Consider the following 46,972-nt stretch of genomic DNA (forward strand, 5'->3'; position numbering starts at 1 on the left):
TAGCGACTAATCAGATCGCACAAACTGGACTGAGTTCCCTTCCTCCGGTGATCTACTATTCGGAACAGCTATTTAGGGGGGGATATCACGGGAGCAAAGCATAAATATGTTACCGGTTATTACCCATTTCTATAGCGTGACGGCCATGAAGTCACCGACCTCGCCACCTCCCTCTTGAGGGATCCAGCCAGACCAGTACGATTTATCTCGACAGAAAAGGGACAAAAGCTAATATTCCCGAGCAGTTAGCGATGATTACCCCTCTTTGACCAGGTCCGCATCACCATGAAGACAAAGCTGATCACCCGCGAAGGCTACAACAAGCTGAAAGAAGAGCTCGATTTCCTCTGGCGTCAGGAGCGCCCCGAGGTCACCAGGAAGGTGGCATGGGCTGCCAGTCTGGGGGATCGCAGCGAGAATGCCGACTACCAGTACAACAAAAAGCGGCTGCGGGAGATCGACCGGCGGGTACGCTACCTGCGCAAATGCCTTGAAGAGCTGGGGATCGTCGACTATGCCCCCGCACAGGAAGGCAAGGTGTTCTTCGGTGCTTGGGTCGAGGTGGAAAACGAGGAAGGCGAGACCAAGCGTTTTCGCATCGTCGGCTATGACGAAATCTTCGAGCGCAAGGATTACATCTCCATCGACTCCCCCATGGCCCGCGCCCTGCTCAAGAAAGAGGTCGGGGACGAAGCCATCGTCCGCACGCCAGTCGGTGACGCCTGCTGGTATATCAACGAGATCAGCTACCCCAAATAGTCGGACTGCTGGCGGGTTGCTTGCCACAGGCACATCCTGAGCAGCAGGTGCCAAGGCAAGATAAGCGCCATCCCCTACAGCCCCATCAATCTGCGTGACGGTGACCCCGGCGCAGGGTGGCATCCCGCTACACGACCCCATATAGTGCTCACACTTGGCGCCCGATGGCGCGGACTCGACCACAGAGGCCCTCAACAACATCATGATGCAAACCATAGAGAGACAGATTGCCGGTGAGCTCAATGCTCGCCCGGAGCAGGTGCAGGCAGCAGTGCGCCTGCTGGATGAAGGCTCGACCGTGCCCTTTATCGCCCGTTACCGTAAAGAGGTGACCGGCGGTCTGGACGACAGCCAACTGCGTACTCTGGAGAGCCGCCTCGGCTATCTGCGTGAGCTGGAAGATCGCCGTCAGGTGATCATTCGCTCCATCGAGGAGCAGGGCAAGCTGACCCCCGAGCTGGCCCGCGAACTGCACGGCGCCGACAGCAAGACCCGGCTGGAAGATCTCTACCTTCCCTACAAGCCCAAACGCCGCACCAAAGGGCAGATGGCGCTCGAAGCAGGGCTGGAGCCGCTGGCCAACCTGCTGCTCAGCGACACGATGCAGGATCCCGAACAGGCTGCCACCGCCTTCCTCAATGCCGAGCAGGGAATAAACGACAGCAAGGCCGCCCTCGACGGCGCCCGCTACATCCTGATGGAGCGCTTCGCCGAGCAGGCCGACCTGCTGGAGAAGCTGCGCGACTACCTGTGGCAGAACGCCACCCTGCGCGCCCGCGTAGTGGCAGGCAAGGAGCAGGAAGGGGCCAAATTCAAAGACTATTTCGAACACGATGAGCCGCTGCACAAGGCGCCCTCCCACCGGGTACTGGCCATGCTGCGCGGCCGCAACGAGGGGATCCTCAATCTGGCGCTGGTCACCGGTGACAATGAGAGTGCCAGCCCTTGCGAAGGGATCATTGCCCACCACCTCAGGCTCAATCTGCAGAACCGCCCGGCCGACAAATGGCTGCAAGGAGTGGTGAGCTGGACCTGGAAGATCAAGCTGTCGCTGCAGATGGAGACCGAGTTGATCGGCCGCATCCGCGAGTCGGCCGAAGACGAGGCGATCAAGGTGTTCGCCATGAACCTCAAGGATCTGCTGATGGCGGCCCCGGCGGGCATGCGCTGCACCATGGGGCTGGATCCGGGCATCCGCACCGGGGTCAAGGTGGCGGTAGTGGATGCCACCGGCAAACTGGTCGATCACGCCACCATCTATCCGTTCGAACCGAAACGTCAGATTGATCAAAGCCTCAAGACCCTGAGCGAGCTGTGCCAGAAACACAAGGTCGAGCTCATCAGCATCGGCAACGGCACCGCCTCACGGGAGACCGACCGACTGGTGAGCGATCTGTTCGAACGCTACCCGGCGGCCAAGGCGCAGAAGATAGTAGTGAGCGAGGCAGGGGCCTCGGTCTACTCCGCCTCCGAGCTCGCCTCTCAGGAGTTCCCGGATCTCGACGTCTCGATCCGCGGTGCCGTCTCCATCGCCCGCCGCCTGCAAGACCCGTTGGCCGAGCTGGTCAAGATCGACCCCAAGAGCATCGGGGTGGGCCAGTATCAGCACGACGTCGGCCAGAGCCAGCTGGCCCGCCGACTGGATGCGGTGGTCGAGGATTGCGTAAACGCGGTCGGTGTCGATGTGAACACCGCCTCGGTCGCCCTGCTCAACCGGGTTTCCGGCCTCTCCCAGACGCTGGCACAGAACATCGTCGCCTACCGAGATGAGCACGGAGCCTTCAAGAGCCGTCAGCAGTTGCTGAAAGTAAGCCGACTCGGCCCCAAAGCCTTCGAACAGTGCGCCGGCTTCCTGCGCATTCGCGGCGGCAGCAATCCCCTCGACAGCTCGGCGGTGCACCCGGAGTCCTATCCGGTGGTGGAGCGGATCCTCGCCAGGCTGGAGCAGACCGTGGAGAGCCTGCTCGGCAACAGCAGCCTGCTGCGCAGCCTGAAACCGGCCGACTACACCGATGAACAATTCGGCGTGCCCACCGTCACCGACATCATCGGCGAGCTGGACAAGCCGGGCCGCGACCCTCGCCCCGAGTTCAAAACCGCGACCTTCAAGGAAGGGGTGGAGAAGATCAGCGACCTGGTGCCCGAGATGGTACTGGAAGGGGTGGTCACCAACGTCACCAACTTCGGCGCCTTCGTCGATATCGGTGTTCATCAGGATGGGCTGGTGCACATTTCCTCCCTGACCGACCGCTTCGTCAAGGATCCTCGCGAGGTGGTCAAGGCGGGCGACATTGTGCGGGTCAAGGTGCTGGAGGTGGATGCACCGCGCAAGCGGATCAGCCTGACCATGCGCCTCGACGAGAAAGCGGGACAACCGGCCCGCAAACCGGCTGAAACGCGCAACAGCAGCGCTGGCAACGCCAAGCCAAGAAATGAGCCACGACAAAGCACCCCTATGGGTGGAGCCATGGGCAACGCCTTTGCGGCGGCGCTCTCCAAAGCGAAAAAGTAACGAAGCCTTCCAGAAGCCCTCTGAATGCAAAAAGCCCCGCAAGGGGCTTTTTTACACGCGAAGTACAGGATTACTGGGCCAGTGCGGCAAGAATGCTCTCGGGCTCTCCATGCTGGGCCAGCACCTCCCGCAGTCGATTGAATGCCTTGCAGGCCTCTTGCGGATACTTGCCGTAAGAGACGACGCCGGTGTGGCTCCAGCCAGCCGCCAGCATGACTTTTTTCTTGAAATGGGTTCCTTCGGTTCCCCCTCCTCCGAGCTGCATCAGAAACTGCTCCATCTGCAGGTGGGGGGGTGGTACACGGGAGAAGGTGGTGAAATCTTCCGCTTTGACTTCATCGAAATGCATGACAGCTCCTGTGAAATTGGAATGGGCCTGATCTTCAGATTAGTTGCAAAACAGGTAACGCAGCTGAAAGTTTGGCGAGCGTGATTCAGATATGCAGGCTGAGGGACTGGTTAGCGGCCGGGCTGACGGCCTGCTGATAGCGTCCGGCGATGACGCTGTTACGCTTGTCCATATAGGCGCTCAGCACACCGCCCGATTTCGAGCTCTGCTCGGCCATCAGCTCTTTGCGCGCCTTGGCTTCACTCGCGGCGGCGCTGCGCGCGACGGCCAGATCCTGCGCGGAAGGCTCGGCAGGCGCCAGCGCCGCAGAGCGTATCTGCTGCATTTTGGCGATGGTGGCGGCAGGGTCACCGGGCACGGCACTGGTATCTATCTGGACTTCGCCACCCGTCGCATAACGCTTGCCATCCGGCCCTTGCGTAAACTGATAGGTGGGCGAGCTGGCGTACTCTCCACCCGCTGACTGGTGGGCCTGCTCGTGGGTGCGTACCTCCTGATCACGCTCGATCAGATCCTGAACCTGCTGCTCTTGCCGCTGTTGCTGCTCCTGCTGTTTGGGATCTTGCTGCTTGCGCTGCCCATCCTCACCGGTTGCCTCGACAAAGCGATTGTCTGGCAAGGTCGTCGGCGCCGGTTGCCCTGTTTCACGGCTGTTCTGGGAGCTTTGATTGCTGGAGGCCTGACCGGCTTTGGATTTCTCTTTCTGGGAGCCGACTTCGGATTCGGCACTTGAGGCTTGACCCTGTCGGGCCTGCGGGATCAGCTCTGCCCGGCGATTATCCGTCCTGGCCGCTTCCACCTGGGGTTGCAGCTGTGTCGGGATAAGGGGGGGCAGACTGACATTGATGTTCATCTCACACCCGGATGTCGATCAGGGTTCCCATCATATCGCTGGCGGTCTGCACTACCTTGGCGGAAGCGCCAGCCTGCTGCTCGGCCACCTTGAGATTGACGAGCTCATCGGTCACTTGCACCTGATCCCCGCTGGGGGTGTTGAGGCGGGCGATCTGATTGGATGCCTTGTCGGCAATCTGCTCGGCTCGCTGAAATCCCTGTACCCCGCTGTTGAAAGCAGAATCAATACGCATGATGTTACTCCTCTGGTCACAGCTTAATTATCCGCCAGACCAGAGGATTAATGAAGCTTGCTGGCTGTTTTTTAGCCAACAAAATCTCGAACGATTTCAATGAATTCGTCAGGATGGGAGATAAAAGGTGCGTGTGAGGCCTTATTGAGGGTCACGCTGCGGCTGGCAGGGTAGAGATCATCCAGCAGCGGAATGGCCACCTTGGGCACCAATGAATCCAGTCGGCCATAGATCCGCAACCAGGGCAGATCCAGCTCCTGCAGCGGTTCGCGCAGATCAATATAGGCCAACAGCGTCAGTCCGGCCTCGAGTGCGGCAAACTGGGGCGACGGGCGCTCGGCCAGCCAGTGACGCAACTGGCGGATATCGTCCCGGGCATGTTCGCTGCCCATCGCCTGGATCGCCAGAAAACGCTCTATGGTCTGGCGAAAATCCCCCGCCAGCATCTGGTTGAAGCCGGTCAGCACCTTGGGGGCGATCCCGGGCCACTCATCGCGGGCCATGAAACAGGGGGAGCTGGCCACGGTGATCAGGGAGTGCAACCGATCGGGATGAGTCAGCGCCAGCTGGCTTGCCACCAGACCGCCGAGCGACCACCCCAACAGATGGCACTTCTCTGGCAACACGGTGGCGACCTGCTCCGCCAACCATGGCAGGTTATAATCGACGCCCTCGGCCAGCGGGCTGTTGCCAAAACCGGGCAAGTCCACCAGATGAACCCGATAGTGGGACGCCAACTGCTGGGCAATGCCATGCCAGACCGCACCGTTCATCCCCCAACCGTGCAACAGCACCAGATCGGGCCCCTGGCCAAACTGCTCTACCGATATGCTCATCTAGACTCAAGATCCCTGTTCATGCTCTTGGGGTCAGCATGTTAAAGCGACTGCTCGCTAAAGCAAGCCCGTTGCTCGGCAGCCACGGCGACTGGCAAGGGAGCTGCCTGCTCTGCCATCAACCTTGCGACAGCGAGCCCCTGCTCTGCAGCTGGTGTCGGCAGGCGCTGCAACAGTCACAGCCAAGATGCCGCCTCTGCGCCGCACCGCTGGCTGACTATATAGAAGAGAGCAGACCGGTCTGCGGTCGCTGCCAGCGCAGACCTCCCCCCTGGGATCGGTTACAGGTGATCGGCGACTACCAGGCCCCCTACCCCATGCTGATCCCCAGGCTCAAATATTCCGGCCAGATCCTGTTGGCGCCGCTACTGGCACGCCTCTTGGCCGATCATCTGGATGGCCGCGAGCCGCCGGAGGCGATCATTCCGGTTCCCCTGCACTGGTGGCGGCAGTGGTGGCGCGGTTTCAATCAGGCGGAGGAGATCGCGCAAACCCTTGGCGAACTCACCGGCATTCCCTGCGACAACACCCTGTTGCAGCGCATCAAGGCAACACCGCAGCAAACAACCCTGAGCGCCGGGCAGCGGCGGCGCAATCTGCGCGGGGCATTCCGGATCCGCCCCCACCACTATCGCCATGTCGCCCTGCTCGATGACGTCGTGACCACCGGCGCCACCGCCGGTCAGCTCAGCCGTTTGCTCCATGAGAGCGGCATCACAAAGGTAGAAGTGTGGGCAATCTGTCGTACCCTTCGGCACAGCAAGTAGCCATCGGCATGCTACCCAAGCATTAATAACCGCGTTATCATGAATACCCTAGTCGTACACTCAGGTTTATGAGGATAGTGATGATCAGCATTTCCGACGCCGCCCAGGCCCATTTCCGTAAACTGCTGGAAAAACAGCCTGATGGCACCAATATCCGGGTGTTTGTGGTCAATCCGGGAACCCAGAATGCCGAGTGTGGCGTATCGTATTGCCCGCCCGATGCCGTGGACCCGGAAGATCAACACCTGCCCTTCAGCGGCTTCGACTGCATGGTCGATCCCCTGAGCGCCCCCTTCCTGGTGGATGCCACCATCGACTTCGTGACCGATCAGATGGGCTCCCAGCTCACCCTGAAAGCACCAAACGCCAAAATGCGTAAAGTGGCCGATGACGCGCCGCTGATCGAGCGCATCGAGTACGTGTTGATGTCCGAAGTGAACCCCATGCTGGCCGGTCACGGTGGCAAGGTCACCCTGGTCGAACTGACCGAAGACAAACTGGCCATCCTGCAGTTTGGCGGCGGTTGCAACGGTTGCTCCATGGTCGATTACACCCTGAAAGAGGGGATCGAGAAGCAGCTGCTGGAGAAATTCCCGGGCGAGCTCAACGGTGTGAAAGACGCCACCGAGCACCAGCGCGGCGACCACTCCTACTACTGATTTGCTGCCATTGCGGCGCAAAGAAAAGGCCCCGCCATCCGGCGGGGCCTTTTGCATGGGCAATCGGCCGATTACTCGTCCTTCTTGTCTCGCGACAACAGGGCGATGGCCGCCTCTTTCGGGTTCTTACCCTCGTAGAGCACCTTGAAGATCTGCTCGCAGATGGGCATCTCGACGCCGCAGCGGGCCGCCAGCAGATGCACCTCTTTGGTGTTGCGATACCCTTCCACCACCTGACCAATCTCGGTCATGGCGGTGTTCACATCCTTGCCAGCCCCGAGGGCCAGCCCGAAGCGACGATTGCGCGACTGGTTGTCGGTACAGGTGAGCACCAGATCCCCGAGCCCCGCCATCCCCATAAAGGTTTTGGCATCGGCTCCGAGGGCGGCACCCAGACGCTGCATCTCCACCAGACCCCGGGTGATCAGCGCAGTTCTGGCATTGGCGCCAAACCCGAGCCCGTCGGAGAGACCGGCACCGATGGCGATGACGTTCTTCACCGCACCACCCAGCTGCAAGCCAACGAAGTCCGGATTGGTATAGACCCGGAACGAGCGGCCACAGTGCAGCAGATGGGAGAGATCGTCGGCAAACTCGTCGTGGGTCGAAGCGACCGAGATAGCGGTCGGCAAACCGGCAGCCAGCTCCTTGGCGAAGGTGGGGCCGGAGATCACCGCCAGCGGTATCTCGTCACCCAGCACGTCGCGGGCCACATCCTGCAGCAGACGGCCACTGTCCGGCTCCAGACCCTTGGTGGCCCAGGCGATACGGGTATCGGGGCGCAGGAAGGGCTTGATCCGGGTCAGCACATCGCCAAATACATGGCTCGGCACGACCAGCAGCAGCACGGGGGCAGCTTGTACCGCACGTTGCAGATCCGCAGTCAGCTGCAGATCGGCGGGAAAGGGGACATCAGGCAAAAATGCCTTGTTGCAGCGGTCTTGTTCCAGCTCGGCGACATGGGCGGGGTCGTGACCCCACAGCAGGGTCGGATGACCGTTGCGCGCCAGAGAAATTGCAAGGGCGGAGCCATAAGACCCCGCCCCCAAGACCGAGATAGCGATCTGGTCAGCCATTATCAGGCTTCCGCAGTCGCCTGCTGGGCCTGTGCTTGCGCCATGTGCTGGGCAAACAGGGCATCGAAGTTGACCGGTGCCAGGTTCAGCTGCGGGAAGGAACCCTTACTCACCAGGTTGGACACCGCTTCGCGGGCATACGGGAACAGGATGTTCGGGCAGAAGGCAGCCAGGCAGTGAGCCAGTTGCGGCTCCGGCAGGTTACCGATGGTGAAGATACCGGCTTGCTGTACTTCGCACAGGAAGGCAGTTTCGGTTTCCAGTTTGCAAGTCACGGTCAGGGTCAGCACAACCTCGTACACGTTCTCAGCCAGGATATTGGTCTTGGTATCCATATCCAGCTTGACGTCCGGCTGCCACTCTTTCTGGAAGATGTGCGGGGTGTTCGGCGCTTCGAAAGAGACATCCTTGGTGTAAACACGCTGGATGTGGAATTCCGGTTGTACTTCCTGGTTGTTGATCTCGTCAGCCATTTCGTTTGATTCCTTGTTATATGGATAAGTGGGCTCAGGCCCTGCTTAAATCAGCGTTTCTTGGTTACCGGCAGATTTTCTGCACGCCATTGGGCCATGCCACCGCCGAGCACATAAACCTGCTTGAAGCCAGCTTTGCTCAGCTGACGGCCCGCGCCGCCCGCAGTCATTCCCGACTCGCACACCACTATGATGGGGGCATCTTTATGCTTTTCAACCGGGCCCAGATTATTGCTCTGGATCTGGGTCAGCGGCAGGTGCTGGGCACCGGCCAGATGGCCCTTGGCGAACTCTTCCTGACTGCGAATATCCACCACGGTGGCATTCTCGCGGTTGATCAGCAGGGTCGCGGTGTGATTGTTGACGGTTTTTACCGGAGACAAACGGGCACGCACAGTGGTGTAAACCAGGGTGCCAGCCAGACCCAACCAGGCTGCGGTCAGCAGCGGGTTACGGGCCGCAAAATCCAAATACTCTTGCATCTTCTACTATCCAGGGACCAAGACAAGGGCCCGAGTATACATGGGGGTATTGATAAGATCAGCCATCTTGGCGGCAAAGCGCGAGCAGGCTCCCATCATCATCGGGCCGCGAGCATGGCAGGAAGGGCGTGGCTTGCGGGGCGGCGGGAGCGCCCCTTGGCTATCAGGTGACTATTTCGGCAGATGTAGTAATATTACGCTAGTTTCATTTCCCGCATTTTTTCCAATCCGAGAGGACATAGTCTTATGTCAACAGCTAAGAAACCTTTGGTTCTGGTCATCATGGATGGTTGGGGCTACAGCACCAAGCAAGAGCACAATGCCGTCGCTGCCGCCAAGACTCCCAACCTCGATCGTCTGGCCCGTGACTACACCAGCACCCTGATCTCCGGCTCCGGTCTGGACGTCGGTCTGCCGGATGGGCAGATGGGCAACTCCGAAGTAGGTCACGTCAACATCGGTGCCGGTCGCATCGTCTATCAGGAGCTGACCCGCATCTCCAAAGACATCAAGGATGGCGACTTCTTCCAGAACGTCGAGCTGGCCAAGGCTGTTGACGCTGCCGTCACCAACGGCAAAGCCGTTCACATCATGGGCCTGATGTCCCCGGGTGGCGTACACAGCCACGAAGAGCACATCATGGGCATGATCGAGATGGCCGCCAAGCGTGGCGCCGAGAAGATCTACCTGCACGCCTTCCTGGATGGCCGTGACGTGCCGCCGCGCTCCGCCCAGTCCTCCATCGAGCTGTTCGACGCCCTGTTTGCCAAGCTGGGCAAGGGTCGTTTCGCCTCCATGATCGGCCGTTACTTCGCGATGGACCGTGACAACCGCTGGGATCGCGTGCAGCAAGCCTATGACCTGATGACTCAGGGCAAGGGCGAGTTCACCGCCGAGAGCGCCACCGAAGCACTGGCTGCCGCCTATGCCCGCGACGAGAACGACGAGTTCGTCAAAGCGACCCGCATCGGCGAAGCTGCACCGATGGAAGATGGCGATGCGCTGATTTTCATGAACTTCCGTGCCGACCGTGCCCGTGAAATCACCCGCGCCTTCGTTGACGCCGACTTCACCGGTTTCGCCCGTGCCGCCACCCCGGCGCTGAACTTCGTGATGCTGACCGAATACGCGGCCGATATCAAAACCGCCTGTGCCTATCCGCCGACAGCCTTGGTCAACACCCTGGGTGAGTGGCTGGCCAAGCAGGGCAAGACCCAGTTGCGCATCTCCGAAACCGAGAAGTACGCTCACGTCACCTTCTTCTTCAACGGTGGCGAAGAGTCCTGCTTCGCTGGCGAAGATCGCGAAATCGTCGCCAGCCCGAAAGTGGCGACCTATGACCTGCAACCGGAAATGAGCTCCGAAGAGCTGACCGACAAGCTGGTTGCGGCCATCAAGAGCGGCAAGTACGACGTCATCATCTGTAACTACCCGAATGGCGACATGGTTGGCCACACCGGTGTGTTCGATGCCGCCGTCAAAGCCTGTGAAGCGGTAGACCACTGCGTGGGTCGCGTCACCGAGGCGCTGGCCGAAGTGGGTGGCGAGTGCCTGATCACTGCCGACCACGGCAACGCCGAGAAGATGCTGGACGAAGAGACTGGTCAGGCCCACACCGCCCACACCAATCTGCCGGTTCCGCTCATCTATTTCGGTCGCAAAGCCGAGGTTGCTGAAGGTGGCAAACTGTCCGATCTGGCCCCCACCATGCTGACCCTGATGGGTCTGCCGGTGCCGCCGGAAATGACTGGCAAGCCCCTGATGATTCTGAAATAATCCTTCCCCATGCGGGGATGCGAAGTTATTTCACAGAAAACCAGTCGCGTCGGCCTGTTGGCCGGCGCGCTGTTTTTTTGCCTGTCGTTTGGCGCCACCCCGGCCGTTGCCGCCAATCAGCAGCTGGGCACCATGCAGTCCCAGATCAAAGAGCAACAGAAGACCATCAAGCTCAGCAAGCAGGAGCTTGCCAAGCTCAATACCCAGCTCAAGGCTGACGAGCAGGCCATCTCGGCCGCCGCCGCCAAACTCAACCAGACCAGGCAGCAGTTGAAGCAGAACCAGCAGAAGCTGGCGACCCTGCAAAAAGACAAGCTGGCGCTGGAAGTTCAAGCCAAACATCAGAAGCAGTTGCTGGCCAAGCAGGCGGAAAGCGCCTTTCAGGCGGGCAACCACGACTACCTCAAACTGCTGCTCAATCAGCAGGATCCGGCCAAACTGAGCCGCTCACTCGACTACTACGACTACCTGAACAAGGCCCGCATCGAGGCCATCGACGCCCTGCGCGCCACCCGTGACAAGCTGGCGAAAAACCAGCTGGCCACCAAAGAGACCGAAACCAGACTGCAGACCCTGCTTGCCGAACAGCAGGAGCATCACCAGACCCTGCTGGCCAGCCAGCAGAGCCGGGCCAAGGTACGCAACCAGTTGCAACAGTCGGTGCAGGATGACGAGCAGAAGCTCACCAAGCTGGTCAAGGCGGAGAAAGCGCTGAAAGCCAAGCTGGAAGAGCTGCGCCGTGAACGGGCCGAGCGGGAGCGGTTGGCCAAGCTGAAAGCGGAGCAGGAGCGTCAGCGCAAGCTGGCCGAGCAACGCCGCGCCGAGCAGCAACGACTCGCCGCCCAGCAGAACAAAACCGTCAAACCGGCGGAACCGGTTGAAGAGGTAGCCAGCACCAAACCGGAGCGTGGCTCGGGCATTGGCACTGCCGGCCACTACAGCGGCCTCAAGACCAATGGCAGCCTGCGCTGGCCGGTACAGGGGCCGATCCTCATCTCCTACGGTTCGCCACGCACCGCCCAGCTCAAGTGGAAAGGCACCCTGATCGGCGCCAGCGAAGGGACCCAGGTCAAGGCGGTCGCGCCGGGACAAGTGGTCTACGCCGACTGGCTCGACGGTTTCGGCATGCTGCTGGTGATCGACCACGGTAAGGGCTATATGAGCCTCTACGGTCACAATCAGTCGCTGCTGCGCCAGGTTGGCCAGAATGTGGAACAGGGTGAACCGGTGGCACTGGTCGGTGACAGTGGCGGTCAGGACAGACCGGGCCTCTACTTCGAGATCCGCTATCAGGGCGAGGCGATCAACCCGACCAAATGGCTGGCCAAGGGCTGAGTTAACCCGGCCGACAAGCGCGTCACACGCTCACTACCAAAAGCCTGCATCATGCAGGCTTTTGTCGTTTCAGGAGTACAGCAACCCGCTGTCGCTCCCATTTGATGAAAAATTACCTAATTTTCGATCGGCTCAGGGAAAGACAACCAGACCGATCTGCTCCAGCAAAGTCTGCTGCTGATCCTCGTTGATCTGCACCCCCTGCAGATCGACCCGACGCAGATCCAGCCCCGGCAGATCGCACTGGCGCAAATCGCAGCCCTGCAGCTTGAAGCTGGTCCAGTCGATCTGGCCAAACTCGGAGCCGCTGAGATCGGATCCCGCCAGCGAGGCACCGAACAGGTTGGCCCCCTGCCAGCGGTTTTCGGTCAGCTCGCACTTTTCCAGCAGACACCCCTCGAAGCTGGCGTAACTGAAGTTGTTGCCGGTCAGATGGGCATCGCAGAAGTAGCTTTTGGCGGTGATCTGGTTGGCGAAGCTGGCGTGGCCGAAGTTGATGCCGACCGCCTGACAGTCGCGCATCTCCAGCCCCAGACACTGGCTGCGGCTGCAATCGGCCATGGTGAGATCGCAGCGCAGAAAGCTGGCCTCCCGCAGGTCGCAACCCTGCAACAGGCAGCCCCGCTCGCTCTCCCGATCGTAGAAGCTGCAGTCGATGAAGCGGCTATCGGCCAGATCCAGCCAGGAGAAGTTGCAGCCGATAAAGCGGCACTCCGAGAACTGCTCCCCCTCCACATCCTGTTGCTCGAACCGGACATCCACGAACTGCTTGCCTCTGATCATCGGAAAACTCCTGCAAAAACGGCTTCATATGCTGACTTTATCTGCCGAAAACGGTAATGTTACATGTAACATCCACCCTGGACACCCCTATGAGCCCCACCCGCAAGCGCCGCCCCACCCTGCAAGATATCGCCGACCAGACCGGCGTGACCAAGATGACTGTCAGCCGCTATCTGCGCGACCCGCAGACCGTGGCGGAGGGGACCCGTGAGCGGATCGCGGCGGCGGTGGAAGAGCTGGGCTATATTCCCAACCGGGCGCCGGATATTCTCTCCAACGCGACCAGCAAGGCGATCGGCATCCTGATCCCCTCCCTCTCCAACCAGGTCTTCTCGGCGGTGATCCACGGCATCGAGTCGGTGACCCGACCGGCCGGTTACCAGACCCTGCTGGCCCACTACGGCTACAGTCCGGAGCGGGAGGAGGAGCAGGTCGCGTCCCTGCTCTCCTACCATGTGGATGGGCTGATCCTCTCCGACAGCCAGCACACCGAGCGCACCCGCAAGATGATCGCCACCGCCGGCATTCCGGTGGTGGAGACCATGGATCTGTCTGATACCCCTATCGACATGGTGGTCGGCATGGATCATAGAGCCGCCGCCCGGGCCATGGTAACAGAGATGCTGCGCCGGGGCCGACGCAAGGTGGTCTATCTGGGGGCGCGGCTCGACGTGCGTACCCAGCTGCGGATGGAGGGCTACTATCAGGCGATGACCGACTTCGGCCTCACCGGCCAGCATCTGCTGACCGAGCAATCCTCCAGCTTCACCCTGGGGGGAGAGCTGCTGGATCAGGCGCTGGTGCGCTATCCCGACCTCGACGGCCTGTTCTGCACCAACGATGACCTGGCGGTCGGTGCCCTGCTGCAGTGTCAGGCCAAGTGGATCCCGGTACCCCAGCAGATCGCCATCGCCGGTTGCAACGCCCTCGACATCGGCCACGCCATGACCCCCAAGCTGGCCAGTATCGCCACCCCGCGGGAAGCGATCGGCCGGGAGGCGGCTACCATGCTGCTGGCGCGCCTCAATGGCCACCCCTTGCCAGAGACCCGCAAAGACATCGGTTTTTCTCTCTATGAAGGGGAAAGCCTCGGGTGATAACCCACAACAACGGATCGGGTTGGGTCGATTAGCGCAGCGTAATCGGCCGCGCGAAGATATTTGCGCCCCAGCGAGGGAGAAACGAAAAAACAAACAGGCCACCCGAGGGTGGCCTGTTTGTTTTCTCTGCACAACTGACGCTTAGCGTTTAACCAGCTCAACCGCTTCGCGGGAGAGACGGGTCACCTCCTCCCAGTTGCCGCTCTTGACCGCATCGGCCGGCAACATCCAGGAGCCGCCGACGGTGGCCACGCACTTGAGCGCCAGATAGTCGGCCACGTTTTTCGGGCCAATACCGCCGGTGGGGCAGAACTTCACTTGGGGCAGCGGCGCGGCAATGGCAGAGAGCGCCTTGGTGCCGCCGTTCGCTTCGGCCGGGAAGAACTTCAGGTGGTCATAGCCCGCTTCCAGCGCCTGCATCACTTCGGACGGGGTCGCCACACCCGGGATCAGCGGCGCCGTGCTGTTGGCCGCATGGGCCAGCAGGGCCGGGGTCATCCCCGGGGAGATGACGAAGCGGGCACCGGCGGCGACGGCAGCGTCAAACTGCTCGCAGTTGAGCACGGTCCCGGCACCGACCATGGCATCCGGCATCGCCTTGGCGATCAGGGCGATGGCATCGAGCGCCACCGGGGTGCGCAGGGTGATTTCGAAGACACAGATGCCGCCATCGAGCAGCGCCTTGGCCATCGGCAGGGCCTGATCCAGCTCATTGATGACCATCACGGGAACCAGCGGGGAGGCGGCAAACACCTCGGCGGGGGTCACTTTCCAGTTCTGCATAGCTCTTCCTTAGTCAGCTCTTAATCAAAGATGGTAGCGCCACACTCGGCGCTCGATACCGCGCGACGCATCACGCTGAACAGTTCACGGCCCCACCCCTCTTGTTCCAGAGTGAGGTCAATCTCGGCCTGGGTACGGCCACTCAAATCGGTCAGGCAGTCGAGGCTGCCGTTTACCGCATCAACCCGCAGCAGGTCGCCATCGGCAAGCAGGCCGATTGCCCCGCCGTGCAGCGCTTCCGGGGTAACGTGGATGGCGGCCGGGATCTTGCCGGAGGCACCGGAGAGACGGCCATCGGTGACCAGCGCCACCTTGTAACCCGCCTTCTGCAGGTTGCCGAGCACCGGCATCAGCTTGTGCAGCTCCGGCATGCCGTTGGCGGCCGGGCCATTGTGGCGCACCACGATCACGGCGTCCTGATTGAGATCGCCCGCCTTGTAAGCCGCTTCCACCGCATGCTGGGAGGAGAAGACCCGTGCCGGTGCTTCGATGACCCGATATTCGGGAGCCACAGCGGAGACCTTGACCACGGCGCGGCCCAGATTGCCCGCCAGCAGCTTGGTGCCGCCAGTCGCATTAAATACGCTACCCGTGGGAGAGAGCACGCTCGCATCGCTGCTCTCGCCCACCGGCTGCCATACCAGCTGGCCATCGACCAGTGCCGGACGGCTGAGGTAATCCTGCATCTCGCCAAAGACCGGAGTGGCATCCATGTGGATCAGCCCCTCTTGCGCCAGACGACGCATCAGGCCGGGCACGCCGCCCGCCTGTTCGAAGGCATTCACATCGGCCGGGCCGTTCGGGTACATGCGAACCAACAGCGGTACCACGTCGGAGAGATCGCTGATGTCATCCCAGGTCAGCACCAGACCGGCCGCGCGGGCCAACGCCACCATGTGGATGCTGTGGTTGGTGCTGCCGCCGGAAGCGAGCAAGGCCACCAGACCGTTGACCAAGGATCGCTCGTCCAGCACCTCGCTCAGCGGGCGATAGGCCGGGGATCCCGGGATCATGGCGCTGATGCGGCGGGCCGCCTCGGCGGTCAGGGCGCGGCGCAGTTCGCTGTGCGGATGCACAAAGGCGGAGCCCGGCAGCATCAGGCCCATTGCCTCGAATACCAACTGGTTGGTGTTGGCGGTGCCATAGAAGGTGCAGGTGCCCGCCGCGTGGTAGGCGCCGCACTCCATCTCCAGCAGGGCGTCGCGACCCACTTCACCGGCGGCGTACTTCTGACGCACCTTCACCTTCTCGTCGTTGCTGATGCCGCTCGCCATCGGGCCAGCAGGAACAAATGCGGTCGGCAGGTGAGCGTGGGAGAGCGCCCCCATGATCTGGCCCGGGGCGATCTTGTCGCAGATGCCGAGCAGCAAAGTCGCATCGAAGGTGTTGTGAGAGAGTGACAGCGCGGTCGCTTGGGCGATCAGGTCGCGGGAGAACAGGGACATGTCCATCCCCGGCTGACCCTGGGTCACGCCGTCGCACATGGCGGGCACGCCGCCAGCAACCTGGGCACTGTGGCCCAGCTCGGCCAGCACTGCCTTGATCTGATCCGGATAGCCCTGATAGGGCTGATGGGCGCTCAGCATGTCGTTGTAGGCGGTGACGATGCCGACGTTGGCGCGGGTCATGTCGAGGATGCGACCCTTCTCGTCACTGCTGCAGGCCGCCACGGCGTGAGCCAGGTTGCCACAGGCCAGCGCTGCGCGAGTCTTGCCCTGCTCTGCCTGACGCTGGATGCGGGCCAGAAATGCCTGACGACGGGCGACACTGCGTTCGCGGATGCGGGCGGTGACGTCGAAAATTACCTGATGAATCATTGGGCTTGCTCCAATGCTGTGACGGCGCGGTCAACCACCTGTTCGAAGGTGCCGTCTATATCAATGTGGAATACACCAGCTTCGCCATCCGGGCGCTCCAGGGTATCGAACTGACTTTGTACCATGCTTTCACGCATGAAATGGCCTTTGCGGGCACGCATCCGCTCGAGGATCAGCGGCTGACTGCCGTCGAGGAAGAGGAAGCTGACCGACTCGTTGCCTTCGCGGATCTGGTCGCGGTACTTCTTTTTGAGGGCGGAACAGACAATGATGCCGGTCTCGTTCTTCTGCTCGAGACTGTAGGCGGCGTCGCGGATCCGTTCCAGCCAGGGGGCTCGGTCCTCATCGTTGAGGGGGTTGCCGCCAGCCATCTTCTGGATGTTGGCCTTGGGGTGCAGGTCATCACCATCGATGAACTTGGCGCCCAGCGCTTCGGCCACTTTCAGACCCACGCTGGATTTGCCGCTACCACACACACCCATCACGATAATGCACTTACCCGCCATAATTTGACCTCTGTCCCACTTTTCAAAAAACCAGCTGTTGATGGGTTCTAATCTAACACGTTACCGGTAACATGTTACCGGTAACGATTGAAAATGTGAAGTCTGCCACAGACTGAGCAAACCCATAGTCACCTGGGCATATGATGTTGAGCCCTTGCCATAAATCTAAATAAATCATAAAGATATGGTTTGCCGACGGATCGGCAAGGTGTCACTCTGAACTTGGAAAAAGGAACGCATAACAATGTCTGACCTCTCCCTGATCATGACAGCCGCTGGCTCGATTGTGCTGCTGCTCTTCCTGGTGATGAAGGCCCGGCTCCACGCCGTGGTAGCCCTGATCCTAGTCTCCATGGTGGCGGGTCTCGCCGCTGGCATGAACCCGGCCGACATCGCCGCCACCATCCAGAAAGGGATGGGTGGCACCCTCGGTTTCGTCGCTGTGGTGGTGGCGCTGGGCGCCATGTTCGGCAAGGTGATGGAAGTGACCGGTGCCCTCGACCGGGTGGCCCACACCCTGCTCGGCAAGTTCGGCGTCAAGCGCGCCAACTGGGCCATGGCCCTGACCGGCTTTGTCTGCGCCCTGCCGCTGTTCTTTGACGTGGCCGTGGTGCTGCTGATCGGTGTCGCCTTCGCCATCGTTCGTCGTGGCGGCGGCAGCGTGGTGAAGATCGGTATCGCCCTGCTGGCGGGTATCGCCACTTGCCAAGCCTTCCTTATTCCGGCGCCGGGCCCGATCCTGGTGGCATCCCAGCTGGGTGCCGACTTCGGCTACATGATCCTGTTCGGCCTGATCGCCGCCGTACCGGCACTGATCCTGGCTGGCCCTCTGTTCGGTGACTTCATCAGCAAGATCGTCGATGTGCCGCTGCCTGCCGATGCCCAGAACAGCGTCCACGATGACAGCAAATCCCTGCCCTCCTTCGGGCTGGCCATGGGTCTGATCGGTCTGCCGCTGCTGCTGATCGGCCTCAAGACCATCGTCGGCCGCTTCGTCGAGGCGGGCTCCACCCTGCACAACTGGCTGGAGTTCATCGGTCACCCCTTCACCGCCATCATGGTCGCCTGTCTGGCCGCCTTCTACCTGCTGGGTATTCGCCGCGGCATGTCCCGTGACGAGGTGATGAGCGTCTGCAACAGCGCCATCCAGCCCGCCGGTGTCATCATCCTGGTGACCGGTGCGGGTGGCGTGTTCAAGCAGGTACTGGTTGATTCCGGTGTCGGTGCCGCGCTGGGCAACATGCTGGCCGACTCAGGTCTGCCCATCGTCGCACTGGCCTTCATTCTGGCCGCTGCAGTACGGGTGATTCAGGGCTCTGCCACCGTCGCCATGCTGACCGCCTGCGGTCTGGTGCTGCCGATGCTGGAGCCGCTCGGTCTGAATGGCGCCCAGCTGGCAGCCGTCACCATCGCCATCGGCGGCGGTGCCATCGTGCTCTCCCACGTCAACGACTCCGGTTTCTGGCTGGCCAACCGCTACCTCGGCCTCTCCGAGAAGCAGACCCTGCAGACCTGGACCGTGATGGAAACCATCATCGGTACCACCGGCGGCGTGATGGCGATGATCATCTACAGCTTCCTCTGACAAGGGCGAAAAGCTGACAAAAAGGCCTCACTCGTGAGGCCTTTTTCATCTTTCTGATGATTCTTTCTTTGGCTGAGAGGGCGAGATTGCTAGAATCGCCTATTCATCGCTCCGAGTGGAACGCTTAACCCCGTGATTTCAGGTTTATCTATGCATTCATCGGCCCATTATCGACAACTGCTGGCGCGCCTGCCCCAGATCGCCGTCGCGGCGGATCAGTTTGAAGTGCTCTACAGCGCGCAGGATTTCAAACGCCGCATTCTGGCGCTTATCGCCAGTGCCACCCGGCGCATCTATCTGGTTGCGCTCTATCTGCAGGATGACGAGGCGGGACGAGAGATCCTCTCCGCCCTCTACGCCGCCAAGCAGCGCAATCCGGCCCTCGACATCAAGCTGTTCGTCGACTTCCACCGTGCCCAGCGCGGCCTGATCGGCAAGGGCAAGCAGGGCGGCAACCACCTGATGTATCAGGGCATGGCTGCCGAACACGAGCACCAGATCGAAATCTACGGCGTGCCGGTCAAGGGGCGCGAGCTGCTCGGCGTGCTGCACCTCAAGGGCTTCATCTTTGATGATGTGGTGCTCTACTCCGGCGCCAGCCTCAACGACATCTACCTGCACCAGCAGGATCGCTACCGCTTCGATCGCTATCACCAGATCACCAGCCCGGAGCTGGCCCGCAGCATGGTCAACTATGTGGATGACCTGTTCGTGAAGAGCGACGCGGTGCAGCGACTGGATCACAGCGACATCCCCAGCGCCAAACAGCTGAAGGGGCCAATCCGCCGCTTCAAGCAGAACCTGCGCCAGAGCCAGTACCGTTTCAGCACCATGCCGGTCAACACCCAGGAAGTGGCTGTCACCCCCATGGTGGGTCTGGGCAAGCGCAACAACCAGCTCAACCTGATGATCCGCAATCTGGTGCGTGCCACCGAGCGGGAGATCTTCATCTGCACCCCTTACTTCAACCCCCCCAAGGAGTTGAGCAAGGATATCGAGGATCTGCTGCAGCGCGGCTGCAAAGTCACCATCGTGGTGGGCGACAAGACCGCCAACGACTTCTTCATTCCGCCGGAAGAGAAGTTCTCCACCATCGGTGGCCTGCCCTATCTCTACGAGACCAACCTGCGCAAGTTTGCCGAGCGCAACCAGCGCCACATCGACGATGGTCGCCTCAACCTGATGCTCTGGTGTTGCGAGCGCAACTCCTACCATCTCAAGGGGATCTTCGTGGATGACGAGTGGGCCCTGCTCACCGGCAACAACCTCAACCCCCGCGCCTGGGCACTGGATCTGGAGAACGGCCTGCTGGTGCACGATCGTCGCCACCTGCTGCGTCCCCAGTTCAACGCGGAGCGGGAGAATATCCTGACCAACACCAAGCGGATCAGTCACTTCGATCAGGTGGAGCAGATCCAGGACTACCCGGAACAGGTGCGAAAGCTGCTGGGACGGATCCATCGGGTCAAGGCCCATCTGCTGCTCAAACGCATCATCTGACCTTGGGCGCCATGCGCCTGCACCCCGCCCGTTGGCAGCCACACAAAGGCCTCCCGTTTTCGGCAGGCCTTTGTTATATCCGCCGTTTCCCCCGCGTTGGCGGCCCTGCCAGCAGCAACTCGGCTTGCATCGGCCCCTCAACAACCCCTATCATCTGGACATATTTACAGTGTTTTCGGGCATCTAATTGATGAAATTGGATAAAATTCCTCTCGATAGCCTCAAGGGTGTTGGCAGCAAGATGCTGGAGAAGCTCGAGCGGCTGGGGCTGGCCACGGTACAGGATCTGCTGTTCCACCTTCCCCTGCGCTACGAGGACCGCACCCAGGTGTGGCCCATCGGCGATCTGCCGCCCGGCCTGCACGGCGCCGTCGAGGGTGAAATCCAGGACACTCAGCTGGTGATGGGGCGCCGCCGCATGATGGTCTGTCGCATCAGCGACGGTACCGGCACCCTCACCTTGCGCTTCTTCAACTTCACCGCCGCCCAGAAAAACAGTCTGGCGGCGGGCCGTCTGATCCGCTGCTTTGGCGAGGTGCGCCCCGGCAAATACGGGCTGGAGATGGCCCACCCCGAGTACAAGCTGCTCGGCGAGGATCAAGTCGGCCAGACCGAAGAGGCGCTCACCCCCGTCTACCCGACTACCGAAGGACTGCGCCAGCTCACCCTGCGCAACCTCACCGATCAGGCGCTGGCCCAGCTCGACCTCTATGGCGTGGAGGAGCTGCTGCCCGCTGGCCTTTATCCCCACCAGATTGAACTGGCCGCCGCCCTGAAGCTGCTGCACCGCCCGCCCCCCTCGGTGGCACTGCCGCTGCTCGAAAGCGGTCAGCATCCGGCCCAGCAACGGCTGGTACTGGAAGAGCTGCTGGCCCACAACCTCTCGGTACTCAAGGTGCGCGCTCAGGCACAAACCCAGCTGGCTCGCGCCCTCAAACCGGCGCCCGCGCTGGTTGAACAGCTGCTCGGGGCCCTGCCGTTTAGTCCAACCGGCGCCCAGAGCCGGGTGGTGGCCGAGATAGGTAAGGATCTGCAACAGAGCCACCCCATGATGCGGCTGGTACAGGGCGACGTGGGCTCCGGCAAGACGCTGGTCGCGGCGCTGGCCGCCCTGCAAGCCATCGGCAACGGCTGTCAGGTGGGGCTGATGGCGCCGACCGAGCTACTGGCGGAACAGCATGCCATCAACTTCGCCAAGTGGCTGGAGCCGCTCGGCATCGGGGTCGGCTGGCTTGCTGGCAAGCAGAAAGGCAAGGCGCGGGAAGAGGCGCTGGCCGCCATTGCTGATGGCAGCGTCAAGATGGTGGTGGGCACCCACGCCATCTTTCAGGAGCAGGTAGTGTTCCAGCGTCTGGCGCTGGTCATCATCGACGAACAGCACAGATTCGGGGTGCATCAGCGCCTCGCACTGCGCGAGAAAGGGGAGCGGGAGGGAGTCCATCCCCATCAGCTCATCATGACCGCCACCCCCATCCCCCGCACCCTGGCGATGACCGCCTACGCCGATCTCGATACCTCGGTCATCGACGAGCTGCCGCCGGGCCGTACCCCCATCACCACAGTCGCGCTGCCCGACAGCCGTCGCGGCGACGTGATCGAACGGGTCAAGCTCGCCTGCACCGAGGGCAAGCAGGCCTACTGGGTCTGTACCCTGATTGAGGAGTCGGAGGTGCTGGAGTGTCAGGCCGCCGAGGATACCGCCGCCGAGCTGCAGAACCTGCTGCCCGGCCTGCATATCGGGCTGGTGCACGGCCGGATGCGCCCGGTCGAGAAACAGCGGGTGATGGAGGAGTTCAAGGCAGGCATACTGCAACTGCTGGTCGCCACCACCGTCATCGAGGTGGGAGTGGATGTGCCCAACGCCAGCCTGATGATCATCGAAAACCCGGAGCGACTGGGGCTGGCACAGTTGCACCAGCTGCGCGGTCGGGTTGGCCGGGGGGCGGTGGCCTCCCACTGCGTGCTGCTCTATCATGCCCCCTTGTCCAAGACGGCCCAGAGCCGACTCGGGGTGCTGCGGGAGACCAACGATGGCTTCCTCATCGCCCAGCGCGATCTGGAGCTGCGCGGCCCGGGGGAACTGCTCGGCACTCGCCAGACCGGTCTGGCCGATCTCAAGATCGCCGATCTGGTACGGGATCAGCCGCTTATTCCGCAGGTGCAGAAGATGGCGCGTTTCCTTATGGATAGGCATCCGAGTCATGTCGAACCCTTGATACGACGCTGGCTCGGCTTACGGGATCACTATTCCAATGCCTGATCGAGGTAGATGCAGAAGATGGACACATGTCCTCATGGATAGGTATCCGAGTCATGTCGAACCCTTGATACGGCGCTGGCTCGGCTTACGGGATCACTATTCCAATGCCTGACCGAGGCAGATGCAGAAGAGGGCACATTGCCTGATGGATAGTCATCCAAACCATGTCGAACCCTTGATACGGTGCTGGCTTGGCTTACGGGATCACTATTCCAATGCCTGATCGAGGTAGATGCAGAAGATGGACACATGTCCTCATGGATAGGCACCCGAGCCATGTCGAACCCTTGATACGGCGCTGGCTCGGTCTGCGAGACCACTACTCAAACGCCTGACAACACACCCCAAAACAGGAGGAAAGCAACAATGAATTCCTGGCTACGCGGCCTGCTCTACACCTTCGCCTTCCTGCTGCTGTTTGTCTGGGTTGCCCTCGGCCTGTTCGACGCCGAGCGCGCCAAAGGCCCCATCGCCAGCTGGATCAGCCAGCAGACCGGCGTGCCGGTCACCATAGGGCGGCTGGTATTCAACCCGCTTCACCCCTACACCCTGCTGGCGGAGCAGGTGCGCTATGGCGATGCGGTCTCCCTCGACAAGATTTATCTGGAGATCGAGAGCATCGACTGGCTGAGCCGCGACGTGCGCATCGCCCACCTCGATCTGATCCGCCCCGCCATCAAGCTGCCGCTGCCCAACCAGTTGCCGAGCCTGCCGGTGCACTCCCTCACCATCAGCGACAGCACCATAGATCGGCTCAGTCTGGAGAGCAGCGAGCTGACCCTGCGCGGTCTCAACGCCACCCTGAGCGACTGGGAGCTGATCGACCCGAAACGGCAGCCACAGGCCAACCTGAGCCTCAATATCGGCCAACTGGAGACCCCGCAATTCACCTTCGCCCGCCTCAACCTACAAGGACGGCTGGAGGGGGAAGTGCTGCGCACCGACAAGCTGGTGACCAACCTGTTTGACGGTCTGCTGGAGACCGGCATGGTGCTGGACTGGCCCGCCCGCACCCTGCAACTGCACGACCTCAAGGCGCGCGGCCTACGGGTCGAGCTGGGGGATCTGGCACAGCAAGGCTTCCCGCAGCGCTTCCCGTTGCAAAGCGTGTCGCTGGATCGCGGCCAGCTGGATGGCGTGAGCCTCAACGACATCAATCAGGAGCTCTCCTTCAACAACTTCAGCGGCCAGCTCACCGCCTTCAACTGGCAGGCTGGCAGCCAGCCCACCGGCTATCTGACCGGCACCTTGGGCGACATGGGGCGCGGCCTGTTCCAGCTGGAGGAGATCAAGGGCAAGCTCGCCTTCTCAGCCCAGCAGATCGATGCAGAGCTGCAGGGCAAGGCCTACGAGGGGGCATTTACTCTGGATCTGGCCCTCGACACCCAGCAACAGAAGCTGACTCTCAAGGATATGACCCTGAGCGGCATGGATATCAGCCTGCCGCAGGGGTGGTGGCAGGATTGGCAGAGCTGGCGCCCGCAGCAGGTGGATATCCGCAAGCTGGCGTTCGACAAGCTCAAGGTGCTCTCCTTCGACGATTCCATCCCTCTGTCGCTGACCGGCTGGCAGCTCTATCTGAGCGATCTCGCCCTGCGCGATAACCAGCCCGGCCCGCTGCTCGGCCGCGCCCGTATCGAGAGCAAGTGGTTCGAGCTGGTGTGGGATGGCCTCAGCGCCCGTAACGGCGAGCTGGATGGGGAGCTGACCCCCAGCTCGTGGCAGCTGGGCAAACTCACCAGCTCGCTGCCGGATGAGGGCACCCTCAGCCTGAGTGGCCAGTGGGGCCGCGAACCGGGCCAGAGCAGCCGCCTGCAACTGCAGGCGACCAAGCTGGATCTGGTGCAGTGGGGCAAGATACTTCACTCCCCGGTCTCCTTCGCTGGCAAGGCGGACGTGAGTGCCGACCTGCAAGCCGAACACGGCAAGGTGGCGGGCGAGTGGCGCCAGACCCTGCAGGGCAGCTTTGCCCTCGATGCCGACGAGCCGTTCTGGGACAAGGTGAAGATAGATCCGCTGCTCGATGAGTGGTTCAAGGGGGCGACCCCGCCCGTCCTGACGCCAGATCAGCTGTGGCAGGCAATGCAGGAGGGTGACACCCCCTTCTACCGCATCAAGCTGCAGGGCAAGATCGACAAGGGGCAACTGCAGATCGAGCAGGCTGGCGCCTCCACCATCACCCATCTGCTGGCGCTGCAAGGGGGGATCGATCTGGTCAACGAGCAGTGGCAGCTCGATCTGGGGGTGCTCAACGGCAACCGCTGTGCCGAGCTGCTCGGCCAGTGGCGCGGACCGCTGACGGCCCCCACGCTGGCATGGAGCTTCCCGCAGAAGCAGGACGCCTGCGGCTGGGAGGTAGGAGTACGCTATCCGCCACAAGGCAACAGTGCCCCGCTCTGGCGACCTGCTCCCGCGCCGAAAGCTCAAACCCAAGCCCAAGTGCAGACCCAAGCCGGGCAGACAAGCGACAGCCAGCAAGGGTAAAAACAGACAAGGCCTCATGATGAGGCCTTGTTGTTTGATGGGGAAACGGCGCGGTTACTGGCCCGGGCGGCGGGGCGGCTGCACCACGTAGTGACCGCAGAACTCCGCCGCCAGTTTGCTGCCGCTGAACAGCTGGATCTTGAGGCTGAAGGTAACCGGCTCGCCCCGCTTGAGCGGCTGCAGCACGGCGGGCATCCCCTCGCGGGCCACCCGCGCCTCCGGCTCCTCATCGACCGGGCCATGATATTTGATGGTGCTCTCGGCCAGCACCGGCTCGCCCACCAGCCCCTCTTCTTTAAGTTGCAGCCAGATCAGCCCCCAGCCCGCCAGCACGCACTGGCTGTAGACACTGCCAGCAAACATGCTGCCGTGCACATTGAAGTTGGCCGCCAGATTGGCCTTGAGGTGGAAGGTCTGACCGTCGTAGTGGCTGATGTGCATCCCCATCTTCTCGCTGATGGGCACCCCGCGCGACCAGCGGGTGGTGAGATCCTGACACCACTCCGGCCGGTACTGGATGGTCTGCAACGGACTCAGGGATTTGATCATCTGGCGATGGGGAATGCGACCAAAGGAGACGGGGCCGCCCCCCACTTCGAGGAAGCCGCACTTGCGATAGAACTCCACCGCCTCCTGACGGGCATTCATCACCAGCCGTTTTACCTTCTCGCTGCGGGCCAGCTGCTCGAGATCTTCCACCATTTGGGCACCCAGCCCCTGCCCGCGATATTCCGGACGCAGCGCCATAAAGCGGATCTGCGCCTCGTCACCACCGATAAAGAGTCGGCCCACCGCGATGGGAGTGCCGTCAGGTGCCAGCATCAGGCGGTGAATGGCAACGGTGTCGTATTCGTCCCTCTCGGAACCGACCGGCAGATTGAAGGGCTTACGCAGAAGTTCCCAGCGCAACTGGTAGTAGGCATCCAGCTCGGCTGCCGTTTGGGGTGTGACTACCCGATACATAAAGCGATCCTTGAGTTTGCGCCGGCTGGCAGATGGAAGGGCTTTCGCAGAGGTTCCCGGCGCAGCATGCAGTAAGTACCCGGCTCGGCGGCTGTCTGAGAGGTGACTACCCGGTACATAGTTTCATCCTTGAGTTACACTGGTCGGAAACCATCTTGCCGTGCAAATTCATGGACTTCAATCTGCAAGCGTACCAAGCCGATCACTTGTTGCACCTCAGCGTCAAACCCCAGCGCCGCCTCACCGTGCAGGAGAATAACCAGCACCGCTGGCTGGAGATAGACGGCGTGGTGCAATCCGCCATGTCGCTCGCCGACCCCGCAGCCCTCTGTCTGCCCCATCAGCGGGTCATCGCCTGCCTGCTGCCGGAACAGGCCGGGCAGATCCTCGAACTGGGGTTGGGTGGTGGTGATCTCACCCGCCATCTGAGTCAGCGCTGGCCCGATGCACGCCACGAGTGCGTTGACCTCGACGAAGAGGTGCTGACCGTTTATCAGCAGTTTTTCCAGCATCAGGAGAGCGATGAACGCGCTGCTCCGGCACTCCATCAGGCCGATGCCCTCGCCTTTCTCGAGCAGAGCGAGCAGCAGTACGACCTCATCCTGCTCGATCTCTTCAGTCAGGATGGCAACCCGCTGCTGCTGTTTCAGGAGCGGCTCTACCGGGCGCTGGCACCCCGGCTGAACGGCACTCTGGTCATCAACCTGCTGCCGCGCACCGAGCTGGAGCTAACCCACGCCCTGACTCTAATCGAGCAGTGGATTGGCCCGGCCACCCCCTATCCGGTCGCAGGGCTCATCAACGTGATCGTCCACGTCATACCTCGGGATCAGGCATCCTCAGACCTGTAGCCAGAAGGTAACCGGACCGTCGTTGACCAGCGCCACCTTCATGTCGGCGGCAAAACGCCCGGTTGCGGTCGGGATGCCGCTGGCAGCAGCCTTCGCCACGAAGTAGTCATAGAGGCGCTCGGCCTCGCTCGGGTGAGCACCGCAGGAGAAACTGGGGCGCATCCCGCTCTTGGTATCGGCCGCCAGCGTGAATTGGGAGACCACCAGCAGGCTGCCGCCGATCTGGCTGACATTGAGGTTCATCTTGCCATTCTCGTCACTGAAGACCCGATAGCCGCTCACCTTGTGCAGCAACTTGTCGGCCTTGGCTTCGTCATCCCCCTGCTCCACCCCGAGCAGCACCAGCAGCCCCTGACCGATGGCGCCGGTCACTTCGCCCTCGACGGTCACGCTGGCCTCGCTGACCCGCTGAATCAATGCAATCACATCCATCTCCTCTCAAAACAGAACGACCGCCCCCTCACAGGGGCGGTCGTCGATGCTACCAATAAACCGGTGGCCAAGGCGATGGCTCAGCCCAGCTCTTCACTCGCCGGTTTCTCGTATTCGCCGAGGCAGGAGGTGGTTTCAGCCCCCAGCAGCACCACCAGCCAACTGAGGTAAACCCAGACAAACAGGATCGGATGATACCGCTCAGCCCAGCTCTTCGACTGCAGGCTTCTCATACTCGCCGAGACAAGAGGTGGTCTCTGCCCCCAACAGCACCACCAACCAACTCAGATAGACCCAGACGAATAGAATTGGAATAGTCGCCAGCGCGCCATAGATGGCCTGATAGGAGGGGAAGTTGGTGATGTAGATGGCAAAGCCGCGCTTGGCCAGCTCGAACAGGGTAGCCGCCACCAGCGCGCCGATAAAGGCGTGGATCAGCCGCACCTTGCAGTTGGGCACCACGGTATAGACCAGCAGGAAGGTGAGCACCGAGAAGAGGAACGGCAACCCCCGCAACAGCAGATAACCGATACCGAACAGGCTCTCGGCGCCAAACAGCCGCAACGAGAAGATGTAGGAGGAGATGGCGATACTGGCTCCGATAAGCACGGGCCCCAGGGTCAGGATCATCCAGTACATGGCGAATGCCTGCGCCAGCGGGCGGCTCTGGGTCGAGCGCCAGATGTAGTTGAGGTTCTTGTCGATGGCGGAGATCAGCATCAGCGCCACCACCACCAGCGCCCCGATCCCCACCGCCGTAGTGTTGGTCGCGTTGGCGACGAAGCCGTCGATGTACTCCTTGAGCATGTCGCCAGCGGTCGGCACGAAGTTGTGGTAGACGAACTGCTCCATCTCCTGCTTGAGGCTCTGGAACACCGGAAAGGCGGACATCATGCCAAAGACCACGGCGATCATCGGCACCAGCGAGAGCAGGGTGACATAGGCCAGATAACCGGCAGTGACCGTCAATCTGTCCTGCTGGAAACGGCCCCAGACAAACTGGGCGAAGTGGCGACCATCATGGCGCACAAAGGAGAGGGCGTGGGCCAAACGGCCGCTGATTTGCTGCTGCATCTTGATTCTCGTAAGCGTCGTCATGCAGCCATTGTGTCAGAGGGGAGCGCTGTTTGACCACCTTTGAGCCAAGATTGCCGCCATGTCCGCCCATTTTCCGTACAGACTGCACCTTGGGCAGTCACGGGATGCAGCAACAAAAACGGCCCCGATAAAGGGGCCGTTTGCAACGCCGGATTACAGCATGTAGTCCGCGGGCAGCTCGGTGCGAGCAACGCCGGAGGCCACCGCCGCCAGCGCCACAGCGCGGGCAACCCGCGGCAGCAGGCGGGCATCCATCGGCTTGGGAATGACATAATCCTTGCCGAAGGTGAGCACGCTCACCCCGGCGGCGGTCAGCACCTCAGCCGGAACAGGCTCCTTCACCAGACCGCGGATCGCCTCGACCGCAGCGATCTTCATGGCATCGTTGATGCGGCTGGCGCGGGCATCAAGCGCACCGCGGAAGATGAAGGGGAAGCAGAGCACGTTGTTGATCTGGTTCGGGTAGTCGGAACGACCGGTGCCCATGATGAGGTCGCTGCGCACCGCGTGGGCCAGCGCCGGCTTGATCTCCGGGTCCGGGTTGGAGCAGGCGAAGATCACCGGGTTCGGCGCCATCAGGGCCACAGCCTCCGGAGGCAACACGTCCGGGCCGGAGACTCCGACAAACACGTCCGCCCCTTCGATGACATCCATCAGGGTACGCAGCGGGGTGTCGTTGGCGAAACGCTGCTTGTACTTGTTGAGATCGCTGCGGCCGGTGTGAATCACCCCCTGACGATCCAGCATGAATATGTTGTGCGCCCTGGCGCCGCACTTGATCAGCAGCTCCATGCAGGCGGTGGCGGCAGCTCCCGCCCCCATGCAGACGATGCGGCTGTCGCTGATCTGCTTGCCCTGCACTTCCAGCGCGTTGAGCAGACCGGCGGCGGTGACGATGGCGGTGCCGTGCTGGTCATCGTGGAACACCGGAATGTCGCAGCGGGCGATCAGCGCCTCTTCAATCTCGAAACACTCAGGCGCCTTGATATCTTCCAGATTGATGCCGCCGAAGGTATCGGCGATAGCCGCCACCGTGTCGATGAACTGCTGGCTGGTCTCGTGCTTCACCTCGATGTCGATGGCGTCGATACCGGCGAAGCGCTTGAACAACAAGGCCTTGCCTTCCATCACCGGCTTGGAGGCCAACGGCCCCAGATTGCCCAGACCCAGAATGGCGGTACCGTTGGAGATGACGGCCACCAGATTGCCTTTGCCGGTATAGCGGTAGGCATCGGCCGGGTTGGCGGCGATCTCGCGCACCGGCTCGGCAACACCCGGGCTGTAGGCCAGCGCCAGATCATGGGCGGTTTCGGCGGGTTTGGTCAGGGCGATGGCAATTTTGCCCGGTACGGGCTGGGCGTGGTAATCGAGTGCTTCTTGACGCAGATCGGACATGGGGGACCCCGATGTGGTTGGTGCAAATGAGGTGCCGACAGGGGCACGCAGAAGGGCGGGGATCATAAAAGAAAGCAGGGGGCATGCCCAGCAGATCATGCTGCCGTTAGCCAGATCAGACCAGTTATTTCAGTAACTTACCCCACCTGAAACTACCACTTTAGTTATAGATGCTGCTATGTGGGGCAAAAAGTTGGGCAGGAAATGGGACAGAAAAGGGCGGCAAGTTGGCCTTGCCGCCCTTTTCAGTCAGTGCTGTAGAGCGTACTCAGTTGCCCAGATAGACCGGCAACTGACCCGCCATCGACAGGAAGTGGAACAGCGCGGTCGCCAATCCGAACAGGATCAGCAACCAGACCATCAGCTTGCCGCCGGGGGTGACGAAATGGGGAGTCACTTCTCCCCGCTCGGCCCGCGCCCGGGTACGCAACACCAGCAGTGCCGGGATGATGCAGGTCCAGATGGTGGCGGCGGCACCGGCATAACCGATGGCCAGCAGGAAACCGAACGGGAAGAGCAGCGAAAGCACCAGCGGCGGCAGGAAGGTAACAGCCCAGGTCTTGCTGCGACCGGCGCGGCTGTTGTCGAACTTGAACAGATCCGCCAGATAGTCGAACACCCCGAGCCCGACCCCGATAAAGGAGGAGAGAATCGCCGCCATGGAGAAGCCGTTGATGGCGCTGGCCACCTTCTCCGATTCAATGACCCCTGAAAGCGCGGAGAGCAGCACGCTCACGTCACCTCCCTTGGCAATCACGGGGGCAAAATCCTGACGGGGCAGGTTACCGAAGATCCCCAGCAGCCAGAGCACGTAGAGCGCCAGCGCGATCAGGGTTCCCCCCAGAATGGCCCATCTGGCCTGCTGCTCGTTCTGGTAGTAGGCACGCAGGGAGGCAACCGAGTGATGATAGCCGAACGAGGTGAGCGCCACCGGCAGCATCGCCATGGCATAGGGGGCGTAGCGGTTTTCGCTGCCCGCCAGATCGAGCAGGGTCGGCAGCTTGATATTGCCGAGCAGACCGGCCACACCGAGGGCGAAGCTGAAGATCATGAAGGCGATCAGCACCACCGAGATACGGTCAACGGCGCGGGTCGAGTGCCACACCACCAGCGAGAAGAACGCCACGAACAGCACGGAAGCGAGCTTGCTGTCGATCCCCAGTATCCCCTGCAAAATGGCACCGGAGGAGGTGATATAGGCGTAGAGCAGAATGCCGCCAACAAAGTAGACCGAGAGGTTGTTGAGGAGATTGAGCTTCTCCCCCAGCAGCTCGCGGGTCACGGTATTGAAGGAGACCCGCATGTCGTGGTGCTGGAAGGATTCCAGCAACATCCAGCCGGAGAGGGTCATCATCACCATGGTGACGGTCAGCGCCAGCACCGACCAGAGGGTCCAGGCCCCCGCCCCCGAACTCGGCAGACCGAGCATGCCGGCTCCCACGCAGACGCTGGCGATGATGCAGGCGCCCCCCAAAATTGACGGTTTTTTCTTCATAATCCCTTCTTTATTAATTAGTCACACACCTGAACTGCATAAATAGCAGGGCATGATGCCAGTCTTTGCGGCAAGACGCACACCCATATCGGGCGAAAAACGAAGATTTCACCTCGAACGAGTCTTGCTGACTATGCATAAAATCGGCATAAAAGGCGCCTTGGTAAGGCGCCCCTTGCTGTGGTGTGAACAGCGAAAGTGTGGCAACGGGGACGGTCAGACCGCCCGTTCAATCCATGACGGGGATACCGGCCCTCGCCTCTGCCTCTTTGGCGATCGCCTCGGTCATTCCCTGAAAGATAAAGAGGTGGAACGGCAGCATGGCGAGCCAGTAAGCCAGCCCCCAGGCGCCCTGCGGATGCCAGTGGGCAGTCACCCGGATACGGGTCAGGCCAGACTCCTCCGGCAGGATGTTGAACTCCAGCCGCCCGACGCCGGGGGCTTTCATGTTGAACAGCAGATCGAGCCTGCGCCCCTCATCCACCCCGAGGATCTGCCAGGAGTCGAGCATATCCCCCTTCACGAAGCGATCGGGATTGGTGCGGCCCCGGGTGCGGGCCGGGCCGCCGATCAGGTGATCCATCCATTCGCGTACCACCCACAGCTCGTTCATGTAGAAGTAACGCTTCTCTCCCCCCAGCTGCTGCAACACCTGCCACACCACCTCGGGGGAGGCGAGACAGATCGCCTCGCCGCTGGCAGTGCGATCGTAGAAGCCATATTCGGGATGGCGCCAGCGCAGGCCGAGCGGCGTCTCCTGCCCCTGCTGTTCGGCCCCCAGCTTCTGCTCCAACGCCAGACTCTCCGCCAGTGCTTCGTCAAAGCTGAGCAGGGTCTGCGGCAGCAGGGCCCGCAACGGGCCATCGTCGGCCGGAATATCGTGCTTGAGACCGCCCACCAGCGCCTTGGCCACCGGCTGCGGCACCGAAGTGACAAACTGCAGCCACCAGGCGGAGAGACGCGGGCTCAGAAACGGGATGGGAATAATGGGGCAGCGCTTGCCGATATGGGCGGCGAACTTCTGCAACTGCTGTTGGTAGCTGAGCAGCTCGGGGCCGACCGCATTGAAGATGCGGCCATCCACCTCATCAGCCTCCACCAGCCCGCCCAGATAGTGCAGCAGGTTGGACAGCGCAATCGGCGGCGTGCGCGAGCGCACCCATTTCGGCGTCACCATCATCGGCAGGTTGAACACCAGATCCCGCATCACCTCGAACGCCGCCGAGCCGGGGCCGATGATGATGCCGGCGCGCAGCTCCACCGTCGGCACGCCAGAGTCACGAAACAGCTCGCCACAGTGGCGGCGGGAGTTGAGATGGCGGCTGTTGCACTGCTCGGGCTGGATTGCTCCGAGATAGATGATGCGGCGCACCCCGGCGGCGCGGGCAGCGGCGGCAAAATTCTTCACCCCCTGCTGCTCCAGCCGGTGAAAATCGGCCCCCGCTCCCATGGCATGCACCAGATAGAAGACGGTGTCGATGCCCGCCAGCGCAGGCAGCAGGGTGATGGGCTTGAGGCTGTCGGCGAGGCGAAACTCCACCCCCTCCGGCAAGCGGCAGGGACGGCGCGCCCCGGCAATTACCCTGTACCCCAGGGTTTGCAGGTGGGGCACCAGATAGGAGCCTATGTAGCCCGCAGCCCCCATCACCAGACAATTTCTCATCCTCTCTTCCTCTTCACATGTTGCGCCCTGCGCTTGGGCAAACGGGCTAGCACCCGCATGTCCATCATCCTGCCACGCCGCCACCTTGCAACCTAGTACTAACCACCTCCCTGATTAGTCCGATTTGGTGTTAAGCCTTGTGCACTACCTGGTCGATAACTGACCAGATGTATAGCGCCGAGGGCGAACGTATGCGCATCGATCACTACGACCTCCAGGGGGAGGTGCAATACCGGCAACAACAGGCCCAGAGCCGCAAGGTGCGCAACCTCGGGCCCGTGCCACCCGCCGTCAATCAACCAGAAGGCAACAACGCGGCAGCGGCAGGCGAACGCCGCAGCACCCTGACCCTCGCCAGCGCCCTGACGCTGCAAGCCGCGAGGCAATCGGCCGCCAGCCAGCAAGCGACAACGCCTCCCGCCCCGCCTGCAGCGGAAGTCGGCAAAGAGCAGGATGGTATTCCCGACGATGGGCTGGATAACCGCCAGCGGCTGATCAAGCTGATGATTGAGGCGATGCTGGGCCACGAAATCGAGCTGCCCAAGCCGATCAAACCCTCCGAAGAGGGGAGTGAAGGGGTGACCCAAGGAGACGCCGCTGCTCAGGCCGCCGAGCCGGATCAACTGGTGGAGGTGACGGACACCCTGCTGCAACAGGAGCAACTCAACGTGGTGGCGTCAGCCAGCGTAGCGACTCGGGATGGTCAGACTATTCAGCTCGATCTCGGCTTTGTGCTCGACTGGCGTCAGCTGGAGGTGAACCAGCGGCGCACCACCCTCAATGCCCTCAAGGATCCGCTGGTACTCAGTCTGGATGGCAAGATCGCCGATCTGACCGAGGCGAGGGTCAGTTTCGATATCGATCAGGATGGCAAAGAGGATAGCCTGCCGGGCTTGAGTGAAGGCAGCGGCTTCGTGGCGCTGGATCGCAATGGCAACGGCACCATAGACGATGGCGGCGAACTGTTTGGTGCCCGCTCCGGCAATGGCTTCGGCGAGCTGGCGACCCTCGACGAGGATGGCAACGGGGTGCTGGACGAGCGGGATAGCCAGTTTTCAGCGCTGCAGTTCTGGCATCCGGAACACGCCCCCATCGCGCTGGTGGAGCTGGGGATCGGCGCCATCCTGCTGCACCCTCTCGACACCCCCTTCACTCATCTGGGGGAGAGCGGCACTCAGGGAGTGCTGCGCCAATCCGGCCTCTACCTCACCGAACAGGGTAAGGGGGGCTGGGTACAGCAGATCGATCTGCGGGTCTGAGCACTAAAACGGAATCATCCGCCGGTCGCTGACGATAACTGCCAGCGACCAGCCCCAGCGCCATCAACTCAGCTCGGTGGGGTCGATATCCAGACTCCAGCGCACCTTTTTGGTCTCCGGCCAGCCTTCCAGCTCCTTCACCGCCCAATCCAGCAGTTGCGCGAGCGGCGCCCGGTTTGGCCCCTGCACCAGCAACTGCATGCGGAACTTGCCCGCCTTGCGCTCCATAAAACCGCTGATGGGCCCCAGCACCTGCAGATGGGGATAGTGGGCGCTGCGCAGGGTCTCGGCGAGACGGGTGAGGAACAGCTGAACTTCGTCGCGGCCATTGGCCTCGGCGCGAAACAGCCCCTGATAACTGAATGGCGGCAGCCCCAGCAGACGGCGCTCCTTCAGCGCCGTGTCAGCGAAGTGGCCGTAACCGTTCTGGGTCAGATCCTGCAGCAGGGCGTGTTCCGGATGATGGCTCTGCAACACCACCAGCCCGGGCTTGCTGGCGCGACCGGCACGGCCCGCCACCTGAGTGTAGAGCTGGGCCAGCTTCTCGGCGGCGCGAAAATCGGCGCTGAACAGGGCGCCATCCACATCCAGCAGGCCCACTAGCGTCACATCCGGGAAGTGGTGGCCCTTGGCCAGCATCTGGGTGCCGATCAGGATCTTGTACTTGCCCGCCTTGATGTCACCGAGATGGGTCTCCAGCTCCCCCTTGCGGCGGGTGTTGTCCCGGTCGATGCGCACCACCGGGTATTGCGGGAAAACCGTGGTGAGCAGCTGCTCCAACTGTTCGGTGCCGACCCCGGATCCGATCAGTTCGTTGCTGCCACACTCGGGGCAGTGATGGGGCAGCGGGCGTACGCTGTCACAGTGGTGGCAGTGCAGCCGTCGTCCGGCCTGATGCCAGGTGTACCAGGCATCGCAACGCTCGCAGGCGGCACTCCAGCCACATTGGTGGCAAATCAGAGCCGGGGCATAGCCACGACGGTTGAGAAACAGCATCACCTGATTACCCGCCGCCAGATGTTCCGCCATCAGCTGCTCCAGCTGGGGGGAGAGTCCTGCCTGCAACCGCACGTTCTTGATATCCAGGATCACCTGACGGGCAGTCTGGGCGTTACCGGCACGCCGAGTCAGGCTGAGGTGGTGATACTTGCCAGTGCGGGCGTTGTGCAGCGTCTCCAGCGACGGAGTGGCCGAGCCAAGCAGGATGGGGATACCGGCGCGATGGGCCCGCATCACCGCCAGATCCCGGGCGTGGTAGCGAAAACCGTCTTGCTGCTTGAAGGAGCCATCGTGCTCCTCGTCGATGATGATGATGCCGAGGTTGTGAAACGGGGTGAACACCGCGGAGCGGGTGCCGATCAGGATGGCGGCGCCACCATCACGACAGGCCAGCCAGGCATCGAGCCGCTCCCGGTCGTTCATGGCGGAGTTCATCGCCACCACTGGCACGTTGAAGCGGCGGCGGAAGCGGTTGATGGTCTGCGGGGTGAGGCCGATCTCCGGCACCATCACCAGCGCCTGCTTGCCCGCCTTGAGCAACGGCTCGAGGATGCTCAGGTAGACCTCGGTCTTGCCGGAGCCGGTGATGCCATCGAGCAGGAAAGCACCGAACTTGTCGCTCTGGCTGGTAACGGCGGAGACAGCCAGCGCCTGCTCGCCGTTGAGGCGCAGCCCCTCCCCCGGTTCAAAGCGGGCGGCCCAGTCGCCGTCGTGGCTCGGCTCCAGCGAGCGCCTCTCCAGCAAGCCTTTCTTCTCCAGCGCAGTGAGTGCGGCGCTCTGGATCTCCTCCTGCTTGAGGGCGGAAGGGGTCTGCGGCCCCTTGCGCAGCAGGGCGAGCGCCTGCTGCTGCTTGGCCGCCCGCTTGAGCTCGTTAAGGCCGATGGCCATCCCCGCCTCGGTGGCAAACCAGAACTCCAGCTCGCGATAGGCGGCAGGCTCCCCCTTGCGCACCAGCACCGGCAGGGCATGAGGCAACACCTCCCCCAGCGGATGCTGGTAATAGCTGGCGCTCCAGTTCATCAGCGCCAGAATATCCGGCCCCAGCACCGGCGTCGCATCGAGTACCCGCTTGATGGGCTTGAGCTTGTTGCGTGGCACCTGGCTGTCGGCCGGATGCTCCACCACCAGCCCGACCAGGGTCTGGGGGCCGAAAGGGATCTCGACCCGGCAACCGGGGGCAGGTAACGGCAGGGGAGAGAGATAGTCGAAGTGACGGCGTAACGGTACCGGGACAGCGACACGAACCAGATCCAGCGTTTGGGAAGAATTCACCAGGGGTTGCCTATTTTTTCTGCGAAGCCACTTGCCTGATCTCAGGCATTTCCTATATTATTCGCAGCCTTTGAAACTGTGTTCAACAATCGTGTGGTGTCCGACGAGAGATCGGATGGCGACACGGCCTATTAATTGAGGTTGTCCATGAAAGCTGGTATCCATCCTGACTACGTAGCCATCACCGCCAAGTGCTCTTGCGGTAACGTCATCAACACTTTCTCTACCATCGGTAAAGATCTGAACCTGGACGTGTGCTCCGAGTGCCACCCGTTCTACACCGGCAAGCAGAAAGAAGTTTCTAGCGGCGGCCGCGTAGACAAGTTCAACAAGCGTTTCGGTGCGATGACCACCAAGAAGTAATTTTACTTCTGAAGAATTCTGAAAAAGGCGCCCATCGGGCGCCTTTTTTACGATCCCTGTTTTTCTTCCTTCACGTTCCCGCAGCCAGATGCATTCACACCTACTGGCCAAATCCTCTGGAACGACGCAAATAGACATACCCCTCACCCGGGCTGCCCCAACGCGACCGCCCTTCGTTGTCATAGGCTCGATCCAGCAATCTGACGCTATCGGGGCCAATCCAGATATGCTGCACCAGAGTACTGGCACCACCAAAATCGGTGGAGCAGTGGCCCACCCGGGTGTGACCGGCATACTCGCCGGACGGGGTGCGGGTCAGCCAGATCTCGCAACCGTGGCGCAAGGAGAGCTGCTGCGGGGTCAGGCTGTCGAGCAGGGAGGGATCGTGCCAGGCGCCGGCAAAATCGGTGGCCCGGGGCATGGTCAGTTCGGCCATCAGGATCCGTCCATCAGGGGCGGGGGAGAAACGGTAGATACGCTGGCGAAACGGGCGGATGGAGCGCAGGCTCAGGTACTGTTCGGCATAGACCCAGCGATAGCCCTGATAGCCGGGCCAGATCTCCATCAGCCGCAGCTCGGCACTGGTAAAGCGGCTGTCGTAACTGGCCTGCTCCCGGCTCGTAAAGGCCCCGTTGAACCAGCTGAGCAGCGGCTCCATGCCTGGCTTGAGTGGGGTGGCCTGGGGTGCCGGGCCTGCCAGCACCAGACAGGTGCAGAACAGCCCGAATACGGCCACCAGCAACTTTGCCATCGAATCCTTCCGAATCATCATAGTGGCGGCGATTATATGAGCGAATGCCCCCAATAACAGCCATTACGATCAAATCATTGCCACTCTGATGTGAAAACCTCGCAAAGATGTCAGTCCGGTCACTAAACCCGGTATTTCGCCACCGCCTGATTCAACAGTTGCGCCTGCTTGTTGAGCCCATCACTGGATTTGGCATTTTCCTCCGCCATGGTGCTGGACTCCTGGGCAATGTCGCGGATGTTGTTGACGTTGCGGTTCACCTCGTTGGCCACCAGACTCTGCTGTTCGATGGCCGCCGCGATCTGGGTGCTCATATCCATGATGTGAGTGACATCCTGGGTGATCTGTCCCAACAGCTCCCCTGCGGTGCTGGCCTGCTCCGAGCTGCGGTTGCCCTGCTCGCGGCAGGTCGCCATCATCTCGACGATGCTGCCGGTCTGCTTTTGCAAGGAGCTGATGATGCCGGCGATCTCCTGGGTCGATTTCTGGGTGCGTATGGCGAGGCTGCGTACTTCGTCGGCCACTACCGCAAAGCCACGACCCTGATCCCCCGCACGGGCCGCCTCGATGGCCGCATTGAGCGCCAGCAGATTGGTCTGCTCGGCAATCCCCCTGATCACATCCAGCACCGAGCCGATGGTCTCGCTCTCTTTTTGCAGTTGTCCCACCTCCCTGGACGAGCTTTCCAGATTGCCCGCCAGCGAGCGGATCTGGCTGACCGTATTTTCAACCGCGGTGCGCCCCTCCATCGCCTTGTTGTTGGTGGTCTGGGCATTGTTGGCGGCCTGTTCGGTATTGCGGGCGATCTCTTCGATGGTGGATCCCATCTCGGTGGAGGCGGTCGCCACCATGTCGGTCTCCTGCAACTGGCGCGCCGCCCCCTCGCTGGTGCGCTGGACGTTGGCCGAGAGGTGATCGGCTGCCTCCGTCAGGGTATGAACACTCTGCTTCACATCGCCGATCAGGGTGCGGAACCCGCCCAGCATCACGTCCAGATTACCCGCCAGCTGGGCCATTTCATCAGCCCCTTTCAACTCGATTTTCAGCCGCAGGTCATTATCCTGACGAATGCGATTGACCGTCTCGTTCACCTGGGTGATGGGGCGGTCGATGCTGCGGCCGAGCAGCACACTCATGATGCCGATCAGCACGATAATCACCCCGCCACAGACCAGCATCAGGCTGTTGAGGCGAGCGGTCTGCCGCTCCAGTTCATCGACAATGTGCTGGTCAACGGTCGCAAACCCCTGCTCGGTTTGATGCACCAGATCCCGCATCTGGTTGCGCAGCCCCTCACCCTCTTTCAGACCCAGCACCTGCATCCCCTGCACCAGGGCGACAAAGTCCTGCCGGTATTGCTTGCTGGCCTGCTCCAGCTTGCCGCGATCCGCCTCCGGCAAAGCGGCAAGGCTATCCTGAAAGCTCTTGTGCAAGGTCTCGAAGCGATCCAGATACTGGATGTCGGAGCGCAACATGAAGTCCTTCTCCGCCCGCCTCAGCTGCAACATGGTGATGAGCAGCCCCTGCTGATCCAGCTGCTTGAGGCCATCTTCCACCTCATGCACTGCGGCCCGCAATTTGCCATAGAGACCATCTTCCGGCCCCAGCCCTATCTTCTGCTGCTGAGCGACCAGGGCGCTGAAGGCGCTGCCATAGGCCCCCATCTGCTGATCCAGCCGGGTCAGCTCACCATGCACCACGCTGATATTGTCATCGGCACTCAGAGTGCGGTTGAGCGCATGGAAACTCGCCAGCACTTTATTGAACTGATCGACGAAGGTCATCTCCTTGCGGATCACAAAATCCTTCTCGGCACGCCGCAGATTGAGCATGGCGATCTCCAACTGATCCACATTGCGCTGGGCATCGGCCAGATGGCGACTGACCTGACTGGAGTAGAGAAACAGGCCGCTCAGTACCAACATGGCAATCGCCACCAGCACGGTATTCAGGATCAATTTATGACGTATCAGCACGATGGACCTCTCGCAAACCAGGCAATGGACTGCATTGAGCTTATGCAGAAAAGCGGCGACGGGTGATCTGTGCAAGGAATATTCATTGAAATGCCACACCCACTCCTTATACTGGTTGCACCTGTTTCCAGCCGTGGATTTGACACTATGGAATACAACACTTCAGAATTGTGCGACATCTATCAGGACATGGTGGATGTACTCGAACCCATGCTCTGCTCCTTCGGCGGCCGCGCCTCTTTCGGCGGCGTCATCACCACAGTCAAATGCTTCGAATCGAATGGCCTGATCCGTGAACTCGTCAAAGAGAACGGACTGGGGCGCGTCTTGCTGATCGATGGCGGTGGCTCCATGCGCCGTGCCCTGATCGATAGCGACATCGCCACGACAGCGGCCGAGAACGATTGGGAAGGGATTGTCTGCTACGGTTGCGTCCGCGAGGTCGATATTCTGGAAGATCTGGATATCGGCATTCAGGCGCTGGCAGCCATTCCGGTCGGTGCCGACAGCAAGGATGTAGGGGAGACTGATCTGCCGGTCAACTTCGGTGGCGTGACTTTCCTGCCTGACGACCACCTCTACGCCGATACCACAGGGGTGATCCTCTCCCCCGAGGCACTCGATATCGAGTAAGCCACAAACAGAGTGACGACGGGAGCCTTGGCTCCCGTTTTTTATGGCTGCAATTTGCTGAAAAAAGACAAAAAAAGAGGGCCAGATAAACTGGCCCTTAACTGGAAGCAATGTGAGCAATGTCGTGCCTTCACAAGAAGTCCATCACGTTGGAACGAATGAAGTCTTTCCCGGAAAACAAGTTAACAATAATCATTCTCATTTAACTAGGCAAGCCCTATTTGCAGAAAGTGCAAAAAAATTGACCACCGCGAAGGGTGGTCAATTTCATCAGGCTTGTCGGGTAGCCGTCTGCAGGCTGGATAATCCGGCCTCGCCCACCAGCTTGCGGCTGAGGTAGCGCAGCAAGACACCGTAGAGCGGCACGAACAAACCAAGGCTTATCAGTAACTTGAATACGTAATCGACGGTTGCGATCTCGACCCAGTGCTCTGCCATGAAAGGATCTGTGGTGCGCCAGAAGGCCACACTGAAGAAGGCGATGGTATCGACCAGATTACCGAACAGGGTGGATGCCGCCGGGGCAACCCACCAGGCTTTCATCAGTCGCAGTCGGTTGAACACCACCACATCCATGAACTGACCCACCAGATAGGCCATAAAACTGGCCAGCGCGATGCGTGCCACAAACAGATTGAATTCGGCCAGATTGCCAACACCCTGGAAGCTCCCTTCGAAGAAGAGCACGGAGAGCGCATAGGAGACCGCCAGCGCAGGCAGCATCACGGTCTGGATAATCTTGCGCGCCAGACCGGCACCGAAGATCCGCACCGTCAGGTCAGTCGCCAGGAAGATAAACGGGAAGCTGAACGCACCCCAGGTGGTATGGAAGCCAAACACGGTGATCGGCAGCTGCACCAGATAGTTGCTGCTGGCAATAATCAGGATGTGGAACAACGACAGGCGAACAAGCGCCGTTTGGTACTGCGCAGGGGTCAGATTCATCTTGTGACCTTTTTGGTTAATGGGGTTAGGGAACCCATACCGCCACCATTGGCGATAATCGAGGGGCGAGATTATACGCCCCCAAATCGATAGTTCAATCTTTATGCGATGATACGCGCCCGGATTGACTAGCCGCAGAGCAGGCCTCGCGGGCGAGCGTTACTCCTTGTGTTGCCTGGCGAGCCAGAGCAACACCTCCCGATCCGCCGGGCGTACCGCCTCCAGCCAGCAACCGCTGTAGTGTTCATACTCCAGCCGGAACTGGCTCCCTTCAAACGCCAGCAGCCAGCTGTGGCGGTCGGCGCCCACATCTTGCTCGAACGGCAGCAACTCCCACTCTTGCAGCAAGGCCTGCGCCAACACCGGAAACGTGTCCCAGTCGAGCGCCGGGCAATCCAGCGTCACCACGCCAGCTTCGTTATCTACCTGCTTGATCTGCCAACTCATTCCCTGTCTCTCAGCTGCTGCAGGAGAGCTCGCCACCGCAATACCATGCTGGCGCAGGAGTAGCGAGATCCTCATATTCGGGTTGTTCATCATAGGGACGCTGCAGGGCGGCGAACAGCCGCTCGAACGGCTGCATATCCCCTGCCTCGGCGGCATCTATCGCCTGCTGGGCCAGCGCATTGCGCAGTACATACTTGGGATTGATGCCATCCATCCGCGCCTTGCGCACGGCATCCTTGCTTCCTTCGCTCACCAGCCGCGTCCGATAGCGTTCCAGCCACGCCTGCCAACCCCGCGGATCAGGCAACAGCGCCAGCAGAGACGCGGGCCAGGCTCCCTCTTGCGTCACCTCACCGAGACGCCGCAGGAACAGGTGGTAATCCACCTTGTTAGCCGCCAGCAGCCGGAACAGCTCGCGGAACAGCGCAGGGTCATCCTCCTCCCACACCGCCAGCCCGAGTTTGGCCCGCATCAGTTCGGAGTAGTGCAGCATCAGCTGCTGTTCGTACTGGGCCAACGCCCCAGCCAGCGCATCACCGTCTACATGGCCAGCCAGCGCCTGCGCCAGCTTTTGTAGATTCCAGTAACCGACCGCAGGCTGCTGATCCAACGCGTAACGACCCGCCGGATCCGAGTGATTGCAGACAAAATCGGGCATGTAGGCATCGATAAAGCCGTAGGGGCCGTAATCCAGCGTCAGGCCGAGCAGCGACATGTTATCGGTGTTCATCACCCCGTGACAGAAGCCCGCCGCCTGCCATTTGGCAATCAGCCGCGCGGTGCGGCGCACCACCTCGGAAAACAGTTCGACGCCACTCTCCAGCTCGGGGAAGTGGTGGCGCAGCAGATACTCGATGAGCGGCGGGATCTTCTCCCCCTGCCCGCTCCAGGCGAAATACTCGATATGACCAAAGCGCAGATGGCTGGGGGCGGTTCGCAGCACGGTCGCCCCGGTCTCCACCTGTTCGCGGTAAACGGGCTCCTGACTCCCCACCAATACCAGCGCCCGGGTGGTCGGGATGCCAAGGGCATGGAGTGCTTCGGAGGCGAGATATTCGCGGATGCTGGAGCGCAATACGGCACGGCCATCGCCAAAACGGGAGAACGGCGTCTTTCCTGCCCCCTTCAGATGGAGATCCCAGCGGCTGCCATCGGGCGCCAGCTGCTCACCCAATAGCAGCGCCCGACCATCCCCGAGCCTAGGGCTATAACCCCCGAACTGATGACCTGCATAGACCTGCGCCACCGGCTGCATGCCGGGCAGCCGTTTTCCCTCGCCACAACAGGCGATCCAGTCAGCCTCGCTGACGCCTCCCAGCCCCAACTCGGCCAACAAAGCCCGGTTGAGATGAAGCAACCGGGGTTGCTGTAGCGGCTGGGGAACCACAGACTCACAAGCCCAGGGCAACTCGGTCGCAAAAGTGTTGATCAGCTTCATGGTTGTGCCATTCGTCCCTGCGTATGCTCGTGTCACTCTTTATACTGCCGTCAGCCACGCTTGTGCTCACTGGCAACCATCATTTTTCAATTCAAGGAGAGGAAGATGCAAAAATGGGTATATGCCCTGCCCTTGCTGGCACTGGCGTGGGGTCATCAGGCCAAGGCTGCCGATATCGAAGCCGGCAAAGCCAAAGCAGCGGTCTGTGCCGCCTGTCACGGCGTGGAAGGTAAGGCGATGATCCCCAACTATCCCCATCTGGCGGGTCAGAATGCCGCCTATCTGGTGAAACAGTTGAAAGCGTTCAAGGATGGCTCTCGCAAAGAGCCCTTGATGGACCCCTTCATGGCGCCGCTGACCGAGGCAGATATCGACAATCTGGCCGCCTTCTACGCCAGCCTGAAATAACCTCGCGTCTGATTCGCACTCATCCAGGGCCGCATCTGCTGTGGTCGATTACGCTTCGCTAATCGACCCTACCGGCGGCAGTAGTCGATGATAAGGTCCATAAAGGCTTCGCCGAAGCGTTCCAGCTTGCGGTGACCGACGCCGTTGATGGCCAGCATCTCGTCTTCGGTCATCGGCATCGCCGCTGACCCCATCTCCACCCGAGTTGCTATCTATCTGCGGCAGTAGTCGATGATAAGGTCCATAAAGGCTTCGCCGAAGCGTTCCAGCTTGCGGTGGCCGACACCGTTGATAGCCAGCATCTCGTCTTCGGTCATCGGCATCAGCTGAGCCATCTCCACCAGGGTCGCATCGTTGAACACTACGTAGGGCGGCACCTCTTCATCCTCGGCGATCTGCTTGCGCAGGCCGCGCAGCTCCTTGAACAGCCGCTTGTCGTAGTTGGCGTTGTCGAGCAGGCCATTGCGCTTCTCTTTGCGGCTGGAGATAGGCTGCAGGCGGGGCACCGCCAACTCCAGCTTCACCTCGCCACGCAGCACGGGGCGGGCCGCTTCGGTCAGCTGCAGCACCAGATTGCGGGTGATGTTCTGGGTCAGCAGCCCCTTGTGGATCAGCTGGCGGATCACGCTCATCCAGTATTCGTGGCTCTGATCCTTGCCGATGCCATAGGTCGAGAGCTTGTCGTGGCCGTGATCCTTGATGCGCTGGTTGAGCGAGCCGCGCAGCACCTCCACCACATAGCCCACCCCGAAATTCTGCCCCACCCGCCAGACGCAGGAGAGCGCCTTCTGGGCATCTTCGGTACCGTCATAGCTCTTGGGCGGATCCAGGCAGATATCGCAGTTGCCACACGGCTTGTCGTTGTACTCGCCGAAGTAGTTGAGCAGCACCTGACGGCGGCAGGTCTGCGCCTCGGCAAAGGCCGCCATCACGTTGAGCTTGTACTGCTCCACCTGCAACTGCTGGGGATTCTCGATGTTGTCGAGCAGACGGCGCACCCGGCCGATATCGGCGGGATCGTAAAGCAGCAGCGCCTCGGCGGGAGTGCCATCACGACCGGCGCGACCGGTCTCCTGATAGTAGGATTCGATGTTCTTTGGAATGTCGTAGTGCACCACGAAGCGCACGTTAGGCTTGTCGATGCCCATGCCGAACGCCACCGTCGCCACCACGATCTCGACATCATCCTTGAGGAAGGCATCCTGGGTCTGCTGGCGCTGCTCGAGCGGCAGCCCCGCATGATAGGGCGCCGCCTTGCAGCCGTGGCGGGATAGCCGCTCGGCCACTTCCTCCACCCGGTTGCGACTGGAGCAGTAGACAATGCCGCAGTTGCCTTTCTGGCTCTGCACGTAACGCAGCAACTGCTCCGCCGCCTTGAACTTCTCCACCAGGCTGTAGCGGATATTGGGTCTGTCAAAGCTGGCGGTGTGGATAAAGGGATCGTTGAGTTCCAACCGGTGCAGCATGTCGCTGCGGGTCGCCTCGTCGGCGGTGGCGGTCAGCGCCACCACAGGCACCTGCGGGAACCACTGCTTGAGTCGCCCCAGCGCCGCATACTCAGGCCGGAAGTCGTGGCCCCACTGGGAAACGCAGTGCGCCTCGTCGATGGCGAACAGCCCGAGCGGCAGCTCGGCCAGCCGGTCCATGAACTCGTGCTGCAGCAAGCGCTCGGGGGAGACATAGACCAGCTTGATCTCGCCGCGACGCATGGCGGCGAAGTTCTGGATCATCTCCTCCCGGCTCAGGGCCGAGTTGATGTAGACCGCCGCCACACCGTTGGCGCGCAAACTGTCGACCTGATCCTTCATCAGCGAAATAAGGGGGGAAACCACCACCCCGAGCCCGGGCCGCAGCAGTGCCGGGATCTGGTAGCAAAGCGACTTGCCGCCGCCAGTGGGTTTGAGCACCAGCGCATCGCGCCCCGCGACGATCTGCTCGATGATCTCGAGCTGACCCGGCCGAAACTGCTGATAGCCGAAGACCGCCTGCAGCAGGGCAAGCGGACTCTCTGGCTGAGGATCTGGCAGGGTTTCGGCAATCGCGGTCATGGGCTCTCCTTTGGGGTCGCCATTCTAAAGCAGCCGCCGCCCACAATAAACCTGCCATTGCGACTGTTAAGGAACTGTTGCAGACTGGCTGGAGTTTTTACTCGGCTTTGATGACAAGGATTGGGATCAGAGAATGAAACAGATGCTCAAGAAGATGGCGCTCAGTGGCATTGCCAACCTGTTTGCCGAGAAGATGCCGTTCAACAAGCTGATCGGCATGCAGGTAACCCACTACGACTTCGACAAGGTGGAACTGCGCATCAAGATGGACGAGAAGCTGATCGGCAACCCTTTCCACAACATCCTGCACGGCGGCGTCACCGCCACGCTGCTCGATGTAGCGGGCGGCATGATTGTCGCCGCCTCCTGCATCGACGAGCTGGAGGAGTTCTCCCCCAGCTATCTCAAGGAGCGCTTCGCTCGCCTCGGCACCATCGATCTGCGGGTGGATTACCTGCGCCCGGGGCGCGGCAACGAGTTTATCGCCACCGCCCACATCATCCGCGCTGGCAGCAAGGTCGCCGTCGCCCGGATGGAGCTGCACAACGAAGAGGGCACTCACATTGCATTCGGGACCGGCACCTATCTGGTGGGTTGAACCAAGTTAGTGCATAAAAACCACGCTGCTAATCCACTTTTAATCATTAGATTCCTTACCCCCTCTGGCCGAACAAGGTCCATACTGATAGTCGGAATTGTGTGCAGAGGGAGGATTGCAGGCGATGAGTGCGAAACTGGCCATCAAACCATCCAGAGCCTTGTTGACACAGCTCGAGTCCATGCTCGACGAGGTGCAGACACCCGAGTGTCGCCACTGGTTGGAACAGGAGCTTGAGGGGTATTCTCTCTCCTCACCCCTGCCTTGGTATCGCATCGTTCCCTGTCGGCAACGCGGTCACTTTCTGGATCTGAAAACGGGAAAATATTTGACCTGTCACATCAACAGTCAAACGCTATGCCAACGCGATCTGGCCCAAATTCAGTTCATTTACGCCCGTGAACCCGCCGCCCACTATTTGCTGCAACGCAATTCCGGTATTGAACCCTGGCCAGAGCAGCTGCTGGAAGATTATCAGGAGCAGTTGATCCCAGGCCATTTATGCCTGCAAGCCTGGCATGAGCCCGTGATTTCATTACGTGCACAACTGATGGAGGGAATAGAACATTTCATTAGTGAGTACCCCAAGCACGCGGCCTTGCTGCCTCAACACAGTTTCAAGGCTTTGCGGCATCAGCACTGGCATATCTGAGTAAGCGCCTGGCGCGCAAGGAGGGCACCATAGACAAGACCCATAGTGAGATTGCCACAATCTAGAGTGCCGGAGTCAGAATAGACTCCACCAATGGGCCACCAAGCGGTGGCCCTTTTAATTTCCGCAGTCGCCTCACTATCGACAGTCCCGCTCACCATACACACCACCTGCTTATACCCAATCTTTACCCGCCCTTCCCATATTCCACCGACTTATCGCCCCTCTATCCCCTCCCGACCGGAATAAAAGTGGGTTGCCATCACAAGCCGAAAACGGATAGCGGATAGCGGATAGCGGATAGCGGATAGCGGATAGCGGATAGCGGATAGCGGATAGCGGATAGCGGATAGCGG

General features: G+C 61.1%; 43 protein-coding genes and 1 pseudogene. 18 read left to right on the forward strand and 26 right to left on the reverse strand.

The annotated features are described in order from the left end of the window. Positions 1-285: 285 nt before the first annotated feature. Together greB and OKC40_RS02080 are read left to right on the forward strand one after the other, a co-directional pair. Entirely contained in the window at positions 286-759 is a 474-nt protein-coding gene (gene greB / locus OKC40_RS02075) for a transcription elongation factor GreB (protein ID WP_042059173.1), read from the forward strand. 202 nt (positions 760-961) lie between these two features. Further along, complete coding sequence (locus OKC40_RS02080) at positions 962-3,271, forward strand: Tex family protein (protein WP_234603796.1); 2,310 nt, start codon at positions 962-964, stop codon at positions 3,269-3,271. A 70-nt stretch (positions 3,272-3,341) separates the two neighbouring features. Here OKC40_RS02080 and OKC40_RS02085 read toward each other — a convergent pair whose 3' ends face one another. From OKC40_RS02085 to bioH, 4 genes are all read right to left on the reverse strand, one after another. Further along, positions 3,342-3,620 (reverse strand): hypothetical protein, encoded by a 279-nt coding sequence (locus OKC40_RS02085; protein WP_042059175.1) that lies wholly within the window; start codon positions 3,618-3,620, stop codon positions 3,342-3,344. Between the two features lie 85 nt (positions 3,621-3,705). Continuing rightward, positions 3,706-4,473, reverse strand: a complete 768-nt coding sequence (locus OKC40_RS02090; RefSeq protein WP_182938458.1) for a putative metalloprotease CJM1_0395 family protein — start codon at positions 4,471-4,473, stop codon at positions 3,706-3,708. A 1-nt stretch (position 4,474) separates the two neighbouring features. Continuing rightward, the gene (locus tag OKC40_RS02095) at positions 4,475-4,708 is read right to left on the reverse strand and encodes a flagellar basal body rod C-terminal domain-containing protein (protein ID WP_005340632.1); all 234 of its coding nucleotides are present in this window, start codon (positions 4,706-4,708) and stop codon (positions 4,475-4,477) included. Positions 4,709-4,779: 71 nt separating this feature from the next. Next, positions 4,780-5,544: a pimeloyl-ACP methyl ester esterase BioH gene (gene bioH / locus OKC40_RS02100; RefSeq protein WP_270793973.1), complete on the reverse strand. Its 765-nt coding sequence runs from the start codon at positions 5,542-5,544 to the stop codon at positions 4,780-4,782. 38 nt (positions 5,545-5,582) lie between these two features. Here bioH and OKC40_RS02105 point away from each other — a divergent pair, with 38 nt between their 5' ends. Then, a complete protein-coding gene (locus tag OKC40_RS02105; protein WP_270793974.1) occupies positions 5,583-6,311 on the forward strand; it encodes a ComF family protein in 729 nt (242 codons plus the stop codon). 80 nt (positions 6,312-6,391) lie between these two features. Next, positions 6,392-6,970 carry a Fe-S biogenesis protein NfuA gene (gene nfuA, locus OKC40_RS02110; protein ID WP_005340636.1) on the forward strand — a complete coding sequence of 193 codons (579 nt, stop codon included), beginning with the start codon at positions 6,392-6,394 and terminating at the stop codon, positions 6,968-6,970. Between the two features lie 71 nt (positions 6,971-7,041). On the opposite strand, the gene gpsA is transcribed toward nfuA, so the two are convergent. From gpsA to OKC40_RS02125, 3 genes are read right to left on the reverse strand one after another with little or no spacing between them, the layout of a single operon-like run. Beyond that, positions 7,042-8,046 (reverse strand): NAD(P)H-dependent glycerol-3-phosphate dehydrogenase, encoded by a 1,005-nt coding sequence (gene gpsA / locus OKC40_RS02115; protein WP_042059184.1) that lies wholly within the window; start codon positions 8,044-8,046, stop codon positions 7,042-7,044. A 2-nt stretch (positions 8,047-8,048) separates the two neighbouring features. Then, entirely contained in the window at positions 8,049-8,519 is a 471-nt protein-coding gene (gene secB, locus OKC40_RS02120) for a protein-export chaperone SecB (protein WP_270793975.1), read from the reverse strand. 50 nt (positions 8,520-8,569) lie between these two features. Then, positions 8,570-9,001 (reverse strand): rhodanese-like domain-containing protein, encoded by a 432-nt coding sequence (locus OKC40_RS02125; RefSeq protein WP_042059188.1) that lies wholly within the window; start codon positions 8,999-9,001, stop codon positions 8,570-8,572. Between the two features lie 246 nt (positions 9,002-9,247). Here OKC40_RS02125 and gpmM point away from each other — a divergent pair, with 246 nt between their 5' ends. Both gpmM and envC read left to right on the forward strand, forming a co-directional pair. Continuing rightward, entirely contained in the window at positions 9,248-10,777 is a 1,530-nt protein-coding gene (gpmM, locus tag OKC40_RS02130) for a 2,3-bisphosphoglycerate-independent phosphoglycerate mutase (protein WP_111809377.1), read from the forward strand. Between the two features lie 9 nt (positions 10,778-10,786). Then, positions 10,787-12,112: a murein hydrolase activator EnvC gene (envC, locus tag OKC40_RS02135; protein ID WP_270793976.1), complete on the forward strand. Its 1,326-nt coding sequence runs from the start codon at positions 10,787-10,789 to the stop codon at positions 12,110-12,112. Positions 12,113-12,244: 132 nt separating this feature from the next. On the opposite strand, the gene OKC40_RS02140 is transcribed toward envC, so the two are convergent. Further along, entirely contained in the window at positions 12,245-12,895 is a 651-nt protein-coding gene (locus OKC40_RS02140; protein ID WP_182938462.1) for a Qnr family pentapeptide repeat protein, read from the reverse strand. 89 nt (positions 12,896-12,984) lie between these two features. On the opposite strand from OKC40_RS02140, the gene OKC40_RS02145 reads away from it, so the two are divergent. After that, positions 12,985-13,992, forward strand: coding sequence for a substrate-binding domain-containing protein (locus OKC40_RS02145; RefSeq protein WP_270793977.1), 1,008 nt, complete (start codon positions 12,985-12,987; stop codon positions 13,990-13,992). A 144-nt stretch (positions 13,993-14,136) separates the two neighbouring features. Here the strand turns inward: OKC40_RS02145 and OKC40_RS02150 are convergent, their stop codons facing one another. From OKC40_RS02150 to OKC40_RS02160, 3 genes are read right to left on the reverse strand one after another with little or no spacing between them, the layout of a single operon-like run. Next, the gene (locus tag OKC40_RS02150) at positions 14,137-14,778 is read right to left on the reverse strand and encodes a bifunctional 4-hydroxy-2-oxoglutarate aldolase/2-dehydro-3-deoxy-phosphogluconate aldolase (protein ID WP_270793978.1); all 642 of its coding nucleotides are present in this window, start codon (positions 14,776-14,778) and stop codon (positions 14,137-14,139) included. 20 nt (positions 14,779-14,798) lie between these two features. Continuing rightward, the gene (gene edd / locus OKC40_RS02155) at positions 14,799-16,595 is read right to left on the reverse strand and encodes a phosphogluconate dehydratase (RefSeq protein WP_270793979.1); all 1,797 of its coding nucleotides are present in this window, start codon (positions 16,593-16,595) and stop codon (positions 14,799-14,801) included. After that, complete coding sequence (locus OKC40_RS02160; protein WP_042059201.1) at positions 16,592-17,101, reverse strand: gluconokinase; 510 nt, start codon at positions 17,099-17,101, stop codon at positions 16,592-16,594. Before OKC40_RS02160 ends, edd begins: the two co-directional genes overlap by 4 nt. 244 nt (positions 17,102-17,345) lie before the next feature. On the opposite strand from OKC40_RS02160, the gene gntU reads away from it, so the two are divergent. The 4 genes from gntU (at position 17,346) to OKC40_RS02180 (ending at position 24,930) form a co-directional block, all read left to right on the forward strand. After that, complete coding sequence (gene gntU / locus OKC40_RS02165; protein WP_042656918.1) at positions 17,346-18,686, forward strand: gluconate transporter; 1,341 nt, start codon at positions 17,346-17,348, stop codon at positions 18,684-18,686. Between the two features lie 150 nt (positions 18,687-18,836). Beyond that, the gene (gene pssA / locus OKC40_RS02170; RefSeq protein WP_213392930.1) at positions 18,837-20,186 is read left to right on the forward strand and encodes a CDP-diacylglycerol--serine O-phosphatidyltransferase; all 1,350 of its coding nucleotides are present in this window, start codon (positions 18,837-18,839) and stop codon (positions 20,184-20,186) included. A gap of 190 nt (positions 20,187-20,376) precedes the next feature. Beyond that, positions 20,377-22,446: an ATP-dependent DNA helicase RecG gene (gene recG, locus OKC40_RS02175; RefSeq protein WP_270793980.1), complete on the forward strand. Its 2,070-nt coding sequence runs from the start codon at positions 20,377-20,379 to the stop codon at positions 22,444-22,446. A gap of 366 nt (positions 22,447-22,812) precedes the next feature. Next, complete coding sequence (locus OKC40_RS02180) at positions 22,813-24,930, forward strand: AsmA-like C-terminal region-containing protein (protein ID WP_270793981.1); 2,118 nt, start codon at positions 22,813-22,815, stop codon at positions 24,928-24,930. 54 nt (positions 24,931-24,984) lie between these two features. Here OKC40_RS02180 and OKC40_RS02185 read toward each other — a convergent pair whose 3' ends face one another. Beyond that, positions 24,985-25,893: a bifunctional GNAT family N-acetyltransferase/hotdog fold thioesterase gene (locus tag OKC40_RS02185; protein WP_270793982.1), complete on the reverse strand. Its 909-nt coding sequence runs from the start codon at positions 25,891-25,893 to the stop codon at positions 24,985-24,987. Between the two features lie 170 nt (positions 25,894-26,063). Between OKC40_RS02185 and OKC40_RS02190 the strand changes: the two genes are divergently transcribed. Next, positions 26,064-26,744 (forward strand): spermidine synthase, encoded by a 681-nt coding sequence (locus tag OKC40_RS02190; RefSeq protein WP_198038032.1) that lies wholly within the window; start codon positions 26,064-26,066, stop codon positions 26,742-26,744. Here the strand turns inward: OKC40_RS02190 and dtd are convergent. The 6 genes from dtd to OKC40_RS02220 form a co-directional block, all read right to left on the reverse strand. Next, the gene (gene dtd, locus OKC40_RS02195) at positions 26,733-27,170 is read right to left on the reverse strand and encodes a D-aminoacyl-tRNA deacylase (RefSeq protein ID WP_033138812.1); all 438 of its coding nucleotides are present in this window, start codon (positions 27,168-27,170) and stop codon (positions 26,733-26,735) included. The genes OKC40_RS02190 and dtd overlap by 12 nt on opposite strands. A gap of 86 nt (positions 27,171-27,256) precedes the next feature. Further along, positions 27,257-27,409, reverse strand: coding sequence for a hypothetical protein (locus tag OKC40_RS02200; RefSeq protein ID WP_442865882.1), 153 nt, complete (start codon positions 27,407-27,409; stop codon positions 27,257-27,259). Next, positions 27,378-28,250: a virulence factor BrkB family protein gene (locus OKC40_RS02205; RefSeq protein ID WP_270793983.1), complete on the reverse strand. Its 873-nt coding sequence runs from the start codon at positions 28,248-28,250 to the stop codon at positions 27,378-27,380. Before OKC40_RS02205 ends, OKC40_RS02200 begins: the two co-directional genes overlap by 32 nt. Before the next feature lie 177 nt (positions 28,251-28,427). Beyond that, positions 28,428-29,669 carry a malic enzyme-like NAD(P)-binding protein gene (locus tag OKC40_RS02210; RefSeq protein WP_270793984.1) on the reverse strand — a complete coding sequence of 414 codons (1,242 nt, stop codon included), beginning with the start codon at positions 29,667-29,669 and terminating at the stop codon, positions 28,428-28,430. Between the two features lie 268 nt (positions 29,670-29,937). Further along, a complete protein-coding gene (locus tag OKC40_RS02215) occupies positions 29,938-31,164 on the reverse strand; it encodes an aromatic amino acid transporter (RefSeq protein ID WP_270793985.1) in 1,227 nt (408 codons plus the stop codon). 229 nt (positions 31,165-31,393) lie between these two features. After that, positions 31,394-32,827, reverse strand: a complete 1,434-nt coding sequence (locus OKC40_RS02220; protein WP_270793986.1) for a DUF2867 domain-containing protein — start codon at positions 32,825-32,827, stop codon at positions 31,394-31,396. A gap of 167 nt (positions 32,828-32,994) precedes the next feature. Between OKC40_RS02220 and OKC40_RS02225 the strand changes: the two genes are divergently transcribed. Beyond that, the gene (locus OKC40_RS02225) at positions 32,995-34,086 is read left to right on the forward strand and encodes a hypothetical protein (RefSeq protein ID WP_270793987.1); all 1,092 of its coding nucleotides are present in this window, start codon (positions 32,995-32,997) and stop codon (positions 34,084-34,086) included. A gap of 63 nt (positions 34,087-34,149) precedes the next feature. Here the strand turns inward: OKC40_RS02225 and priA are convergent, their stop codons facing one another. Beyond that, positions 34,150-36,357, reverse strand: coding sequence for a primosomal protein N' (gene priA, locus OKC40_RS02230; protein WP_270793988.1), 2,208 nt, complete (start codon positions 36,355-36,357; stop codon positions 34,150-34,152). 147 nt (positions 36,358-36,504) lie between these two features. Between priA and rpmE the strand changes: the two genes are divergently transcribed. Further along, on the forward strand, positions 36,505-36,720 hold the full coding sequence (gene rpmE, locus OKC40_RS02235; RefSeq protein WP_005340673.1) for a 50S ribosomal protein L31: 216 nt from the start codon (positions 36,505-36,507) through the stop codon (positions 36,718-36,720). A 100-nt stretch (positions 36,721-36,820) separates the two neighbouring features. On the opposite strand, the gene OKC40_RS02240 is transcribed toward rpmE, so the two are convergent. Next, on the reverse strand, positions 36,821-37,471 hold the full coding sequence (locus OKC40_RS02240) for a chromophore lyase CpcT/CpeT (RefSeq protein ID WP_042656930.1): 651 nt from the start codon (positions 37,469-37,471) through the stop codon (positions 36,821-36,823). Between the two features lie 122 nt (positions 37,472-37,593). After that, positions 37,594-39,447: a methyl-accepting chemotaxis protein gene (locus OKC40_RS02245; RefSeq protein ID WP_270793989.1), complete on the reverse strand. Its 1,854-nt coding sequence runs from the start codon at positions 39,445-39,447 to the stop codon at positions 37,594-37,596. A 147-nt stretch (positions 39,448-39,594) separates the two neighbouring features. Here OKC40_RS02245 and rraA point away from each other — a divergent pair, with 147 nt between their 5' ends. Further along, entirely contained in the window at positions 39,595-40,080 is a 486-nt protein-coding gene (gene rraA / locus OKC40_RS02250) for a ribonuclease E activity regulator RraA (protein WP_005340678.1), read from the forward strand. A gap of 270 nt (positions 40,081-40,350) precedes the next feature. On the opposite strand, the gene OKC40_RS02255 is transcribed toward rraA, so the two are convergent. The 3 genes from OKC40_RS02255 to OKC40_RS02265 all read right to left on the reverse strand — a co-directional run bounded on the left by OKC40_RS02255 (position 40,351) and on the right by OKC40_RS02265 (position 42,910). Next, on the reverse strand, positions 40,351-41,025 hold the full coding sequence (locus tag OKC40_RS02255) for a 7-cyano-7-deazaguanine/7-aminomethyl-7-deazaguanine transporter (RefSeq protein WP_042059239.1): 675 nt from the start codon (positions 41,023-41,025) through the stop codon (positions 40,351-40,353). Between the two features lie 159 nt (positions 41,026-41,184). Then, positions 41,185-41,472, reverse strand: coding sequence for a DUF3630 family protein (locus OKC40_RS02260; protein ID WP_270793990.1), 288 nt, complete (start codon positions 41,470-41,472; stop codon positions 41,185-41,187). A 10-nt stretch (positions 41,473-41,482) separates the two neighbouring features. Next, positions 41,483-42,910: a protein adenylyltransferase SelO gene (locus tag OKC40_RS02265; RefSeq protein WP_270793991.1), complete on the reverse strand. Its 1,428-nt coding sequence runs from the start codon at positions 42,908-42,910 to the stop codon at positions 41,483-41,485. Between the two features lie 105 nt (positions 42,911-43,015). Here OKC40_RS02265 and OKC40_RS02270 point away from each other — a divergent pair, with 105 nt between their 5' ends. Beyond that, the gene (locus OKC40_RS02270; protein ID WP_075113735.1) at positions 43,016-43,318 is read left to right on the forward strand and encodes a c-type cytochrome; all 303 of its coding nucleotides are present in this window, start codon (positions 43,016-43,018) and stop codon (positions 43,316-43,318) included. 68 nt (positions 43,319-43,386) lie between these two features. Here the strand turns inward: OKC40_RS02270 and OKC40_RS02275 are convergent. Then, a pseudogene (locus OKC40_RS02275) lies at positions 43,387-43,527 on the reverse strand (HRDC domain-containing protein); the annotation flags it as partial. A gap of 3 nt (positions 43,528-43,530) precedes the next feature. Next, positions 43,531-45,366 (reverse strand): ATP-dependent DNA helicase RecQ, encoded by a 1,836-nt coding sequence (recQ, locus tag OKC40_RS02280; RefSeq protein ID WP_108588428.1) that lies wholly within the window; start codon positions 45,364-45,366, stop codon positions 43,531-43,533. A gap of 133 nt (positions 45,367-45,499) precedes the next feature. Between recQ and OKC40_RS02285 the strand changes: the two genes are divergently transcribed. Next, positions 45,500-45,964 carry a thioesterase family protein gene (locus OKC40_RS02285; RefSeq protein ID WP_005355465.1) on the forward strand — a complete coding sequence of 155 codons (465 nt, stop codon included), beginning with the start codon at positions 45,500-45,502 and terminating at the stop codon, positions 45,962-45,964. Between the two features lie 124 nt (positions 45,965-46,088). Beyond that, on the forward strand, positions 46,089-46,616 hold the full coding sequence (locus OKC40_RS02290) for an AbiTii domain-containing protein (RefSeq protein WP_005356927.1): 528 nt from the start codon (positions 46,089-46,091) through the stop codon (positions 46,614-46,616). Positions 46,617-46,972 lie beyond the last annotated feature (356 nt).

Source organism: Aeromonas sp. QDB11, from assembly GCF_027705265.1.
GTDB lineage: Bacteria > Pseudomonadota > Gammaproteobacteria > Enterobacterales > Aeromonadaceae > Aeromonas > Aeromonas allosaccharophila.

What these genes read in the sequence shown, in the direction of transcription:
- greB (WP_042059173.1), top strand. Translation starts at nt 286, where the DNA reads ATGAAGACAAAGCTGATCACCCGCGAAGGCTACAACAAGCTGAAAGAA.
- OKC40_RS02080 (WP_234603796.1), top strand. Translation starts at nt 962, where the DNA reads ATGATGCAAACCATAGAGAGACAGATTGCCGGTGAGCTCAATGCTCGC.
- OKC40_RS02085 (WP_042059175.1), bottom strand. Translation starts at nt 3,620, where the DNA reads ATGCATTTCGATGAAGTCAAAGCGGAAGATTTCACCACCTTCTCCCGT.
- OKC40_RS02090 (WP_182938458.1), bottom strand. Translation starts at nt 4,473, where the DNA reads ATGAACATCAATGTCAGTCTGCCCCCCCTTATCCCGACACAGCTGCAA.
- OKC40_RS02095 (WP_005340632.1), bottom strand. Translation starts at nt 4,708, where the DNA reads ATGCGTATTGATTCTGCTTTCAACAGCGGGGTACAGGGATTTCAGCGA.
- bioH (WP_270793973.1), bottom strand. Translation starts at nt 5,544, where the DNA reads ATGAGCATATCGGTAGAGCAGTTTGGCCAGGGGCCCGATCTGGTGCTG.
- OKC40_RS02105 (WP_270793974.1), top strand. Translation starts at nt 5,583, where the DNA reads ATGTTAAAGCGACTGCTCGCTAAAGCAAGCCCGTTGCTCGGCAGCCAC.
- nfuA (WP_005340636.1), top strand. Translation starts at nt 6,392, where the DNA reads ATGATCAGCATTTCCGACGCCGCCCAGGCCCATTTCCGTAAACTGCTG.
- gpsA (WP_042059184.1), bottom strand. Translation starts at nt 8,046, where the DNA reads ATGGCTGACCAGATCGCTATCTCGGTCTTGGGGGCGGGGTCTTATGGC.
- secB (WP_270793975.1), bottom strand. Translation starts at nt 8,519, where the DNA reads ATGGCTGACGAGATCAACAACCAGGAAGTACAACCGGAATTCCACATC.
- OKC40_RS02125 (WP_042059188.1), bottom strand. Translation starts at nt 9,001, where the DNA reads ATGCAAGAGTATTTGGATTTTGCGGCCCGTAACCCGCTGCTGACCGCA.
- gpmM (WP_111809377.1), top strand. Translation starts at nt 9,248, where the DNA reads ATGTCAACAGCTAAGAAACCTTTGGTTCTGGTCATCATGGATGGTTGG.
- envC (WP_270793976.1), top strand. Translation starts at nt 10,787, where the DNA reads ATGCGGGGATGCGAAGTTATTTCACAGAAAACCAGTCGCGTCGGCCTG.
- OKC40_RS02140 (WP_182938462.1), bottom strand. Translation starts at nt 12,895, where the DNA reads ATGATCAGAGGCAAGCAGTTCGTGGATGTCCGGTTCGAGCAACAGGAT.
- OKC40_RS02145 (WP_270793977.1), top strand. Translation starts at nt 12,985, where the DNA reads ATGAGCCCCACCCGCAAGCGCCGCCCCACCCTGCAAGATATCGCCGAC.
- OKC40_RS02150 (WP_270793978.1), bottom strand. Translation starts at nt 14,778, where the DNA reads ATGCAGAACTGGAAAGTGACCCCCGCCGAGGTGTTTGCCGCCTCCCCG.
- edd (WP_270793979.1), bottom strand. Translation starts at nt 16,595, where the DNA reads ATGATTCATCAGGTAATTTTCGACGTCACCGCCCGCATCCGCGAACGC.
- OKC40_RS02160 (WP_042059201.1), bottom strand. Translation starts at nt 17,101, where the DNA reads ATGGCGGGTAAGTGCATTATCGTGATGGGTGTGTGTGGTAGCGGCAAA.
- gntU (WP_042656918.1), top strand. Translation starts at nt 17,346, where the DNA reads ATGTCTGACCTCTCCCTGATCATGACAGCCGCTGGCTCGATTGTGCTG.
- pssA (WP_213392930.1), top strand. Translation starts at nt 18,837, where the DNA reads ATGCATTCATCGGCCCATTATCGACAACTGCTGGCGCGCCTGCCCCAG.
- recG (WP_270793980.1), top strand. Translation starts at nt 20,377, where the DNA reads ATGAAATTGGATAAAATTCCTCTCGATAGCCTCAAGGGTGTTGGCAGC.
- OKC40_RS02180 (WP_270793981.1), top strand. Translation starts at nt 22,813, where the DNA reads ATGAATTCCTGGCTACGCGGCCTGCTCTACACCTTCGCCTTCCTGCTG.
- OKC40_RS02185 (WP_270793982.1), bottom strand. Translation starts at nt 25,893, where the DNA reads ATGTATCGGGTAGTCACACCCCAAACGGCAGCCGAGCTGGATGCCTAC.
- OKC40_RS02190 (WP_198038032.1), top strand. Translation starts at nt 26,064, where the DNA reads ATGGACTTCAATCTGCAAGCGTACCAAGCCGATCACTTGTTGCACCTC.
- OKC40_RS02200 (WP_442865882.1), bottom strand. Translation starts at nt 27,409, where the DNA reads ATGAGAAGCCTGCAGTCGAAGAGCTGGGCTGAGCGGTATCATCCGATC.
- OKC40_RS02205 (WP_270793983.1), bottom strand. Translation starts at nt 28,250, where the DNA reads ATGCAGCAGCAAATCAGCGGCCGTTTGGCCCACGCCCTCTCCTTTGTG.
- OKC40_RS02210 (WP_270793984.1), bottom strand. Translation starts at nt 29,669, where the DNA reads ATGTCCGATCTGCGTCAAGAAGCACTCGATTACCACGCCCAGCCCGTA.
- OKC40_RS02215 (WP_270793985.1), bottom strand. Translation starts at nt 31,164, where the DNA reads ATGAAGAAAAAACCGTCAATTTTGGGGGGCGCCTGCATCATCGCCAGC.
- OKC40_RS02220 (WP_270793986.1), bottom strand. Translation starts at nt 32,827, where the DNA reads ATGAGAAATTGTCTGGTGATGGGGGCTGCGGGCTACATAGGCTCCTAT.
- OKC40_RS02225 (WP_270793987.1), top strand. Translation starts at nt 32,995, where the DNA reads ATGTATAGCGCCGAGGGCGAACGTATGCGCATCGATCACTACGACCTC.
- rpmE (WP_005340673.1), top strand. Translation starts at nt 36,505, where the DNA reads ATGAAAGCTGGTATCCATCCTGACTACGTAGCCATCACCGCCAAGTGC.
- OKC40_RS02240 (WP_042656930.1), bottom strand. Translation starts at nt 37,471, where the DNA reads ATGGCAAAGTTGCTGGTGGCCGTATTCGGGCTGTTCTGCACCTGTCTG.
- rraA (WP_005340678.1), top strand. Translation starts at nt 39,595, where the DNA reads ATGGAATACAACACTTCAGAATTGTGCGACATCTATCAGGACATGGTG.
- OKC40_RS02255 (WP_042059239.1), bottom strand. Translation starts at nt 41,025, where the DNA reads ATGAATCTGACCCCTGCGCAGTACCAAACGGCGCTTGTTCGCCTGTCG.
- OKC40_RS02260 (WP_270793990.1), bottom strand. Translation starts at nt 41,472, where the DNA reads ATGAGTTGGCAGATCAAGCAGGTAGATAACGAAGCTGGCGTGGTGACG.
- OKC40_RS02265 (WP_270793991.1), bottom strand. Translation starts at nt 42,910, where the DNA reads ATGAAGCTGATCAACACTTTTGCGACCGAGTTGCCCTGGGCTTGTGAG.
- OKC40_RS02270 (WP_075113735.1), top strand. Translation starts at nt 43,016, where the DNA reads ATGCAAAAATGGGTATATGCCCTGCCCTTGCTGGCACTGGCGTGGGGT.
- recQ (WP_108588428.1), bottom strand. Translation starts at nt 45,366, where the DNA reads ATGACCGCGATTGCCGAAACCCTGCCAGATCCTCAGCCAGAGAGTCCG.
- OKC40_RS02285 (WP_005355465.1), top strand. Translation starts at nt 45,500, where the DNA reads ATGAAACAGATGCTCAAGAAGATGGCGCTCAGTGGCATTGCCAACCTG.
- OKC40_RS02290 (WP_005356927.1), top strand. Translation starts at nt 46,089, where the DNA reads ATGAGTGCGAAACTGGCCATCAAACCATCCAGAGCCTTGTTGACACAG.